This window comes from Corallococcus sp. AB045 (assembly GCF_003668895.1).
In the GTDB taxonomy this organism is placed as follows: domain Bacteria; phylum Myxococcota; class Myxococcia; order Myxococcales; family Myxococcaceae; genus Corallococcus; species Corallococcus coralloides.
Genome location: NZ_RAWN01000050.1, coordinates 1 through 53,368, shown reverse-complemented (window position 1 = coordinate 53,368; position 53,368 = coordinate 1). Strand labels below are relative to the sequence as shown.

General features: G+C 69.1%; 43 protein-coding genes, 1 pseudogene and 1 riboswitch. Of the genes and pseudogenes, 21 read left to right on the top strand and 23 right to left on the bottom strand.

Features of this window, described 5'->3' with window-relative positions; translation table 11 throughout:
• On the top strand, positions 1-1,925 hold a 1,925-nt coding region (locus D7Y21_RS14780; RefSeq protein WP_147469284.1), incomplete at its 5' end, for a peptidase domain-containing ABC transporter.
• Here the strand turns inward: D7Y21_RS14780 and D7Y21_RS14775 are convergent.
• Positions 1,913-4,183 carry a kelch repeat-containing protein gene (locus D7Y21_RS14775; RefSeq protein ID WP_121713898.1) on the bottom strand — a complete coding sequence of 757 codons (2,271 nt, stop codon included), beginning with the start codon at positions 4,181-4,183 and terminating at the stop codon, positions 1,913-1,915. The two genes, D7Y21_RS14780 and D7Y21_RS14775, sit on opposite strands and share 13 nt — an antisense overlap.
• Positions 4,184-4,254: 71 nt before the next feature.
• On the opposite strand from D7Y21_RS14775, the gene D7Y21_RS14770 reads away from it, so the two are divergent.
• Positions 4,255-5,388, top strand: coding sequence for a hypothetical protein (locus tag D7Y21_RS14770; protein ID WP_147469283.1), 1,134 nt, complete (start codon positions 4,255-4,257; stop codon positions 5,386-5,388).
• Positions 5,389-5,418: 30 nt separating this feature from the next.
• On the opposite strand, the gene D7Y21_RS42695 is transcribed toward D7Y21_RS14770, so the two are convergent.
• Together D7Y21_RS42695 and D7Y21_RS14755 are read right to left on the bottom strand one after the other, a co-directional pair.
• Complete coding sequence (locus tag D7Y21_RS42695) at positions 5,419-6,720, bottom strand: hypothetical protein (protein ID WP_233612107.1); 1,302 nt, start codon at positions 6,718-6,720, stop codon at positions 5,419-5,421.
• A 62-nt stretch (positions 6,721-6,782) separates the two neighbouring features.
• Positions 6,783-6,965, bottom strand: coding sequence for a hypothetical protein (locus D7Y21_RS14755; RefSeq protein WP_120562818.1), 183 nt, complete (start codon positions 6,963-6,965; stop codon positions 6,783-6,785).
• Between the two features lie 270 nt (positions 6,966-7,235).
• Between D7Y21_RS14755 and D7Y21_RS43330 the strand changes: the two genes are divergently transcribed.
• Both D7Y21_RS43330 and D7Y21_RS14750 read left to right on the top strand, forming a co-directional pair.
• Entirely contained in the window at positions 7,236-7,367 is a 132-nt protein-coding gene (locus D7Y21_RS43330; protein WP_255427321.1) for a hypothetical protein, read from the top strand.
• 128 nt (positions 7,368-7,495) lie between these two features.
• Positions 7,496-8,788, top strand: coding sequence for an OprO/OprP family phosphate-selective porin (locus D7Y21_RS14750; protein WP_121713894.1), 1,293 nt, complete (start codon positions 7,496-7,498; stop codon positions 8,786-8,788).
• A 12-nt stretch (positions 8,789-8,800) separates the two neighbouring features.
• Here D7Y21_RS14750 and D7Y21_RS14745 read toward each other — a convergent pair whose 3' ends face one another.
• Positions 8,801-12,085 (bottom strand): hypothetical protein, encoded by a 3,285-nt coding sequence (locus D7Y21_RS14745; RefSeq protein ID WP_147469282.1) that lies wholly within the window; start codon positions 12,083-12,085, stop codon positions 8,801-8,803.
• 221 nt (positions 12,086-12,306) lie between these two features.
• Entirely contained in the window at positions 12,307-12,567 is a 261-nt protein-coding gene (locus D7Y21_RS14740) for a hypothetical protein (RefSeq protein WP_199724241.1), read from the bottom strand.
• Between the two features lie 92 nt (positions 12,568-12,659).
• On the opposite strand from D7Y21_RS14740, the pseudogene D7Y21_RS14735 reads away from it, so the two are divergent.
• Positions 12,660-13,493, top strand: a pseudogene (locus tag D7Y21_RS14735) (DUF6444 domain-containing protein); the annotation flags it as partial.
• 194 nt (positions 13,494-13,687) lie between these two features.
• On the opposite strand, the gene D7Y21_RS43635 reads toward D7Y21_RS14735, so the two are convergent.
• Positions 13,688-14,053, bottom strand: coding sequence for an HNH endonuclease (locus D7Y21_RS43635; RefSeq protein WP_158619236.1), 366 nt, complete (start codon positions 14,051-14,053; stop codon positions 13,688-13,690).
• A gap of 598 nt (positions 14,054-14,651) precedes the next feature.
• Here D7Y21_RS43635 and D7Y21_RS14725 point away from each other — a divergent pair.
• Entirely contained in the window at positions 14,652-15,146 is a 495-nt protein-coding gene (locus D7Y21_RS14725) for a hypothetical protein (RefSeq protein ID WP_120562823.1), read from the top strand.
• A gap of 88 nt (positions 15,147-15,234) precedes the next feature.
• Here D7Y21_RS14725 and D7Y21_RS14720 read toward each other — a convergent pair whose 3' ends face one another.
• From D7Y21_RS14720 to D7Y21_RS14705, 4 genes are all read right to left on the bottom strand, one after another.
• A complete protein-coding gene (locus D7Y21_RS14720; RefSeq protein WP_121713890.1) occupies positions 15,235-16,575 on the bottom strand; it encodes a sigma-54 dependent transcriptional regulator in 1,341 nt (446 codons plus the stop codon).
• On the bottom strand, positions 16,572-18,698 hold the full coding sequence (locus tag D7Y21_RS14715) for an ATP-binding protein (protein WP_121713904.1): 2,127 nt from the start codon (positions 18,696-18,698) through the stop codon (positions 16,572-16,574). The genes D7Y21_RS14720 and D7Y21_RS14715 overlap by 4 nt, the downstream gene beginning before the upstream one ends.
• A gap of 223 nt (positions 18,699-18,921) precedes the next feature.
• Positions 18,922-19,119, bottom strand: a complete 198-nt coding sequence (locus D7Y21_RS14710) for a hypothetical protein (protein ID WP_233612106.1) — start codon at positions 19,117-19,119, stop codon at positions 18,922-18,924.
• A complete protein-coding gene (locus tag D7Y21_RS14705) occupies positions 19,088-19,720 on the bottom strand; it encodes an OsmC family protein (RefSeq protein WP_121713888.1) in 633 nt (210 codons plus the stop codon). The genes D7Y21_RS14710 and D7Y21_RS14705 overlap by 32 nt, the downstream gene beginning before the upstream one ends.
• 439 nt (positions 19,721-20,159) lie before the next feature.
• Between D7Y21_RS14705 and D7Y21_RS14700 the strand changes: the two genes are divergently transcribed.
• On the top strand, positions 20,160-20,663 hold the full coding sequence (locus D7Y21_RS14700) for an SRPBCC family protein (RefSeq protein ID WP_158619237.1): 504 nt from the start codon (positions 20,160-20,162) through the stop codon (positions 20,661-20,663).
• Between the two features lie 7 nt (positions 20,664-20,670).
• On the opposite strand, the gene D7Y21_RS14695 is transcribed toward D7Y21_RS14700, so the two are convergent.
• From D7Y21_RS14695 to D7Y21_RS14685, 3 genes are all read right to left on the bottom strand, one after another.
• Positions 20,671-22,110 (bottom strand): cytochrome-c peroxidase, encoded by a 1,440-nt coding sequence (locus tag D7Y21_RS14695; RefSeq protein ID WP_121713886.1) that lies wholly within the window; start codon positions 22,108-22,110, stop codon positions 20,671-20,673.
• 210 nt (positions 22,111-22,320) lie between these two features.
• Positions 22,321-23,700, bottom strand: coding sequence for an Ig-like domain-containing protein (locus D7Y21_RS14690; protein WP_121713884.1), 1,380 nt, complete (start codon positions 23,698-23,700; stop codon positions 22,321-22,323).
• An 82-nt stretch (positions 23,701-23,782) separates the two neighbouring features.
• Positions 23,783-25,420, bottom strand: a complete 1,638-nt coding sequence (locus D7Y21_RS14685; RefSeq protein ID WP_121713882.1) for an OmpA family protein — start codon at positions 25,418-25,420, stop codon at positions 23,783-23,785.
• Positions 25,421-25,808: 388 nt separating this feature from the next.
• Between D7Y21_RS14685 and D7Y21_RS14680 the strand changes: the two genes are divergently transcribed.
• Together D7Y21_RS14680 and D7Y21_RS14675 are read left to right on the top strand one after the other, a co-directional pair.
• Positions 25,809-26,636, top strand: coding sequence for a PPK2 family polyphosphate kinase (locus D7Y21_RS14680; RefSeq protein ID WP_121713880.1), 828 nt, complete (start codon positions 25,809-25,811; stop codon positions 26,634-26,636).
• A 149-nt stretch (positions 26,637-26,785) separates the two neighbouring features.
• Complete coding sequence (locus D7Y21_RS14675; RefSeq protein WP_121713878.1) at positions 26,786-27,793, top strand: fatty acid desaturase; 1,008 nt, start codon at positions 26,786-26,788, stop codon at positions 27,791-27,793.
• A gap of 73 nt (positions 27,794-27,866) precedes the next feature.
• Here the strand turns inward: D7Y21_RS14675 and D7Y21_RS14670 are convergent, their stop codons facing one another.
• A complete protein-coding gene (locus D7Y21_RS14670; RefSeq protein WP_158627289.1) occupies positions 27,867-28,343 on the bottom strand; it encodes a bacterioferritin in 477 nt (158 codons plus the stop codon).
• A 210-nt stretch (positions 28,344-28,553) separates the two neighbouring features.
• On the opposite strand from D7Y21_RS14670, the gene D7Y21_RS14665 reads away from it, so the two are divergent.
• Positions 28,554-30,965: a helicase-related protein gene (locus D7Y21_RS14665; protein ID WP_121713874.1), complete on the top strand. Its 2,412-nt coding sequence runs from the start codon at positions 28,554-28,556 to the stop codon at positions 30,963-30,965.
• 36 nt (positions 30,966-31,001) lie between these two features.
• Here the strand turns inward: D7Y21_RS14665 and D7Y21_RS14660 are convergent, their stop codons facing one another.
• A complete protein-coding gene (locus D7Y21_RS14660; RefSeq protein WP_120562836.1) occupies positions 31,002-31,373 on the bottom strand; it encodes a DUSAM domain-containing protein in 372 nt (123 codons plus the stop codon).
• A gap of 543 nt (positions 31,374-31,916) precedes the next feature.
• Here D7Y21_RS14660 and D7Y21_RS14655 point away from each other — a divergent pair.
• Positions 31,917-33,635 carry a radical SAM protein gene (locus D7Y21_RS14655; protein ID WP_120562837.1) on the top strand — a complete coding sequence of 573 codons (1,719 nt, stop codon included), beginning with the start codon at positions 31,917-31,919 and terminating at the stop codon, positions 33,633-33,635.
• Here D7Y21_RS14655 and D7Y21_RS14650 read toward each other — a convergent pair.
• The gene (locus D7Y21_RS14650) at positions 33,592-34,287 is read right to left on the bottom strand and encodes a DUF6600 domain-containing protein (protein ID WP_233612105.1); all 696 of its coding nucleotides are present in this window, start codon (positions 34,285-34,287) and stop codon (positions 33,592-33,594) included. The two genes, D7Y21_RS14655 and D7Y21_RS14650, sit on opposite strands and share 44 nt — an antisense overlap.
• Positions 34,288-34,505: 218 nt before the next feature.
• On the opposite strand from D7Y21_RS14650, the gene D7Y21_RS14645 reads away from it, so the two are divergent.
• The gene (locus tag D7Y21_RS14645) at positions 34,506-35,216 is read left to right on the top strand and encodes a siderophore-interacting protein (RefSeq protein ID WP_121713870.1); all 711 of its coding nucleotides are present in this window, start codon (positions 34,506-34,508) and stop codon (positions 35,214-35,216) included.
• Position 35,217: 1 nt separating this feature from the next.
• On the opposite strand, the gene D7Y21_RS14640 is transcribed toward D7Y21_RS14645, so the two are convergent.
• Positions 35,218-35,583, bottom strand: a complete 366-nt coding sequence (locus D7Y21_RS14640) for a hypothetical protein (protein ID WP_120562840.1) — start codon at positions 35,581-35,583, stop codon at positions 35,218-35,220.
• A 351-nt stretch (positions 35,584-35,934) separates the two neighbouring features.
• Between D7Y21_RS14640 and D7Y21_RS14635 the strand changes: the two genes are divergently transcribed.
• The 3 genes from D7Y21_RS14635 to D7Y21_RS14625 are packed head-to-tail and all read left to right on the top strand — an operon-like array spanning position 35,935 to position 39,343.
• Entirely contained in the window at positions 35,935-36,606 is a 672-nt protein-coding gene (locus D7Y21_RS14635; protein WP_121713868.1) for an Isoquinoline 1-oxidoreductase subunit, read from the top strand.
• Positions 36,603-37,064 (top strand): (2Fe-2S)-binding protein, encoded by a 462-nt coding sequence (locus D7Y21_RS14630; RefSeq protein ID WP_120523719.1) that lies wholly within the window; start codon positions 36,603-36,605, stop codon positions 37,062-37,064. The genes D7Y21_RS14635 and D7Y21_RS14630 overlap by 4 nt, the downstream gene beginning before the upstream one ends.
• An 11-nt stretch (positions 37,065-37,075) precedes the next feature.
• Positions 37,076-39,343, top strand: coding sequence for a molybdopterin cofactor-binding domain-containing protein (locus D7Y21_RS14625; protein ID WP_121713866.1), 2,268 nt, complete (start codon positions 37,076-37,078; stop codon positions 39,341-39,343).
• 45 nt (positions 39,344-39,388) lie between these two features.
• On the opposite strand, the gene D7Y21_RS14620 is transcribed toward D7Y21_RS14625, so the two are convergent.
• Together D7Y21_RS14620 and D7Y21_RS14615 are read right to left on the bottom strand one after the other, a co-directional pair.
• Positions 39,389-39,832, bottom strand: a complete 444-nt coding sequence (locus D7Y21_RS14620) for a hypothetical protein (protein WP_147469281.1) — start codon at positions 39,830-39,832, stop codon at positions 39,389-39,391.
• A gap of 40 nt (positions 39,833-39,872) precedes the next feature.
• Entirely contained in the window at positions 39,873-40,289 is a 417-nt protein-coding gene (locus tag D7Y21_RS14615; RefSeq protein ID WP_121713862.1) for a hypothetical protein, read from the bottom strand.
• Between the two features lie 372 nt (positions 40,290-40,661).
• Between D7Y21_RS14615 and D7Y21_RS14605 the strand changes: the two genes are divergently transcribed.
• Positions 40,662-41,786 carry a hypothetical protein gene (locus D7Y21_RS14605; protein ID WP_121713858.1) on the top strand — a complete coding sequence of 375 codons (1,125 nt, stop codon included), beginning with the start codon at positions 40,662-40,664 and terminating at the stop codon, positions 41,784-41,786.
• Positions 41,787-41,841: 55 nt separating this feature from the next.
• On the opposite strand, the gene D7Y21_RS14600 is transcribed toward D7Y21_RS14605, so the two are convergent.
• On the bottom strand, positions 41,842-43,821 hold the full coding sequence (locus D7Y21_RS14600) for an amidohydrolase (RefSeq protein WP_121713856.1): 1,980 nt from the start codon (positions 43,819-43,821) through the stop codon (positions 41,842-41,844).
• A gap of 237 nt (positions 43,822-44,058) precedes the next feature.
• Positions 44,059-44,171, top strand: a riboswitch (TPP riboswitch).
• A gap of 45 nt (positions 44,172-44,216) precedes the next feature.
• Between D7Y21_RS14600 and thiC the strand changes: the two genes are divergently transcribed.
• Together thiC and D7Y21_RS14590 are read left to right on the top strand one after the other, a co-directional pair.
• A complete protein-coding gene (thiC, locus tag D7Y21_RS14595) occupies positions 44,217-46,088 on the top strand; it encodes a phosphomethylpyrimidine synthase ThiC (protein ID WP_121713854.1) in 1,872 nt (623 codons plus the stop codon).
• Positions 46,089-46,216: 128 nt separating this feature from the next.
• On the top strand, positions 46,217-46,621 hold the full coding sequence (locus D7Y21_RS14590; RefSeq protein WP_120562849.1) for a DUF4870 domain-containing protein: 405 nt from the start codon (positions 46,217-46,219) through the stop codon (positions 46,619-46,621).
• A gap of 3 nt (positions 46,622-46,624) precedes the next feature.
• On the opposite strand, the gene moaA is transcribed toward D7Y21_RS14590, so the two are convergent.
• The 3 genes from moaA to thiO all read right to left on the bottom strand — a co-directional run bounded on the left by moaA (position 46,625) and on the right by thiO (position 50,217).
• A complete protein-coding gene (gene moaA, locus D7Y21_RS14585; protein ID WP_121713900.1) occupies positions 46,625-47,629 on the bottom strand; it encodes a GTP 3',8-cyclase MoaA in 1,005 nt (334 codons plus the stop codon).
• Positions 47,630-47,696: 67 nt separating this feature from the next.
• The gene (locus D7Y21_RS14580; RefSeq protein WP_120562850.1) at positions 47,697-48,929 is read right to left on the bottom strand and encodes an HD-GYP domain-containing protein; all 1,233 of its coding nucleotides are present in this window, start codon (positions 48,927-48,929) and stop codon (positions 47,697-47,699) included.
• Positions 48,930-49,101: 172 nt separating this feature from the next.
• A complete protein-coding gene (gene thiO, locus D7Y21_RS14575) occupies positions 49,102-50,217 on the bottom strand; it encodes a glycine oxidase ThiO (protein ID WP_121713852.1) in 1,116 nt (371 codons plus the stop codon).
• A 293-nt stretch (positions 50,218-50,510) separates the two neighbouring features.
• Between thiO and hisG the strand changes: the two genes are divergently transcribed.
• The 3 genes from hisG to D7Y21_RS14560 all read left to right on the top strand — a co-directional run.
• Positions 50,511-51,368, top strand: coding sequence for an ATP phosphoribosyltransferase (hisG, locus tag D7Y21_RS14570; protein WP_121713850.1), 858 nt, complete (start codon positions 50,511-50,513; stop codon positions 51,366-51,368).
• Positions 51,369-51,423: 55 nt separating this feature from the next.
• Positions 51,424-52,725 (top strand): histidinol dehydrogenase, encoded by a 1,302-nt coding sequence (gene hisD / locus D7Y21_RS14565; protein ID WP_121713848.1) that lies wholly within the window; start codon positions 51,424-51,426, stop codon positions 52,723-52,725.
• Positions 52,722-53,368, top strand: a 647-nt coding sequence (locus D7Y21_RS14560; protein WP_121713846.1) for a histidinol-phosphate transaminase, incomplete at its 3' end; no start/stop codon positions are given. The genes hisD and D7Y21_RS14560, both read left to right, overlap by 4 nt.

Sequence of the window (53,368 nt, the reverse complement as noted above, 5' to 3'; positions counted from 1 at the left end):
GGGAGTTCAACCACTACGTCGTCTTCGACGGGCTGTGGCGGGGTGGGGTGGACGTGGTGGACCCGGCGCTGGGGCGGCGGCGGTTGTCCTGGGACGAGTTCCGCGACGCCTTCACCGGCGTGGCGCTGCTGTTCGAGCCCACGTCCGCGCTCCGGGGAGGCCACACGCGGCCGGCCCTGTTGCGCCGCCTGCCAGCCCTGCTGCGCGGGCACGCAGGCAACTGGACACGCATCTTCGCGGTGTCGCTGGTGCTGCAGGTGCTGTCGCTGGTGCTCCCGTTCCTCACGGGCATGGCGGTGGACCGGGTGGTGCCACGGCAGGACACGAGCCTGCTCGCGGCGCTGGGGGTGGGCGTGGGGCTGGTGCTGGTGTGCCACGTCCTGGCCACGTCGCTGCGCTCGGTCCTGCTGGTGCGGCTGCGCGTGGAGCTGGACGTGGGCATGGCGGGCCAGTTGGTGCGGCACCTGGTGTCGCTGCCGTATGCGTTCCTCCAGCAGCGCTCGTCGGGCGACCTGATGATGCGCATCAACAGCCTGGCCATCATCCGCGAGGCGCTGGGCGGGGCCACGCTGGCGGTGATGCTGGACGGGCTGCTCATCCTCTCCTCGGTGGGGATGCTGGCGGGCCTGAGCCGGCCGCTGCTCCTGGCGGTGGGGGCCGTGGCGGCGGCGCAGGTGCTGGTGCTGTTCTTGACGCGGCGGCGGCGCGAGGAGCTGCTGGCCAGCGAGATGCACGCGCAGGCGAAGTCCCAGGACTTCACGGTGGAGATGCTGTCCGGCTTGGAGGTGCTGAAGTCCTCGGGTGCGCAGGGACAGGCGGTGGGGCACTGGGAGGAACTCTACACGAGGCAGCTCAATGCCTCTTCGCGCAAGCGCTACTACCAGGGCGTGGTGGACGCGCTGGCGGCGGGGCTCCAGGTGGGAGCGCCCTCGGTGTTGCTGGGCACGGGGCTGTGGCAGGTGTTGCGCGGTGAGCTGACGCTGGGGGCGATGCTGACGGCGCAGGCGCTGGCGCTGGGCGCGCTGGCTCCCCTGGCTTCCCTGGTCGCGGTGGGTGGGCAGTTGCAGCTCGCTGGCGGCTACATGGAGCGCATCGACGACCTGCTGGAGACGTCTCCGGAGCAGGACGCGCGAAAGGTGCGGCCCGCGCCGAAGCTGGCGGGTGGCATCACGGTGGAGGGCGTCCGCTTCCGCTACGGAGCGCTGGAGTCACCGTCCCTGCAGGACGTGACGCTGAGAATCGCCCCGGGGCAGTGGGCGGCCATCGTCGGTCCCTCCGGTGGTGGCAAGTCCACGCTGGCGCGCGTGCTGTTGGGGTTGTACCGGCCGGGGGCGGGGCGGGTGCTCTTCGACGGGATGGACCTGACGGAGCTGGAGAGCGACTCGGTGCGCCAGCAGCTGGGCATCGTGGTGCAGGACACGCGGCTGTTCAACGCGTCGGTGCGCAGCAACATCGCCTTCGCGGATCCGTCCATCCCGCTGGCGGCCGTGGTGGACGCGGCGACGCGCGCGGGCATCCACGAGGACATCCTCGCGCTGCCGCTGGGCTACGACACGCCCCTGGGAGACCAGGGGGCCAGTCTGTCCGGAGGGCAGCGGCAGCGGTTGGCCCTGGCGCGCGCGCTGGTGCGCCGGCCCTCGGTGCTGCTCCTGGACGAGGCGACGAGCGCGCTGGACGCCGTCACCGAGCGGCGCGTGCAGCAGGCGCTGCAATCCCTCTCCTGCACCCGCGTCACCATCGCCCACCGCCTGAGCACCGTGGCCGGCGCGGACATCCTCTTTGTCATGGAGAAGGGCCGCATCGTGGAGCAGGGCACGCACGCGGAGCTGCTCGCACGAGGCGGGGCCTACACGCGGCTCGTGCAGGCCCAGCTCGAAATGCCCTCACGCCCCGAGGTGACGAAGGTGCGCGCTCAAGGCGCGTAGGTCTCCGTGTGGGAGAGGGCGCCGCCATTGAACCCGCCTACAACGAGCACCTTGCCAGAGGAGAGCAGGGTCGCGGTGTGTTGGTTGCGGGCCGTGGCCATGGATCCCGCGGAGGACCAGGCGTGGGTCACCGGGTCATACAGCTCCGTGGAGTCCAGGTAGCTATTGAAGCCCCCTGTCACGAACACCTTGCCAGAGGTGAGCAGGGTGGCGGTGTGGAGGGCGCGGCCCGTGACCATGGTACCGGCGGAGGCCCATGCGTTGGTGGCCGGGTCGTACACCTCCGAGGCGGAGAAGTAGCCAGTGTATCCCCCGGCGACCAGCACCTTGCCGGAGGCGAGCAGGGTGGCGGTGTGCTGGTAGCGGGCCGTGCTCATGGCGCTTACCGAGGACCAGTCGTTGGTGGCCGGGTCATACAACTCCGCGGAGGCCAGTGAGTTGCCATCGAGGCCCCCCGTGACAAGCACCTTGCCGGAGGGAAGCAGGACGGCGGTGTGCTGGTAGCGGGCCATGGACATGGGGCCCGCGAAGGACCAGGAGTCGGTGGCCGGGTCATACAGTTCCGCGGAGGACAGGGCGCCGCCATTGCCGTAGCCCCCCGTGACGAGCACCTTGCCGGAGGGGAGCAGGGTGGCGGTGTGCTGGTAGCGGGCCGTGGCCATGGGGCCCGCGAAGGACCAGCCGTGGGTGTCCGGGTCGTACAACTCCGCGGAGGCCAGGGCGCTGCCATTGAAGCCCCCCGTGACGAGCACCTTGCCAGAGGACAGCAGGGTGGCCGTGTGATGGAAGCGGCCCATGGCCATGGGGCCCGCGGAGGACCAGCCGTTGCTGTCCGGGTCGTATACCTCTGACGAGGTGCCGCCATTGTAGCCCGCGGCGACGAGCACCTTGCCGGAGGCGAGCAGGGTGGCGGTGTGGTTGTAGCGCCCCGTGGCCATGAGGCCCGCGAAGGACCATCCGGTCACGCATGTTTGCAGGCCGGAGGGGGAGAAGGACTTGGAGGCCGAGATGCCGTAGGCATTGGTGACGACCACGGTGATGGAGGGGGGCGGGCCCGTCACCGCGCAGGAGGGCGCTGTCCATGCGACCTGGCTGGTATTGGCGGTGCTCTGTACCGCGGACAGCGAGCCCATGTTGGCGGTCCAGGCAAACGTCATGGAGCTGGACTGCGGGTCCATGGCCGTGACGTCAAAGGTCACCGTCTGGCCTGGAGAGGCGGAGGTGGCGGACTGGTAGAATTGGGTGAAGAGGGGGGCGAAGCGCTCGGTGGATGAGGCCGCGACGCAGAGGTTGAGCGAGCCCGTGGTCTGCCCACCCCGGTTGTCTTGCACCGTGACGGTGAGTCGGCAGTTGTTGCACGCGCTGGCTGGAGCGGAGGAGGGGATGAAGGACGCGGTGCTGGAAGTCGCATCCGTCCAGGTCCCGGGGCAGGTCGCGGCCCACTGGTACGAGAGTGCATCGCCATCCGCATCCGAGGCATTGACGGAGACGGCAGTGGGCTGCCCCGCATCGAGCCGGCTGAGCGAGGCCGAGACCTTGGAGACCACCGGCCAGAGGTTGAAGGAGACGTCGATGGCCGCGTCGCCGCTGGAGGTGCTGGAGACGACGTTGACGGCGAGGGAGACGGAGGCGGCGGCACCCTGCGAGTCCGTCACGGTGAAGACGAGGGTTTGGATGCCAGACGCGGAAGGCGCCGTCCACGAGGAGGCGCCGTCCGTGGGGGCGGAGAACGTGCCGCTGGAGGCCGTCCACGCAAAGGTGAGGGTGTCCCCGGTGTTGGGGTCATGGGCCGCCGCGGTCAGCGAGAGTGAGCCGCCAGCCTGGACCGTGGTGGTGGAGGCGACGACGGAGTCAATGAGGGGGGCTTCATTGCCATACGGAGCGGGTGGGGCAAGCTCCTGGAGGGTGATGACCACGGTGGTGGTCTGGTTCGCGGCAATGGTGACGCCGGAAGTCTGGCCCTGGAACCGCCGGGTGCCGGAGGCGTCGAAGGCTTCGGCAAGGAAGGAGTGATTGGCGCCAGCGGGGATGTCTCCGATGAGTCCGCCCCAGGAGCCGTTGGACCGGCCCAGGTCGATGACGCGGGGAGGCATCTCCGCCGTGGAGAGCGTCACCTTGACGCGAGAGACCTCCTGGGAAGAGAGGGCCTGCTGGACGGAGGCCGCGAATTGGACGGAGCCGGCGGGCCGAGCGCTGCAGGCTGCCAGGGAGAGCAGGAGTACGGTGGCCAAAAGGGCAATGCGACTAAAGGGGGGCATGCCTTGAAGAATCCAATACATGGAAGATGATGCAAGAAACCCAAGGGCAACCGATGAAAGGTGAGGCCGTCATGAATGCGAAGAATTCCTTCCGACGCTACCGAGCGCTGTCCCTGCTGCTGGGAGGGTTGCTGCTGACGTCCTGCGAAAAGGACCCGGCGAAGCCCGATCCAGTTCCGGACGCCGGGTCGGGAGTGATGAATCCCGGGACGCACGGCGAAGGGGAGCTCACGGAGGAGGGGCAGCGGGTCCGCTACGAACTGGCCACGAAGGCCGGACACTTCTACCGGTTCAGCTGCCAGGCGGACACCCTGTCTGGATGTGTGGTACGGAGGCTCGATCCGGAAACGCTGGAGCCCCTCCCGATCAGCGGGAACTACGAGTTCAGCTACGCTACCTGGCGTGCGGCAGTGGACGAAACCGCCATCGTGGACGTGGGTGCGTCCCGCCCTTCGCAGGCCCAGGTCGGCCGGTATACCTTTGACTTCTCCGAGACCGAGGACGCCGAGCCCAACACGGCACAGGACGCCATTTCCAAGGAGGTCCCGTCGGACTTCACCGGCGTCTTGAACGCCCCGGATGACGTGGATGTCTTCCGGTTCTCCATTCCAAAGGGGCGCATCCTGGGGGTGGTCTGCGGCGTCAGGGTGGGCGGCCCAGGCCCCCAATCGGCGATCGTGAGGGCGGATGGCACCGTGCTCAACACGTTTGTCTATTCGGGCTCCAGGTACGGGGAGAAAGCGCTGTCCGCCGAGAACGACACCGGAGAGGACCTCTTCCTGCGAGTCTTCTCCTGGGTGGGAGGTGTGGGGGACTATCACTGCAAGACGACGGACGACGGAGTGGACGATCATCCGGATGCGCTGCCAGAGGCCACGGTGGTGACGGTGCCCTCGACGACCGACGTGACGTTCTGGCCCGTGGGTGATGTGGACGTGCTCGCGGTGGACCTCGTGGAAGGTCACACGTACCGGGTGAACTCGAACGGATTCTCCTTCTATCCCTCCACGACGGTGCTGGATGCCCAGGGCACCGTCCTCGCGAAGGACATCGAGGACCCCGATAGCTTGAGTCTGATTGCCGAGTTCACGGCGCCTTCCACCGCGCGCTACTTCCTCTCGCTTCGTCGCCTCCAGGGGTTCGGTGTCTACGTCACCTACTACGACACGGAATTCACATACAGCATCTCCGATGTCACGCCGTAGCCCTTGAGCGGGGCTTCGGGCGTCAGCGGCTCACAGCGCCTCGCGCAGGTTCTGCTCCGCGATGCGAACGAGCTGGGTGACGCGCTTGTGGAGCCACAGGCCGAAGGGCTGCACGCGCTCGCGCTTCATGGGCCTGGGGAGCTTCTCCATGCCCTCGTCGAACGGGATGATGGCCAGCTCGCCGGTGGCGGACACCACGCGGGGGTCGAACGCGAAGGACCTGGAGGTGTGCCACCCTCCGTGGAACACGAGGAGCTCCTCCAGGTCCGTATTTCCGGTGGCTTCGACGAGGTCGTCCATCGCGTAGAGGTCCTCCGCCACCTCCAGGCAGCTCCAGCCTCCGCCGGTGACGTTGCCGCACAGGAACATGGGCAGGTCCTGGTCGGCTCCGCTGCCCACAATCCAGGTGATGGAGCCATACACGCGCAGGAAGTAGTCCCAACTGGACTCGCGCTTCTTCGGCCTGCCTGGCTTCGCAGTCCTCCAACGACCGATGCGCGCCTTGTGCATGCGCTTGAAGAAGGACGCATGCTCCTCGGCCGTGGCGATGCGCTTCTTCTCCTTCTCGGCATCAAGCTGCTCCGCGACGAAGTGCCCCGTGGGAAAGCGCTCGTGCAGGTCCTTCAGCATCGAGATGGCCACGTCGACGGCCTCGAAGGCGTCCTGGGGCTTCGGGAAGGAGGGCCCCTTGGGCAGGGGCGCACGCCTGGGCGCGCCGGGTGCGGGCTTGGGCTCCGGATTGGAGAACCTGGCTTCGGTGAGCTCGATGTTTCGGAGCACGAAGCCCGCCTTCTCCTTGGCACGAACGCGCTGCTCGGCCCGGGCAAGGGCGGCTTCACGGCTCGCGAGGGTCGTCTGCTCCGAGTAGTCCTCGAAGACATGCTCGCCGTCCACGCGGACCTCCCAGTACTTGTCCGGAGCCCGGTGATACTGGCGGCGAGTCACGAGCTTCTTCGTCGCGTTCCACGGCGCGCCGTCCTTGAAGCCCAGCTTGCGGTAGCGCGCCAGCAGGTCTTCGACGCGGGAGGTCTCGATGCGGGAGACGAGGTGCGCGCCGTTCAGCGTCCCTCGGCAGACGAGCGACTGCGCGCCACGCACCTCGACATCGACGTGGAGCAGGGTGCTGAGCCGGTACAGGGTGTGCCGCTGCTCGACGGGCGCGAGCCCCTGGAAGACGTTCGGGTCCTCCCGGGTGAGCGTGCCCTCGCTCCAGACACGCAGGGCGCCGCCCTGGTTGTAGAGCCAGACCTCGTCCTTCGTGTCGAGCTGGGGATCCGAGTACCAGATGGGATCCCCGCCATTGAGCTTCTGCAACCGCTTCCAGTCGGGCATGGGGCCTTGTCTCACGCGCGCTCGGGACGCGTAAACCCGAGCGACGCCCGCCCCAGCATGCCTCAGGGTTCGCTCCGCGGCTGCAGCGTCCAGGTGAAGGTGGCGTCCGCGTAGGGGAACGTCCCGGACAGCTCACCATTGGGCTTCGCGAGCGGCGGTGAACCCGAGTCCGTGAAGAGGATGTTCCCGGGGGCATCCTTCTCCGGGCCCCGGCAGTCCGGGCCACCGCTGACGGCGATGTCCACGATGCGTCCATCACCAATCGCCGACGTGTACGAGCGCGAGGCGTGCGACAGCCAGTCCTGTCGGCGTAGTCGTGCTCGAGCTGCAGCGCTTGTCCATACACCTGGTCGATGGCCCAGTTCGCGGTCGCATCGCGGATCCATCCGTAACGGGGCTGCGGGCCCTTCGTCTTGTAGGACCACTGGATGGCGTGCATCAGCTCGTGTGTCACCGCACCCTTGAGCGCGTCGTTGGCAAGCCCATCCGGCACCAGGATGTAGGTGGCGGCCTGCGTGTTGTCCAAGCCCTCCGGGACGGTCAATCCCCGGCCGGTCATGTTTCGGGAGCTGACGGACATCCAGGTGGGTGCGCAACGGGCGGAGCGCTTCTTCATTCCCAGCGGCTACCAGGCGGATCCCCACTGATCCGGATCCGGCAAGTGAAGGTGACAACACGCCCGCCCGGCGATTCTTGACAGCATCACCTGCACGCGGAGAGGGTGCACGCCCGGCGCCCCCTCCAGCCCTGGCGCCCCTCGCCTGAAAGGTCCCGCGTGTCCGCCTTCTCCGCCGCCCACCTCGCCACCCTGGGGTTGCTGTTGCTCTCCGCGCCCCCGGCCCGCGCCCAGGCGACCGAGCCCGAAAAGCCCCCGGAGCCCCCCAGCATTCAGCTCTCCGAGGAGGGCTACATCTTCTCCACCGCCGACAAGGCCTTCGTGCTGAAGATCCGCGGACAGCTCCAGGGGGATGGCCGCTTCTACATTGCGGACTCGGACCGGAGCGCCAACAACACGTTCCTCATCCGCCGCCTGCGCCCCTTCCTGGACGGGACGCTCTTCGGCTTCGTGGACTTCCGGATCATGCCGGACTTCGGCGTCAATCAGCCGCTCATCCAGGACGCGTATATCGACCTGCGCCCCGTCGAGTGGCTCCGCCTGCGCGCCGGCCGCTTCAAGACGCCCTTCGGGCTGGAGCTGCTCCAGGCCAACACGGACGTCCCCTTCATCGAACGCTCGCTCACCTTCGACCTGGTCCCCGTCCGCGACGCCGGCCTGCAGCTGTACGGCGACATCGCCGGGGGGCGCCTCAGCTATGCGTTCGCGGTGGTCAACGGCGATCCCGACGGCGCCAGCATCGACGTCAACACCGACGACAGCTTCGACCTGGTGGCCCGCGTCTTCGCCCAGCCCTTCAAGGGCGATACGAACTCCGCGCTCCAGGGCCTGGGCCTGGGCGTCGCCGTCTCCCGGGGCCTCCAGTTCGGCACGCCCTCCTCCACCACCTCCAATACCGGCCTGGTGCCGCAGCGCAGCACCGGCCAGGAGATCATCTTCAGCTTCCTGAACAATGGGACGACCGGACCGACCGTCGTCGCGGACGGCGAGCACGTGCGTCTGTCGCCCCAGGGCTACTTCTACTGGGGCCCGGTGGGGCTCCTCGCGGAGTACGTCCTGTCGTCCCAGGAGGTGAGCGTCGGTGACCAGCGCGCGCGCCTGCGCCACCACGCGTGGCAGGCCTATGCGTCGTATGTGCTGGGCGGGGAAGCGTCCTTCACGGGCCCCAAGCCCCACCGCCCCTTCGATCCCAAGACAGGCAAGGGCGGCGCGCTGGAGCTCTCCGTGCGCTACCAGGGCCTGGACATGGACAACGACGCGTTCCCCATCTTCGCGGACCCCACCGTCTCCGTGAGCCAGGCCCGCGGCTTCGGTGTCGCCGCCCTCTTCGCCTTCAACCGGCGCGTGCGCGTCGCGTTGAACTATCACCACACGACGTACGTGGGCGGGGCCCTGGACGGTGACAGGGAAGCGGAGAACGTCGTGATGTCCCGGTTCCAGGTCGCGTTCTGAGACACGGGCCGTCTACCGCGGTCCCCCGGCGGATTCCTGAAGGCGCGTCAGGCCCGGAGCAGGCCCGATGTGCACCTGCGTCACGACCTGCGTTTCATTTCCCGCTGCATCCGTGGCGCGCACCAGCAGCGGGACGGATCCCCGGTTGACCAGGTCCACCGTGTGGCTGACCGTGCCCGTGCCGCTGTCCAGCATGGTGGTCTCCAGCCACTGCGTCGTCACACGCGTGGGCGTGGCGTCCTGGACGGAGGCGGTCACGGTCACCAGGGGACTGGAGAGCGTTTCGTCCCCCCGCGGAGCGAGGATGGCGAGGACGGGAGGCGTGAGGTCCACCGTCACCGGCAGCTGCTTTCGCGTGACGGCACCGCTCGAATCGGTGGCGGTCAGCTCCACGACATGGGGGCCTTCCCCCAGGTTCAGGAAGGTGAGGACGAAGCCTCCGCTGAGGTCCGGCGTCACGGGGATGGGGGCGCCCCCGTCCACCTGGAAGGAGGCCTGGGTGACGGGTGCGCCGCCGGGACGGGGCGTGGTCCAACCGCAGGCCATGAGGGTCGTCTCCCGAGTGTATCGCGGCAGGTTGCACATCGTGACGTTCAGCGTGTCGTCCGGCGGGGGCTCCGTGACCTGGATGGTGGAGACACACTGCACCTGATTCCCGCCGACGTCCGTGGCGGTGTACGTCACCGGCGTGGTGCCCACCGGGTACATGCCAGCCGCGGGGCCGGAGACCTGGGGCGGCGCGCAGGAGTCCTCCGCGGTGGCCACGCCCGGCGTCACCAGGGCGCCCTCCGGGCCCGTGCCCTGGACGGTGATGGGCGCGGGGCAGGTGAGGGTGGGCGGCTGCGTGTCCCGCACCGTCACGCTGGCCGTGCACGACGAGCCGAGTCCCTTGCTGTCCGTGCACGTCAGCGTCGCCGTATGCGAGCCCAGCGCGTGCGGACAGCCAGGGGTCTGCACGCAGTTCACGGTGTCGCCCGTGTCCGGGTCGAAGGAGCCGTCATCCACCGAGCCGCAGCCGCTGCACGCGCTGTTGGCGGGAACGATGATGCCCTTGCAGCGGGCCACCGGGGGCTGGTTGACACAGAAGGCTCCGGGGCAGCTCGGACCGTCCGCCGGATCATCCCAGACGAGCTGCTCGATGGCGCTCGCGGGCTCGCTCATTCCTTCGGTGAAGGCGAAGACCTGGATGCTGTTGTCGCAGGCCTGCAACGGCACCTGGAAGGAGAAGGTCGGGTCGAAGCCGCAGTCGGTGCAGAGCGTGACGTCCGGCCCTCCGTTGAGCCGGTACCAGACGCGGTCCACCTGGGCGGGCCGGCTCTTCACCTGTCCGGAGACCTGCTTGGAATCCGATGCGGCGCATCCCGCCAGCGAGGCCAGGCTGACGGACAGCGGAGGCACCAGCTTGAGCCGCTGTCCACACCCCAGCGTCACACCGATGGGCGCGAAGCTGGCTTTGTTCACCGCGCCCGAGTCGCTCACCATGAAGGCGCCGGGCTGGAGGGTGAAGGTTCCCTGGGGGAGTGCCATGGAGATCTGCCCGCTCGTCTGCGCGTACGAGGCGGGATTCGGCGTGTTCCAGACCGCGGGCGTCCCGTAGGCGGTTCCCGAAGCCACGTAGGCCGCTGGCTGGTTGCGCCAATCCCTGCCGGTGTAGCTGCCGGACACGTCCGCGAAGGGATTGAAGAAGCGGCCCGTGGTGGAGGTGTATTGGATCTGCACCTCGTTGAAGCAGTACTCGTGGTTGATGCGCAAGCGCTGTTCAGGATTGAGCCGGGCGCTCCTGGCGCCATCAATCGTTGAGCGCAGTGCGAGCGCCCCGTAGCGGAAGCGCGCCGGGTCATACAGCCCAGGCCGGGTGGTGAAGGGGCCGCTGCCGGTCGGCTCGGACCAGAAGCTCAGGGCGAGCTTGTGCTGGGTCCAGTCCAGGACCAGCAGGTCGAAGGTCAGGGGCAACACCTGCTCATACGTGGAGACCAGCTCGCCCAGGTTCGCGTCGAAGGTGCCGGGGAAGGCGGTGTGGCTGGAACCGCCCGAACCGGTCGTATGGAAGTAGGTGCCCCTGCTTCCAATGGCCGTGGAGTCGGGCACGCCATCGCCATTGCTGTCGTGATCCCCCTCGAAGTAGAGCGCCTGGAGCGAGCTCCAGGCCCCCGGATGCTGGCGCATGAAGGGGTCCGCCAGATGGACGGAGCCGTAGAAATAGGCGGGGTGCATGTCATAGGCGTGGCGTGTCTGCCCATTCACCTGCCGCGTCAGCGGCATCGGTGGGCCCTCGGTGACGGACACCGGGAAGGCGTAATAGGGCGTGTTGACCTGCGTGAAGTTCCGCCCTGAGCGCAGGCTGGCCCTGGCATACGTTGAATAGGTGCCGACGGTGAGGTTGGGGCTCGTCCACCAGCTCCCGGCATCGTTCACGGGAGACCAGCCGCCGGGCAGGTTCAGGGTGTGCGCCTGGGCGGGCCCACCGAAATAGATGCTCTTGGAGGAGGCGGTCTCCCCGTGGATCTCGAAGGCACCGGTCAGGCCGCCGAGCGCGGGGGGAACGGGAGTCCCCACGGGAATGCACGCCTGGACGATCTCATCGCAACCCGCGGCGAGCTGCACGGGATACGTGCTCCTCACCGGTCCCGTCGAGGTACTGACGCTGTAGGCGAGCGAGGCGGTCTGGCTCGTGCCGCCCGCCACGTAGTGGATGTAGCGCCCCGCGCCCCAATCCGACAGATACAGGCCGCCGTCGAGCCGGACGTCCCTGACCGCCGTCAGGGTCTGGCAGGTCGCATCCGTTCCGAACTGGAACTGGACAACGCCAATGCAGCTCTGGACCGTGACTTCCGTGGGGGCGGGCTGCACCTCGACGGGCCGGACCGTCACCCCGGACATGACAGGGATGGCGTAGGTCCCCCGGCTGGCGCTGAGGTTGTAGACGACGCCCGGGTTGCCGCCAGCCCCTGCCTCGACCTGCATCTCGAAGCGGAACTCCGAGGGGCTGACCCGCACGGTGGAACTGGTGGTGGCACTGAAGCCCGGAGGCGATGTGCTGGATACGGAAACGCTGTTGGAGCCGTGGATCCACGAGTCCGTCGCCAGCAGCGCCAGCACCTGCGGATTCATGTTGGTGAGTCGCACCGATCCCTGGAGCACGTTCGACTCCAGCTCCACCACGCCCCCTGCGTCGAGCGCGGCTTCCTTCTGGGCGAAGAAGTCACCGGAGCCCTCCTCTGGCGCTCGCTCCTCACATGCGACCAGCCCCGCCAGACATGCGAGGACCGTGGAAAGTCTTCCGAGTTTCAAAATCACCAGGTCACCGGGCCTTCACTGACAGTGGGTTTGCGACAGACGGGCGGCGTATACGGAGTATGTGTATTGAATGTCAAATGCGTGGCGGGACGAGGGGTTGAGTCCAGCTCCACCCGCCTGGGTTGGCGCAGCCCGGGATGCTCGCGCTGATCCATGATCAGGCAGGACAGACGAGGGCAGGGCAGTGGTAGGCGTCCAGCGTTTCAAGACGCAATGCTACTTCATGAAGTGCGCGCCGCTTTCGTGTGCTCAGTGGCAGAAGATGAGTTCGGGGTACCACGGCGAGGGCGTGGCCAGCAGTGGCTGCGGCCAGAGCCGCGCAGGTGCTGGTCGAAGAACGCGTTGACGTAGGCCCGGGTGCGCTCCGCGGTGGTGCTCGCGCCGATGTCGATGCCGAGCTGGTCCGCGAACAGCCCGATGGCTGGTGCGACAAAGACAGGCATCCGTGCGTGGAACACGGCCCTCGCCTCGAACTCGTTCACCGGCTGGAGGCTGCTTGAAGGGACTGCCGGGCAGCGGACGGTGGGCGGGGCGGCGCTCGACGGCGGGGCCGCGGAGTGGCACACCGCCACTCGTGGCGGAACTCGACCCCAGGGACGTGCGAATTGCGAAGCTGGATGCGCTGCTGGAAGCGGCGCTCGAGCGCATCGCGCACCTGGAGGAAGAAAACCGGCAGTTGCGTGAAGAGAACCGGCAGTTGAAGGATCGGCTGAATCTCAATTCGAGCAACTCCTCGAAGCCGCCCTCCTCGGATGCGCCTGGTACCCCGCGCCCGCCGAAGAAGCGCACGGGCCGCGGCCCCGGTGGCCAGCCAGGGCACAAGAAGCACGCGCGGCGTTTGCTGCCGCCCGAGGCAGTGCAGCACGTCGTCGAGCTGGTGCCCCGTCAGTGCAAGGGCTGTCGGCGGCGGCTGGTGGGCAGGGACTGCGAGCCGCGCCGCCACCAGGTGGTGGAGGTGCCGCCGCTGTCGGCCATCGTCACCGAGTACCGCAGCCATGCGCTGGCGTGCAGCGCGTGCGGCACGCTGACGCGGGCGCCCGTGCCCGCGCACGCGCGCAGCGCCTTCGGCGAGCGACTGGGCGCGCTGGCGAGTCTGCTGGTGGGCAAGTACCGGCTGTCCAGACGGCTGGTGAAAGACGCCCTCTCGGACATGCTGGGCGTGGACGTGTCGGTGGGCAGCGTGGTGAATCTCGAAGCGGAGATGACCGACGCGCTGGCCCCAGCAGTAGCCGGGGCCCGCGCGTATGTGCAGGCGGCCGACAAGGCCCACGCGGACGAGAGGGGATGGGTGGAGGGGCGCAAGGAAGGCCGGAGCCATCGTGCCTGGCTGTGGGTGGCAGCCACGGCCCGGGTGGTGGTGTTCCACATCGCGCGAAACCGTAGCGGCAAGGTGGCCCAAGCCCTGCTGGCTGGACTTCCTGACGGACACGCTGCGCACGCACCGTTGGGGCCTACTGCCACCCTCGCTGCTGCCTCTCGCGGAGGCCCCTCAGTTCGCGAACGCAGCATGAGCCGGTGAACGGTTACATGATGTTTTGCTGGATCTTTGCCGCCAGGAATGCGGGCCGTGCCGTCTTCATCTATTGCGCCAAGGCCCCGCAGTCATTGGTGCATGGGCTGTTGAAGGGAGACGTCGATGCCTGCCAGTTGGAGGCATTGTGGGAGCCGGGTGTGATTGAGGTAATCCCAGGCTGCATATGTCATCTCGTTGGCGGGCTGAAGGATGGCTGTGGCTCTCTTTGGGGTCACTTTGGTATTCAATGGTGCCTTGGCTTCGCGAAGTCGGCTTGGAGTCAGGTTCTGTCCAAGTTCGCGCTTTGTATGTTCCTTGCCATGATGGTTGAGGCATGGTGTAATTAGATTGGACTCGTCGTGATTTCTGGAGTCGGACCACTCGTCAATGTGGTGGAGAATGACCGAGACGTTGCCGTCTCCGCAAGCGCTGCACGCCCATGCGCTTTCGTGCACGGTTTTGTTTAGGACGGCCTCCGGTATTGGGGGCGGTCTTCGGCGTGGATTCCCTGTGTCAGGTGTTTTGGTATTCCCAGTTCGCTGAGTTACTCGATGGTGAGGCAGTTATGCGGGATTCAATGGCAGATAGACCAGCCCGAGCGCACTTCGCCTCGCTCTTGGCAGCCGCAGCACTATTGTTTTCCTTCGGCTGTACTTCCGCCAACTCTCATGGAATAGGCCGGACGACGTTTGCCTTGGCGCAAGCTGAGTGCAACCAAGGCGATTCTACTATTTCCTGTTGCCTCAAGAGGCATCCGTACAGCCCAGAGAGTTGCGGAGCTGAAGCGCCTGTAAGATCGCCTCAACCTCCCATCCTCCTCCCGCCGCCGGGGGCTACGGACCCCGCAAGCGCAGAAGAGTTACCAACACCTGCGGAGAGAGAACGCTGGCGATCAGAAATATGCGAGCCACACTACGATAGGTGCGTAGACAAAGGGGGCGGAAAAACGCCCGGCCGCGTCCACAGTGAGACGCAATGTAAAGCCTGTTACGAATACTGCACGCGCAGAGGTTTTTGGCCCAGCTCTGCCAACGGAAAAAGGTGTCCAGGAGGATGAGAAACCGCCAGTCGCAGAAAACAGGACGCGAGCCCATTGGCGCACTGGAGAGCGGTAGGCTTCACCTCTCTTTGTCAAAGGCGACCTTTGCGGAGTTCGAGCGCACATTTCTGGAACACCAGCGAGCATGGCTGCGCAAGGCCAAGACGCCGAAAGAGCAGCTTGTCATCAAGCGAAGGACGGCCGAAGACATTCTGCTGGGCGCTTACGGGCGCGAGTGCACCTGGGCTGAATTCAGCCGCGCGTTGCGTCGCACTGAGAAGCTGGGCTACGACAATCCAGCAAGGCGAGCCCACGTGGCGTGTATTTTTGCATTGACCATCAAGCAGTTTCCCGGCCAGTCAGAGAGGGCGCGGCGGAAGCTGGATGAAGCAGAGCGGCACTTGCTCTTTCTGCGTAAAGCCCACCCCGTGCGAAAGGAAAACCTAAAAGAAATTCAACACATCAGGCGGATGGCCGGATGGAAGACAAGTGCCCCATGGGCGCGCTAGGCGTTTACCGTTCCTTCGCGCCGGGCGGGGGCTCCACGAACTCAATGAGACGTGGAGCCCACTGAAGCGGATCATGCCCAGGGGACTCTCACCCCTTGTGCTGCCATCCCTTGAGCTTCGCGTAGAGCGAGCTGCGGGAGATGCCCAGCTTCGTCGCCGCGCGCTCCACGTGGCCGCCCTCGCGCGCCAGCACGCGCTCGATGTGGCGGTGCTCCAGCTCCTCCAACGTGAGGTCCTCGCCCAGCGGCTCCTCCGCGGGCAGCAGGGACTCGAAGCGCAGGGCGCCGCGGGACAGTCGCGACGTGCCGGACAAGAGCACCGCGCGCTCCAGCACGTTGCGCAGCTCGCGGATGTTGCCCGGCCAGCTGTAGGCCATCAGGGCCCGCTCCGCGTCGGGCTCCAGCTCCACCTGGCCGCGGCCCCGGTGCGCGCCCATCTCCGCCAGGAAGTGACTCGCGAGCACCGGCACGTCCTCCGCGCGCTCGCGCAGGGGCGGCACGTGCAGGAGGAGCGTGCTGATGCGGAAGTACAGGTCGCTTCGGAATCGCTTCTCTCGCGCGGCCACCTGCAGGTCCTGGTGCGTGGCGGCCACGAGCCTCACGTCCACGCGCCGGTCCTTCACGTCACCCAGACGCCGGAAGCGCTGCTCCTCCAGCACCTTGAGCAGCTTGGGCTGGACGGCCACGTCCATGTCGCCAATCTCATCCAGGAACAGCGTGCCTCGGTCCGCCACCTCCAGCAGGCCCTGCTTCGCGGCCACCGCGCTGGTGAAGGCGCCCTTCTCGTGGCCGAACAACTCCGAGTCCAGCAGGTCCTTGGACAGCGCCGCGCAGTTCAGGTCCACGAAGGGGGACTCCTTGCGCGGTCCACCTTCATGCAGCCAGCGCGCGAGCACGCCCTTGCCGCTGCCCGTCTCGCCCGTGACGAGCACCGGGCTGTCGCTGTCGCGCACGCGCTCCGCCTGGTCGCGCAGCGCGCGGATGGCGGGGCTGTTCCCCAGGAAGGGGTCCACCTGCGTGCGCACCGCGCGCGAGCGGTCCGCCAAGAGCCGCTGCCGCTCGCGCCGCTGGGCCACGAGCCGCTCCAGCACCACCTTGAGCACCGCTAGCTCCAGCGGCTTGGTGAGGAATTGCTCGGCGCCTTCCTTCACGGCCTGCACCGCCAACTCAATGGAGCCGTGCCCGGTCAGCACCACCAGGGGCACCGCCGCGTCCAGTTCCTTGAGCCGGGGCAACAGCTCCAGCGCCGTGCCGTCCGGCAGGCGGTAATCGATGACGGCCACATCGGGCCGGTGCGCGCGGAAGCCCTCCTGGGCCTCGGCGACGCTGGTGGCTTCATCCACGTCGAAGCCGTGCTGGGTGAGGTAGCCCTTCATACCCAGACGGACGCCGGGCTCGTCGTCCACGAGCAGGATGCGGGTGCGGGTCATGACACCTGTGACTGCGGAGTTGGGCCGGTGCTACCGGCGGGGGAAAGGGCGGGCAGCAGGATGGTCACCTCCGCGCCTCCCTGGGGGTGATTGGACAGGCGGATGCGCCCCTGGTGCTCCTCCAGGATGCGCTGGACGATGGACAGCCCCAGCCCGGTCCCTCCTCGACGCTTGCTGAAGAAGGGCTCGAAGACGTGGGGCAGGTCCTCGCTCTTGAAACCGGGCCCTCCGTCGTGGACGGTGCAGCGCACCCAGGGGCGCCCCGCCTCCTCCACGGCCTCCGCCGTCACGTGAACGGTAGTGCCCTGGGGGGAGTGCTGCACGGCGTTCTCCACCACGTTGCGGAAGACATGGAACAGGCGGCGCGCGTCCATGCGCACCGGGGGCAGCGCGTCGGACACCTCGCGCTCGAGCCTCACGGCCGCCTTGTCGCCCGTGAGCGTGCAGGCGGACAGGGCTTCGGAGACCACCGCGCCCACGGCGCCGTCCGTCCACTCGCCCCGCGTGGGGCGGCCGTACTCGAACAGCTCCTGGGTGAGGTGGGTGAGGCGGCGCACCTCGCCACGCAACACGTCCAGGTAGGGCTTCAACTCCGGCCGGGCGCCGTAGGTGGCCTCCACCGCGTCCACGACGGCGGAGATGGAGAAGAGGGGGTTGCGCACCTCGTGGGCCACGCCCGCGACGATGGCGCCCATGGCGGCCATCGTTTCACCGCGGCGCACGTGGGCCTGCAGCTCCAGCAACCGCGTGACTTCGGTGGCCACCAGGATGATGCGAGGGTCCTCACTGGCCTTCTCGTCCACCCAGGCGGCCGATACCTCCCAGGTGCGCCCGGATTCCGTGTCGTGCACCTCGTGGCTGGTGCGGCCGTGCGTCGCGCGCAGTTCCTCCACCAGCGGACCCGCGCTGGACCAGGGCGGCGCCCCGGCGGTCGCGGAGAGCGGCTGGCCGGAGGGGTCCGCCTCCCGGAAGAGCACGCGGGCCGCGTCGTTGAGCCGGTGGATGATGCCCTCCGCGCTCAGCACCAGCAGCGGCGAGGACACCGCGTCGAAGGTGCGGCTCCACTCCGTCGCGGAGCGGCGGAAGCTGTCGTTCAATCGCTGGCGCAGATCGTCCGCGAGCCGCCGGTCGGTGACGTCCGTGACGACGCAGCCCAGGTGCACGCCGCCCCGGGCATCCAGGCCGGAGGCCGCCGCGCGGCTGCGCACCCAGCGCACGCGCCCGTCCGCGCAGATGATGCGGTGTTCAATCTCCACCTCCGTGCTCGGGGCCAGCGACTCGATGCACTCGCGATAACGCGTCCGGTCCTCCGGGTGGATCATCTCCGCCCACAGCGGCGAGGGCGTGCCCTCGGGACCGCCGCCGGTGAAGGCGCTGGCCGGATAGCCGGTGGTGCGCTCCACGACGGGCGTGCAATAGAAGTCACGCAACACGCCGTCCCGCAGCTTTCCACCCCACAGGTAGTCCGGCAGCGACCGGGTGAGCACATCCAGGCGCCCCTCGTGTTCCTGGAGGGACGCCTCCGCGCGCATCCGCTCGGTGACCTCCGACAGGGACGCGATGACGCCCAGCACCGCGCCGCCCGAGCCGCGCACGCGCGAGTAGCTCCCGAACCAGAAGCGCGTCTCGCCGGGCGCGGCGGGCGTCTCCACCTGGAGGCTGAGGTCCTGCAGGGGGGCGTCCGACTCCAGCGCGCGGGCGAGCCGGGGCGCGAGCGCCGTGCCCAGCGCCGGCAGCACCTCCGAGACGTGGCGGCCCAGGTGCGCGTCCGCCGGCAGTCCGTTCATCGCGGCGAGCGCGGCGTTGACGTGCACGTAGCGCAGGTCGCGGTCGTAGAACGCGAAGCCCACCGGCGTGATGTCCATTACCGCGTCGCGCAGCGCCCGCGCGTCATCCGCCTTGTCGAGCAGCCGGGCGCACTCGCGCTCGCTCCGGGCCCGCGAGCGAAGCGCGGCCCCCGCGCCCACCGCCGCCAGCACGAACGCGCTCACCGCCAGCAGGGCGATGCGGACACCCGCTGACTGGCTTTCGCTCCAGGCCGCGACCAGGCCCATGAGCACCGCGCACGCGGCGGCGACGGCGAGAATCCGGAGGAGGTGAGAGGGCGAGGAGGACGGGAGCATGGCGCGCGACGAGCGCACCTCACTCTATGATTCCTCGCATCGACGTGCATCGCCGCGTGAAGGCATCCAACGCAGTCATTGGACGAAGGTCCAGGGGAGAGCGTAAGTCGTTTCCTCTTGGTGAACGCGCTCGGACGCAGTGTGTGTCAGGCCTGTGGTGATCCGCGACGCCGCGCGGGCGGGCGCTCACCCGCCGCGCGGCACGGGCGCCTCGGGCGGCCGGTCACGCGATGATCGTCGGCGGCCCCGGATGGTTGGGGTCATGCGCGGGTGGGTCCTGGATGCCCGGCTCCACCTCCGGGTCCTGCTGGGGTGGAGGGGGTTCCCGGCGCTGGGGCTCACCCGGCGGTGGATCCTTCTCCGGCGCGGGCGGCCGGGGCGGATCAATCTCAGGCGTGGGCTTCGGTTCCGGCTCCTTCACCGGCTTCGTGGGCGGATTCGTCTGTGGATTCGTCGGCATGTCCTTCCACACTGCGCATGCCGCTCCCCCAGGGAACCGCCGCGTCCGCCTCGCCGGGAGCAGTTGCGTGGTTTTCGACAGCTGCGGGGGTGTCCACACGACGGGCGTGGGCCCAGACCTCCACCACCGGCTCGATGCGCGGGGTGAGCTGGAGCATGGAGCTGGGGAAGCATCGCTCCGGCAGCCGGGCGAAGAGCTGGCGTGCGTCCTCCGCCTCCCGCGGACTGCCCACGGCGACGTGCGGCCGGACGATGAGGTCGGTGAAGTGGGCGGCCTGCTCAGGGCTCCCGCTCACCAGCCGGGCCGTGGCGGAGCTCTGGTAGAAGAGCACGTCCACGCCCGCCTCCCGGGCCCCGTCCAGGAACGCGTGCAGCGTGCGCCCCTCCACCGCGCCCACCAGCAGCGCCTCCGGGTCCCACCGCCCGTCCTCGGGCCCGCCTTGCTGGCCGCACAGCGGGCGGCCAATCGGAACGGGGGGCGCATGGTCGCTCGTCAGCACCGCGCCCCGGTCTCCCTGCCAGTAGAGGCGCGTTTCGTACTCGGTGATGGAAGCGGAGGTCATCGGGCATCTCCTCGGCAAGGGGGCATGCACCATGCGCCTTCAACAGACATGCCGGGACAATGCTTCACATCCCGCCAGTCGATGCCCTGGAGGGCGAGTCCCCCCAGGTGGGCCGGTGATCGCGGGGCCACACGCAGACTGACCCGGGATGCGGAGCGCTTACAACAGCCCTTTCGGACGATTCCGACTCCGCTGCTCTTGCTCCACATCACGCGCCTCAATGCCTGACATGGGGGGCGGCATGAATGCGATGCGATGCGGTGGGGGATCGGGTCCGTTGACTGTATGGCTTTACGAGGGCTTCCAGGGCCGCACGGCCTGAGGGGAGCGCGTTCCGTCCAAGGGGCACGCCCTGCGCCCGGAGGCCCGCCCGTGGACGGTGGGGAGCCCTCCAGTCGCATGGCCGCCCCCGGGGCGGAGCCCCTTCTTGAGCATGTCCATGCAAGAACGACCTGAGGCACTGATGGCCGAGGCCTATGCGAGTCAGCTCATCCAGGCACCCGCGGACGTGGTCTGGGACCGCGTGGGAGGCTTTGACAGCCTTCCGCGCTGGCACCCGGGCGTCGTCTCCAGCGAGCGGGTGACGCGTCCCGACTCCGGCCCCCTGCGCCGGCTCACCACGCGCGACGGCGAGGTGTACCTGGAGGCGCGGTTGGAGCACGACCCGCATGCACGCAGCTATGCGTACGCGATGGTGGAGGGCCCGCTGCCCGTGCGCGACTACGTGGCGAAGCTGCGGGTGACGCCGGTGACGGCGACCGGGCAGACCTTCGTGGAGTGGCACGCGACCTTCGGCCTGATGCCGGGGCACGAGGGCGAGGCGGCGGCGCTGAGCCAGTGGATCCGCGAGGAGTTCTTCGCGCGGGGCCTGCGGGGACTGGCGCACACCTTCCTGCCGCCTCCGCCCCGGGTGCCGGCGCCGGAGCTGGAGTGGCGGCGCTGAAGGGCGCTTACAGTCGCTGGAGGAAGCGCAGCAGGTCCTTCTTCTGCGCGGGGCCGAGGGACTCCGGCGGCCCGCCCGGGAACTCGGGCGGGTGCACCGGCAGCGCGCCCACGGAAGGGATGCCCGGGAGGATGAAGCGGCTGTAGGTGTCCACCGTCTCCGCGAGCGTGGCGTGGCTGTTGTCGTGGAAGTACGGCGCGGTGCGGGCGATGCCGCGCAGGGACGGCACGTCGAAGGCCTCGAACTCCGCGGGGTCGCCGCTGATCAGCGCGCGTCCGGGGTCGGTGGAGTACCACTGCGCCGCGAGCGCGGGCCCCACGATGGGCGCGCCGTTCTCATCCAGCGCGGGGTTGATGTCATCCGGGTCGCCGCTCGCTGTGACGGGGATGGGAGGCAGGTCCGTGACGGCGTGCTGGCGCGTGCCATCCGTGTAGAAGCGGAAGCGGTACTGGGGAAAGTCGACGGTCGTGTTGTAGAGGGGCACGACGCCGCGCTGGCCCAGGTAGGTCATGTACGCGTAGCCGGCGTTGAGGAACTCGCTGTGGGGGCGGGGCGCGCGCACGGGTTCGGGCAGGCCGCCGGGCGTGACGGTGTACTGGATGTTGCCGTCGGGCTTGAGCGCGTAGAAGAGCGCGTCGTGCGTGTCGCGGTTCACGATGCGGTTGCGCGTGCGGTCGCCATGGCAGGCCTCGCAGGCCAGGGCATAGACGTCGCGGCCGCGCCGCTCGGACGCGTCGAGCAGGAGCAGGGCGTCCGGATCCGGGATGGCGCTCAGCGGCCAGCCGCGCTCCAGCAGCTCCGACACGAAGCGGGCGCGCGGGGAGCTGAACACACTGCGCTCGAACGCGGCGATGCGCTGGAGCACGGCCGGCGCCACCGTGCCGCCCTGGCTGTGGCTGGTGACGGCGCTCTGGGCCTGGGTGACCAGGTCGGTCTCGCGGCCGTCGAACTGGAAGGGGCCGGAGAAGCCGGTGTCGGCGATGCTCGGCACGGCACGCCAGACGGACACCTTGCGGTCCGCGGCGGTGATGACGTTCCCCTGCACGTCGATGACGTCCATGTTCGCGGGGAGGGGGAGCACCACGCGCACCAGGCCCTTCTTCAGGTGCTCGTAGGTGGGCACGGGGGCGGTGGGGTCATCCGCGTCGATGCGGTTGAACAGCGGATCCGCGGGGTTCCGCGCCCAGAGCGCCTCCACATGCGCGGGCGTGAGCGCGGTGTCGTCCGCGAATACGTGGCACGTCGCGCAGGAGCGCCCGTTGGTGCCGGGCAGGGCCTCCTGGAAGTGCTTCCTGCCGGCGGCGGCCTGCGCCACGGACGCCAGCTCCGCCTGGGACGTCGCGGGCTCGGCGGTGGCTTCCACGGAGGCCGCGGTGTCGGTGCAGCCCGCGAGCCCGGCGAGCGCGAAGGCGCCCAGGGTGCTCGCGATGAATCGATGTCCTGCCATGTGTTCCCCTCCCGGTTGCTGCGATGGGAGGGGAACACCGCGCGCGCCGCTTCGTGTCACCGCGAAAGCGCGCGGGGGCGACGTCAGTCCTTCCGGATCCAGTTCTGCCGCTGCTCGAACGTCCGCGGAAGAAGACAGGTAGGGGTGAAGGCGTGCACCGGGCGGCTCGATGGACCGCCCCGTGCGGTGTGACGGGTGAAGGGGGGAGGCTCAGGACTTGCGGCGGCGGGCGCGCGCCATCAGGCCCGCGAGCAGCGCGCCGGCCCACATGGCCGGAGCAGGGGACGTGGCGCCGCAGCCCAGGCCGCCGCCGAGCAAATCGTCGTCGAGCGTGCCGCCAATGACTCCGGAGTCGTCCGGAGTCTGGCCACCGCCGGTGCCCGGGCCCGGGTCCGTGGTGCCGCCGCCGGCCGGGGTCGTCTCCCACGTGTAGCTCACCGCGACGCCGATGTTGCCGGCCGCGTCTACCGCGCGGACGTGGAGGGTGTGCGTCCCGGGCAGCAGGTTCTCCAGCGTGATGTTCGACAGGCAGTCCTGGAACTCCAGCCCGCCCACGCTGCACTGGAACGTGGCCAGCGCCTCGGTCGCGGCGAAGCCGAACGAGGCCGCCGTTCCGGCCAGCACCTTCGGCGGCGACGTCACCAGCGAGACCCCCGGCGCCACCGTGTCCACCGTCCAGGAGTAGGTCGTGGCCTCCGCCTCCTGGTTGCCCGCGGTGTCCCGAGCGCGGACCGCCAGCGTGTACGGCCCGTCCGCCAGCAGGAGCGTCAGGTGCGGCGAAGCGCACGGCAGGGCCGGGCCGCTGTCCAGCGCGCAGGTGAACGTGGACTGCGGCTCCGAGGCCTGGAAGGCGAACGCCGAAGTCGGGGCGTTGCTGTAGGCCGGTGGCGTGGAAGTGAAGGTCGTCTTCGGCGGCGTGAGGTCCACCGTCCACGAATAAGTGGCCGGCGTGTTGTCCGTCAGCAGCCCGAGCAGGTCCCTGGAGCGCACCTGGAGCTGGTGCGGGCCCTCGGCCAGGCCCGTGAAGTCGCGAGGCGTGTCACACGCCACGAACGTGTCGCTGTCCAGCGCGCACTCGTACGACACCAGCAGTGCCGAAGACGCGAACGTGAAGCGCGCCTGCTGCTGCGCGGTGGAGAGCGCCGGGCCGCTGAGGATGACCGTCTCCGGCCCCAGGGCCAGGATGCTGAACTGCACGCTCGCCGCGGGGCCCGTCTGGCCCGCGATGTTGGTGCTGACCGCCACCAGCGTGTGCACCCCGTTGGACAAGAGCTCCAGCAGCGACGGCGTGTAGCTCCAGCGGCCATTCACATCCGCCGTCACCGTCGCGGCGATATTCCCATCCAGGCTGAGCGTCACCTGCGCGCCGGCCTCCGCGGTGCCGCTGAAGAACGGCAGCGCGGTGGACAGCAGCAGCCCCAGCGTGGGGGTCAGGATGACGGGCGCCGCGGGGGGCGCGTCGGGAAGCGCCGCGGCCAGCTGGCGCGGGGACACGGCGGTAGAGACAGGTGAGGCCTCGGCGGTCGCATGGGCATTCAAGCAAAGCGCGGCCAGGGCCCCCAAGAGGAGGCGATAGGAGGAGGTTGACATGGAATGGTCCGAAGAGGAGGGGTTGTGGGAGTGATTGGGAAGGGGATTGTGAGATGGATTGGGAGAGGGATTGAGCGGCGGATCAGTCGCGCGAAACCTGGCCGGAGGCGGGCTCCGGCTCGATGTGGAACTCCACGCGCCGGTTGAGCTCACGGCCGGCTGCGGTGTTGTTGGAAGCGACGGGGACGTCAGGGCCGCGGCCGGCCGCCATCAGCCGGCCCGCCGGGACGCCGCGCATCTCCAGGTGCTGGACGACCGCGGAGGCGCGCTGTTGGGACAGCGTCCGGTTGGTCTCCGGACGGCCGCGCGAATCGGTGTGGCCTTCCACCAGGATGCGCTTGAGCTCCGGGTGGTTGATGAGCACCTTCGCCACCTGCTCCAGCAGCGGGAGCGAACGTGGCAGCACACGCGCCTGGCCGGTGGCGAAGTAGACCTTCTCCCGGATCTCCAGCCGCTCCTGGGTGATGACCACCCACTGCTTCTGCTTCGCCGGGCAGCCCTGGTTCGACGTGGGGCCGGCCACCATCGGGCAGTTGTCCACCGCGTCCACCACGGTGTCGCCGTCGTTGTCCACCTCCGGGCAGCCATCCTCGTCGAGGAAGCCGTCGCGGTCCTCGGGGTCCACCGGGCAGTAGTCCTTGGCATTGGCGACGCCGTCGTTGTCGTCATCCAGGTCCGGGCACTGCTCCAGCGAATGGCTCTGGTTCGGGGCGCACACGTCCACCATCGCCACCGGAGGCTCTACCGGAGCCGGCTCCGGCGCCACGGCCACCACCGGAGCAGGGGCGGGGGCCTCGGTGATGCGGGGACGCATCACCGGCTGGACCGCCTGGAGCGCGGACACCGACAGGCCGGCCATCACGCGGAAGGCGGGCGTGCCCGGCGCGGTGCCCAGACCGGGGCCGCCCAGCGCGAACACCTCCATGCGGGACCCCAGCGCGTAGCGGCCGCCCGCCAGCAGCTCCACGGGCACCGGGCTGTCCGTCAGCGGCACCGCGGAGCGCAGGCCCAGCTCGCCGCGCAGCTTGTGCCCCGTGGTGGCCACGGTGGCGGCCCAGGGCAGCTCCGAGCCGACCGCGTTCGAACCCACCGCCGTGCGGTTGCGCAGCCGGATGCCCGCCTCCAGGCCCAGCACCACCGGCCCCACCGTGCGGCCCGCGGACACGCGCGGCGTCACGTCCCAGCCGCCGCTGCCCTGGAGCGAATCCTTGTTGCCCACCGGCAGGCCCACCGCCAGCTCCGCCGCCAGCGACACCGGCGCGGACGCCTCATCCAGGAGCCCCAGCCGCCCCTGCAGCACCGGCGTCCCCAGGCCCCATGACGAGGGAGTCGTCATGCCCACGTCGGAGAACCCGTGGGTGTCCTGGTGGGCCATCAGGGGGAGGATGGCGCCCACCTCGAACCGCTTGCTCACCGTATAGGTGCCCGCAAGCTGCACCTGCGTGCGCGACCTGACGAGCGCGTCCATCCGCTCGCCATCGCGGTAGAGCGTGAGCGGCGAGCGCTCGTGGTGCGCCGCCAGGGACAGGCGCAGCTCACCCGGATCGCGCAGTCCGCCCGCCGCCGTGCCGAGCGCGGCGCTCGATGTGGGGTTGATGCTCAGCCGCTCCAGGTCGAAAGCGGGAGCAGTGGTCGAGGCGGCGCTGGCCAGGGAGGGCAGCAGCACCAGGGCGTACAACAGACGAAGGCGCGGCGGCAGGGGGATGGGGGTTTGGAACATCTGGCTCTCGTGATGTGGCGGGTCGGAACGGCGCGACGGGGGACGAAAGCTGGACGGGCGAGATGGGAAGTTGTGAGGAATTGATTTCTGGAGGCGGATTGGGTTCGCCAGGGTGACTTCAGGTTCTGGTTTCACGGTTTGTCGCGAGCGCAATCACAAGTATTGAAGCCGCCGCGCCACTGCTGCCTGATGTCTGTATTGGGCCTTTGTTCGCGGTGGGGTGCGGACGCCGGGCAAAGCACGCGAGGGCTGTCCAGCCGCCATAGCCTGTGCCGGAGGGTCCTCGAAAGGTTCGACTCGGACGTTCTGCCGCCTTCCTGGCTCGGAACGGTGTGAATCCGCCGTCGCTCCAGGCACGCTGCCGCCCACAACAGGAGCGAAGAGGACCATGGACACCATCCGCAACGACAAGCAGGGCGCGAAGGTGAAGCTGGAGCGCATTCCCACCACCCCTCCGAAGAAGGCGGACAAGGATGCGGCCAAGGCGGAGTTCGACGCGCTGGGCGAGGAGCTGTTCGACCTGCAGGACCTGCTGTGGGGCGCGAAGATGAACTCCGTCCTCATCGTCCTGCAGGGGCGCGACACCGCCGGCAAGGACGGCACCATCAAGCACGTGGTGGGCAGCCTCAATCCGCGCGGGGTGAGCGTCACCTCCTTCGGCGTGCCCAGCACGGAGGAGCGGGAGCACGACTTCCTCTGGCGCGTGCACCTCAAGACCCCGCGCCAGGGCGAGTTCTCCATCTTCAACCGCTCGCACTACGAAGACGTGCTCGTGGCGCGGGTGAACAACCTGGTCCCTGAAGCGCTCTGGAAGTCGCGCTACCAGCACATCCGCGACTTCGAGACCCTGCTCTCCGAGCACGGCACCCTCGTCCTCAAGTTCTTCCTCCACATCAGCCAGGAGGAGCAGGAGCAGCGGCTGCTGGCGCGCGAGGAGGAGCCTCGCAAGGCGTGGAAGATCGCCGCGGGTGACTGGGAGGACCGCAAGCACTGGGCGGACTACACGCGCGCCTATGAGGACGTCTTCGCTCGCACGTCCACCCAGCAGGCGCCCTGGCACCTGGTGCCCTCGGACGCCAAGTGGTACCGCAACCTCGTGGTGGCCCGCGCCGTGGCGGAGGCCCTGCGTCCCCACCGTGAAACCTGGCAGGCCCGGCTGGACGAGGTGGGCAAGCACAAGAAGGCGGAGCTTCGCGCCTGGCGCAAGAAGCGCTGACACACGGCCTTGCGCGTCATCCATGACGCGAAGGGCCCACTCCGCGCGCATGCGAAGCGCTGACCCGGCCATGACATGGGGATGGGACAACGCTCGCGGTCATCCGTCCCGGTGTGTCGCCGGGCGGTCACCGCTGGAGCCCTGTCCCCATGGAACGAACCGCGTCGCCATCGAGCAAGGACCTCATTGCCCGCACGCGTCCCTTCGCGGCCCAGGACACCGCGCGCTCCCTCTGGGCGCTCGGCTCCACCTACGCCGCGCTCGTTGGCGCGGTGGTGCTGGCGGTGGCCGCGCCGTGGTGGCCCCTGCGCATCGTGGGCGGCCTCATTGAAGCGCTGGTGCTCATCCGCTGCTTCATCCTCTTCCACGACGCGATGCACGGGGCGCTCCTGCCGAAGTCCCGGTGGGCCAAGGCGCTCTTCCAGGTGCAGGGGCTGCTCACGCTCACGCCAGCGCGCATCTGGAATGACACGCACAACCATCACCACGCCAACACCGCGCGCATCGCGGCGGACTCGGCGGGCACCTTCGCCACCTGGACCACGGACCAATGGCGCAAGGCCTCCGGCGCGCAGCGCCTGGGCTACGTGGTGGAGCGCCACCCGGTGACGCAGCTGTTCGGCTACTTCACCGCGTTCCTCTACAGCCTGTGCCTCCAGCCGTTCGTGAAGAACCCGAAGCGCTACTGGACGTCCGGGCTCGCGCTGGGCGTGCACGTGGCCCTGTCCGCGGCCGTCTGGGCTTGCTTCGGCCTGGGCGTCTACCTGACCGCCTTCCTGGGGCCGCTGTTCGCCGCGTACGCGCTGGGCACGTATCTGTTCTACGCGCAGCACAACTTCGACGACGTGGCCATCCTGCCGGAGGCGTCGTGGAACCACGCGGACGCGGCGCTGGAGGCGAGCAGCTACATGCGCTTCGGGCCGGTGATGGAGTGGTTCACGGGCAACATCGGCTACCACCACGTGCACCACCTCAATCCGCGCATCCCGTTCTACCGGCTGCCGGAGGCGATGGCGTCCATCCCGGAGCTCCAGGGGCCGCACGTCACCGCGCTCACGCTGAAGGACATCGTCGGGTGCCTGCGGCTGAACCTGTGGGATCCGTCGCTGAAGCGGATGGTCCGCTACCGCGACGCGCGGGTGGCGACGGGCACCTGAAGAAGCTCGGCGACGAACCTCGGCCCGGCGGGTCCGTTCGGGACCCGCCCGAGGAACCCACCGGGCCGGGGTCTCAAGGCTTCAAGAGCGTGTGCAGGACGTTGGCGTGTGCCTCCTCTTCGTCGAGGAGCTCCTCCAAGAGCCGCCGCGTGGTGGGGTCCCGCTCCGCGAAGTAGGGGATGAGGTCGCGGTACGACGCGATGGCGATGCGCTCCGCCTCCAGGTTCTCGCGCAGCAGCTCCACCAGCGTCCGCCCTTCGTCGTCCTGGGTGTCACCGCTGGACATGAGCCCTCCAAGGTTGAAGTCCGGCCTGCCGCCCAGCTGCTGGATGCGCTCGACGAGCCTGATCGCGTGGTCCTGCTCGTCGCGAGCGTGCAGGCCGAACGCGGCCTTCATCGCCTCGTGGCAGGCGCCTCCGGCCAGCAGGGCATGGCGTGTGTAGCGCCGCACGCAGACGACCTTGCTCGCCAGCGCGGCGTTGAGCAGCGTGATGCGGACCCCCAGCTCCCCCGGGTCGGTCTCGGACGGCTGCGAGTGCGTGTCGGCCATGGCATTGCCCCCGGGAGGCTGCGTGTCCGGAAGCTGGGGGGCCCGGGCAGCGCCGTCCATCCCATCTGCCCCCGCGTGCCGGCAGCGCCGCGCCTGTCCGTCCCGCCCCCGACGCCTGCCTCCACGCCGGGCGGCGGGCGGGGACGTTGTCCGCGAACATCCCTTGCGGCCTCCAGGGCGGAGGAGGGGGTTCGGGGTTAGTCTTCGCCAATGAGCTCGAGCCCATCCAGCCGGCCGTCCGTCGTCGTGGCGGAGCTGGGGCCTACGAACACCGGGAAGACCTTTCGCGCCATCGAACGGATGCTCGAGCACGACTCCGGCATCATCGGGTTGCCGCTCCGCCTGCTCGCCCGTGAGGTCTACGACCGGGTGACCGCGAAGGTGGGCGAGGGCCGGGTCGCACTGATGACGGGCGAGGAGAAGCGCATCCCGCTCCGGCCCGACTATTGGATCTGCACCGTGGAGGCGATGCCGACCGACCGGGAGGTGGACTTCCTCGCGGTGGATGAAATCCAGCTCGCCGCGCACCGGGAGCGCGGGCACGTCTTCACGGACCGGCTGCTGCACGCGCGCGGGCGCAAGGAGACCTGGTTCCTGGGCGCGGACACCATGCGGCCCATGGTGCAGGCGCTGATTCCCCATGCGTCCCTGAAGCGCGCCACGCGCCTGTCGCAGCTGCGTTATGCCGGGCGCCGCTCGCTGAAGAGCCTGCCGCCGCGCTCGGCGGTGGTCGCGTTCTCCGCGGACCGCGTCTACGAGCTGGCCGAATCGCTGCGCCGCCTGCGGGGTGGGGTGGCGGTGGTGCTGGGCGCGCTGTCGCCCCGGACGCGCAACGCGCAGGTGGCCATGTATCAATCCGGCGAGGTCCAGTACCTCGTGGCCACGGATGCCATTGGCATGGGGTTGAATCTGGACCTCAACCACGTGGCCTTCGCGACGCTCTCCAAGTACGACGGCGCCGAGCAGCGCGACCTGTATCCGGATGAGCTGGCGCAGATCGCCGGCCGCGCGGGTCGCCACCTCAACGACGGGAGCTTCGGCGCGCTGAACACGCTGCCGGAGCTGCCGCCGCGCATCGTCTCCGCCATCGAAACCCACCGCTTCCCGGCGGTGCGCAGCCTCATCTGGCGCAACTCCTCGCTCGACTTCTCCAGCCCGGAGGCGCTGCTGGACTCGCTGTCGCGGGCGCCGCGCGACAGCGCCTTCGTCCGGGTGGAGCGCGCGGATGACTTCGACGCGCTCAAGGGGCTGTCCGCGGTGCCGGCCATCCGCGAGCTCACCACCGACAAGGCCTCCGTGGAGCTGTTGTGGCAGGTCTGCCAGGTGCCGGACTTCCGCAAGGGCCTCTTCGGGCAGCACGTCGCACTGCTGCGAGAGACGTTCCTCCAGCTGACGGCCGGGGACGGGAAGTTGGATCCCACCTGGCTGGGCCGGCAGGTGTCACCGCTGGACGATGCCTCTGGGGACATCCACACCCTGATGGACCGGCTCGCGGCGATCCGCATCTGGACGTACATCAGCCATCGTCCGGGCTGGCTGAACGACGCGGAGGACTGGCAGGAGCGCACGCGCCGCATCGAGGACGCGCTGGGCGACGCCCTGCATGAGCGGCTGGTGGAGCGCTTCGTACAGCGGGCCGCGAGGAGGAGCGCGCGCCGCTTCGTGAGGGCCAACGCGCAGCCGCAGGCAGGTGCCTCGGACAGTCCGTTCGCCAAGCTGGGGCTGCTGCTGACGGAGGTGCCGGGCGCGGAAGGCGCGCTGATGACGGAGGAGCAGTTCGTCCAGCGCGTGGTGGACGCGACGCACGACGCCTTCGAGGTGGACGCCGCGGGGCGCATCTCCTTCGAGGCGCAGCCGCTGGCCCGGCTGGTGCGGGGGCGCGACCGGCGCTCTCCGCAGCTGGCGTTGGCGGAGCCGGAGGTGTGGACGGGAGGCGCGCGTCAGCGATTGGAGCGTCGGTTGGTGGCGCTGGCGAAGGACTTGGTCACGGAGGCCATGGGAGGCTTTCCCGCGGAGTCCTTCACGAGCGCGAGCCGCTCACCGGCGACGCGAGCCGTGGCCTACCAGCTGGCGGAAGGGCTGGGCGTCATCTCCCAGGCAGAGGCGCGCGAGCAGTGGCGGCTCCTGGACGAGGAGTCGCGGGAGCGGCTGAAGGCGCAGGGCGTCCACGAGGGCCAGCGCTTCCTCTACGTCACCCAGGCCCTGTCGCCCCAGGCCCTGGAGCGGCGGGCCATGTTGACGGCGCTGTTCCAGCAGGTGCCGTGTCCGCAGGGCATCCCCCAGGAGCCGGCGCTGAATGTCTCGGGGCTGGCCGGCCGGAGCGCGCGGTCCTTCGGTTACGAGATCATCGGGCCGGTGGCGCTGCGCATCGACATCGTCGAGCGGCTGGGAGAGGGATTGCGCAACGCCCAGGGCGCGAAGCAGGTGCAAGCGCTCATGCAACAACTGCGATTGGAGGGCGGCGTCCGCGCGCAGGTGCTGCGGACGTTGGGCGGACAGCCCCAGGGCGCTGCCTCGAAGCGGCGGCGGCGCAGGCGGGGACGGAAGCCATCGGCGCCGGAGGCGGGTGGTGTCCGCGGCCGTGAGACGGCAGGGGCGCGCCGGCTCAACGATCGTCCGTGAAGCCCTGGGTCCTGCTCCGGTACCTCGCTTCAGCTGTCACGGCTCGTCGGACATGCCGGAGAGCTGTTCCAAGGCGAGTTCGCGGTAGTAGGGGACGACTTCGACCGCGAGCACGTCGCGCATCTGCTGGCGCGCGCTGTCAAAGTCACCTTGCCGCTGGAAGCTCCACATCCGATGCAGTGCGTCCGTCAGGCGGTTCGACCCCTCGGCGATGCGCCGTTCGGCCTCTTGCACCAAAGCCAGCGCCCCGGCGCTGGTGCTCAAAGCGGCATCGGCATCCGCGATGGAGACCTCCTCGGCGGTGCGAAGCATGAGGGTGCGCACCTCGTCACTCAGTGTCAGTGGCGCTCCCTCGCGAAGGACACGCCGTGCAAGGTCGCGGAACGGGCTCCAGTCGGGTGTGCTCATTCGGGTCTCACCGCTTCGGCTTGGAGGGGCGGCACATATCAAGGGGCCAATCGTGTTGCCCCTCGCACCTGCGCAGACAGTCAGTGCAGGGACCTGAGAATCTACCGTCCACGCAGGCGTTCCAGTTTCGCAGGCACCTGTTCTTCCACGCAGGCAGGCGTGCATCATCCACATAGTCGTCCGCCTCCGAGCTGGCGTGCGTGCCGGTGGCGCCGACCCCTGCGGCCATGATGGCCGATGCTTCGGCGGCGGTGAGGCCGCATGCTTCTGGGAGGCCTGGGTGTCGCTGTATGCAATCCGTCTCGGTGTCCATCGCGACGGAGGCACATCCCAGGCTGAAGGCCACGACGATGGGGGCAAGGTCGTGCCACCGGCAGGTGGATCTCAGGAAACTCATGAGGCGCGGACCCTACTGCGGAGAGGGGCCGTCCAGGGAGCAGGCCGGCGGCCCGGGAGGAGGGGAGGCGACGAATCCACGCGGGGCCTGCCCGGATTCGCCTATACGCTGGCCCCGTTTCCCTCCCACATGCCGGTGGTCGTCCCATGAGCAGTGGTCGTGCCCTTTCGCCAGTCCTCCTCGTCGGTGCCGGAACAGGCGAAGCCACGTGCGGCATCCTCTACCTGGCGAGCTACCTGCGGCGCGGCGGGATTGAAGCCTTCGTGCGGCTGTGGGACGGGGACGAAAGCGCAGGAGAGGTAACGCAGTCCTTCGAGCGCCTCATCGCCCGCGTGCGCCCCAAGCTCATCGGCATCAGTCTCAAGTGGTTCCACCACGTGGACCGTGCGCTGCTCATCGCGCGGACCATCCGGAAGATCGACCCTTCCATCCGCATCGTCGTGGGCGGCAACTCCGCGTCGTACTGGTGGAAGGAGTTGAGCGGCTACGACTGCATCGACCACGTCATCCTGGGCGATGGAGAAGTCCCCCTCCTGGCGCTCTGCAACGGAGAGGAAGCCCCGCCCAACGTCGTGACGCGGACGCCGGACGGCCGTCCCCGCCGGTTGCCGCTGGCGTACGTGCAGCGCACCACCAACACGCAGGACGTCTACTACTCGCACTTCAACGAGATCTTCCTCAGCCAGATGGATGCGCACTCCTTCTCCGGCTGGGTCGCGCCCGGCAAGGGCTGCGGCGAGAACTGCCTCTACTGCGGCGGCGCGCGAGGCAACCAGAAGGCGGACTTCGGGCGCGCGAAGCCGTTCCTGCGCGCCGAGGAGAACGTGCGCAAGGATCACCAGGAGATCGCCAGCCGGACGTGGCAGATGCGCTACGACTTCGCAGGAAGCACGGCGGAGTTTTTGGGGAGCACCTGGGCGGGCGTGGACCTGTCGCGCCACTGCTGCACGTACTTCCTCTGGGGCGTGCCGCGAGTGGAACTGGTCTCGGCGCTCGCGGAGACCTTCCAGCGCATCTACATGGTCATCGACATCGGCTGCTTCTCCGAACAGCAGCGGCTGGAGCAGATGTCCAAGGGGTTGCTCAAGCCCTGCGCGAAGGACCGCGAGCTGCTGGAGGTCATCGAGTCCGTGCGCCGCCATCCGAACGTGGAGATCGAAATCTCCGGCATCGGCGGCCTGCCGTTCACGAGCCGGGAGCGGCTCGCGGAGGAGCTGCGGTTGGTGGAGCGCATCATCGGCCTGGACTGCGTGGTGGGCTACCAGCGGCTGGAGGCGCAGCCCGGGGCGCTCGTCACGGAGCACCCCGCGCGCTTCGACATGGTGACGGAGGCGAAGACGTTCGCGGAGTTCCTCGGCTACTTCGAGCGCCGCGAGCCCGGCGACGTGTCCGTGCCGATGATCCGCTTCAAGGACAAGGAGCTGGAGGCCGCGGTACAGCGCAACTCGGACCGGGTGGACGAACTGGCCTGGAAGCACCGGGACGCGAGGAAGCGCGTCGAACTCCACGGGCGCACGCGGCTCAAGAACACCGCGCCCTCGACGGAGCGCTTCACGCTGGGGGACTGGCTGGGCAGCCACCGGGCGCCCGCGAAGCTGGCGAAGGAGCCGGTGACGGTCCTGCGCTCGGTGGACGGCATCACCCTGAGCTGCGCCCCGTCCGTCAGCCCGCGAAAGTTCACCGACCCCACGCTGACCCAGGGCGAGGACGGCGCCATCCTCCTCGCCGCCCTGGCCGCCTTCGATCAACCCACCACCGTCTCCAGCGCGGTGTCACACCTGGGCACGAAGGAGCGGCTGGATCCGCAATCCGCCCGCGAGGTCATCGACCATCTGGTCGACGGGCGCTTCCTTCAGCCGGCGTAGACACGGGGGCTTCATGCGCCCTGGGCTCTGAGCTCGCGGCCGATGCACGAGGAGGATGACCCGTGGGCGGAGTCATCGGCCTCGCGAGCGGCACCTCCTGCCCGGTGACCCGTGCAACCTCCTCCGGCTCCGGCCCCCGGTTCCAGTACCCCTCGCGAGCCACCACGTGTTCGCCCACGGGCTGCGTCTGGCGCATCAGCTCCTGGACGCGTGACTCCGGAAGGAGATGCGACCCCACGTCGGGCTGCACGAAGTTGTTCGCGCTCACGAACGTCCAGCTCAATCCGGTGCTGATGCCTGGCGGCGCGAGGGGCTGCCAGCCAACGAAGCCATTTCCCCAACGCCAGTCCACCCAGGCAGGGGCCCACTCACTGTCAGGCCACCACAACCAGCCCTCCGACGGCGTCTTGAACCACCGGCCATAGTGGAACGGCGCCTGGCCCCACTCCGAATCGCTCTCGAAGGTGCATCCCCAATCGCTGGAAACCCACCGGCCGCTGGTGGAATACGGGACGAAGCCCGCACCCACCTCGTTCGGGTCCGGCTTCCAGACCCAGCCGACGTCCGGCAGGTTCATCCATGTGCCGTAGGGCGCCAGCACCTCCCGGAACTGGGACATGGGGTTGTCCAGGGGCGTCGAGCTCGACGTCACCTGCGGCCCGAATTCATCCGGGCCCATCGCACAGCCGCCGGCTGCCAGGATGGCAAGGACACTGGTGCCGGTCCGAAGCCAGCGCACCCGGGGATGCCAGGAGCCCATGTCCGGTTCCTTTCGTGGGGGTCTCTGCCCTGGAAGGTGAGGACGCCTTCACGCAACTTCACGAGCCGTGCATGAGCAGGCGGCGTATGAACGCCTGAACGGAGGCTCTGATGGCAAACGCCAAGGCCATGCTCGGAAGCATGCTGGGCCGCTTTCTCTTCACCGAAGCGAAGGTCACCCAGGTGCGCGAAGTCTCGCGCGCCTTTCGACAGATTGACTGCGAGGGCCCCGCGCTGCGGGGTCAGGGATGGTCCCCCGGCGACAAGGTGCAGGTCTTCCTGCCAGGGTTGGGCATGCGCACGTACACGCCGCTGTCGTGGGACGAAGCGCGCGGCGCCACGGCCTTCCTGGTGTACCTGCACGGCGACAGCCCGGGAGCGAAGTGGGGCCGCGACGTGCGCACCGGAGACGCCGTGCAGTTCTTCGGCCCCCGGCGCTCGGTGGCGCTGGAGTCCGGCGACGCGCCGGTGGTGCTCTTCGGTGACGAAACGTCCTTCGCGGTGGCGCACGCGTTCCGCACCGGAGCGAAGCGCGACGTCACCCCCATCTTCGAGGTGACACGCCGCGAGGACTGCGCGTCCGCGCTGCGCGAGCTGGGCTTCGAGGGCCAGGACGTGGAGCGCACGGCAGGCGACGCGCACCTGACGCAGGTCCACGAACGGCTGAGCGAAGCCCTGCGAGCGAAGCCCGGTGCGACGCTGGTGATGACGGGCCGGGCGCAGTCCATCCAGGCGCTGCGCTCGCGGCTGCGCGGCGACGGCGAACGCGCCACGCCGAAGGTGAAGGCCTACTGGGCGGTGGGCAAGACGGGGCTCGACTGATTCAGGCCGGAGCGAACTGGAGGCCGCGCAGGAAGTCGTCGCGGTCCCGGGTGACGCCCGCGGGACGGCGCTTGGACTTCTGCTTGAGGAAGCGCGACGCGTCCTGGCGGCGGTAGCAGGTGAGGAGCCGGTCCTCGTCGTTGAGGATGAGGATCCACCCTCGCGCCTGCCGCGCCAGGGACGAGTCCCGCAGCGCAACCGGCAGGTCGCGCTCGTGCACGGTGAGGTGGGTGGCACCACACGCCCGGGCGGGAGTGCCGAACTCGAGGATGAACGCGATGACCTCCTCGCGCAGCCTCCAGCGGGCACACTGCTCGACGAAGAGGCGGGTGAGGGAGAACACAGACGACACGGGGCTCTGGCGCATGGCGGGCTATCTCCTTGCGCGCTTCCCAATACACACCGCGTTCCAACGCCCCGCCCACGCGATTCCGCGCACTTGCGAGGACCCCCCAGCGGCCGCGAAAGACATTCCGTCAATCCCGCCCGCGGCCCCTGTCACCCAGGCACGAAGCCTTCACGATCGCCGCCGTCCCTCACGGTGCGTGACGGCGCCGCCCACTCCCGGGGTTGGGCCCGTTCTGAAGAAAACCTTCACAGGTCATGCGGCATTTTGACAGGCTCACGGGGGGCGGGAGCGGGCAGCATGGCCCCTCCGGCCTCGCGACGCTACGTGTGGGGCCGGACGACCACTGGCCGAAGGGATGGACGGGGCACGATGAATCTTCGCTCGAAGGCACTGGGAGCCGTGCTGGGCGCGGGAACGGCGGGGATGTCGCTGGCGCTCCTGTTCAGCGCGGGATGCGGAGGCCGCGCGGCGCATCCGGTCGTGGTGCCGCCGCCTTCGGATCCGCAAACGCTCCGGCCGCCAGAGGCCTTCGCGGGCATTGGCGACAAGAAGGAGCGCTCGCGAGCGCTGTTCCTGGAGGCGAGCCGGGTGATGCTGCATCCCCGCTGCGTCAACTGCCACCCCGTGGGCGACAGCCCCCTGCAAGGGGAGAACAGCCAGGTCCATGATCCGCCGGTGGTCCGGGGCCCCGAGGACCAGGGTGTGCCCGGCCTGGAATGCACCTCCTGTCACCAGGACCGCAACGCGCAACTGGCGCGGGTCCCCGGCGCGCCCAAGTGGCACGTGGCGCCCAAGGTGATGGCGTGGGAGGGGCGCACGCCGCGCGCGCTGTGCGAGCAGTTGAAGGATCCGGCGCGCAACGGCGGCAAGAGCCTGTCGGAATTGATCGAGCACTCGGCGCATGACGAGCTGGTGGGCTGGGGCTGGAAGCCCGGAGCGGACCGGGTTCCGGCGCCGGGAACGCAGGCGGAGTTCGGGGCCCTGGTGGCCGCGTGGGTGAAGGACGGCGCGGAGTGCCCGCGCGAGGAGAGCCGACCGTGAGCATCCGTCTGCGAGTGAATGGGACCGAGCACGTGCTGGACGTGGATCCGGAGATGCCGCTGCTCTGGGCGCTGCGCGACGTGCTGACGTTGACGGGCACGAAGTACGGCTGCGGCCAGGCGCTCTGCGGCGCGTGCGTGGTGCACATCGACGGCGCGGCGGTGCGCTCGTGCGTGACGCCGGTGCGCCGCGCGGAGGGCCGCGAGGTGATGACCATCGAGGGCCTGTCACCGGACGGCTCGCACCCGCTGCAGAAGGCGTGGGTGGACCTGGCGGTGCCGCAGTGTGGCTTCTGTCAGGCGGGGCAGATCATGACGGCGGCGGCGCTGCTGGCGAAGAAGCCGAAGCCCACCGACGCGGAGATCGATCAATCGCTGGCGGGCAACCTCTGCCGCTGCGGGACGTACACGCGCATCCGCACCGCCGTGAAGAAGGCGGCGGGACTGCCGACGGAGTGAGGGCCACCACCATGCAAGACACGCGCATCCGTCTGTCGCGCCGCTCCGTGCTCGAAGGAATGGGACTCGTGGCCGCGGGCCTGGGGTTGGAGGTGTTCCTGCCCGCGAGGGCACACGCCGCGCCCATGCCCACGTCGCTGCCGGAAGTGCCCACGGGGGGCTTGAGGGCGAACGTCTTCGTGCACGTGGCACCGGACGGCGTGGTGACCATTGTCTGCCACCGCTCGGAGATGGGGCAGGGCGTGCGCAGCTCGCTGCCGGTGCTCATCGCGGACGAGCTGGGCGCGGACATGGCCCACGTGAAGGTGGTCCAGGGCGACGGCGACGAGGCCTACGGCGACCAGAACACGGACGGCTCCAGCAGCGTGCGGAAGATCTTCGACGACCTGCGCTACGCGGGCGCGACGGCGCGCACGATGCTGGTGGCGGTGGCGGCGAAGCGCTGGAAGGTGGCGCCCACGGAGTGCGAGGCGCGCGACCACGCCGTGTTCCACAAGGGCACGCAGCGGACGCTCAAGTTCGGCGAGCTGGCCGGTGACGCGGCGAAGCTGAAGGTGCCCAAGAAGGACGCGGTGACGCTCCGTCCGCGCAGTGAGCTCAAGCACCTGGGCAAGGAGCTGCCGCTGCTGGACGGGCCGGACATCGTGACGGGCCGGGCGGTGTTCGGCGCGGACGTCGTGTTGCCGGGGATGCGCACGGCGGTCATCGCGCGTCCGCCCGTGGCGGGAGGCAAGGTGGCCCGCTACGACGCGACGAAGACGCTGGCGGTGCCGGGCGTGCGGCAGGTGGTGGAGCTGCCGGCGGCGACGAAGCCCTTCCTGTTCCAGCCGCTGGGAGGTCTGGCGGTGGTGGCCGATAACACCTGGGCGGCGATGAAGGGCCGCGCGGTGCTGGACGTGACGTGGGAGGGCGGGGACAACGCCGTCTACGACTCGGAGGCGTACCGCGAGCAGCTGCTGGAGGTGATTGGCAAGCCGGGCAAGGTGGTGCGCAACGTCGGCGACGCGCCAGGAGCGCTGGCGAAGGCGGCGAAGCGGGTGCAGGCCACGTACAACACGCCGCACCTGGCGCACGCGCCCATGGAGCCGCCCGCGGCGGTGGCGAAGGTGGAGAACGGCACCTGCGAGGTGTGGGCCACGACGCAGAACCCGCAGGCCGCGCGCAGCGAGGTGGCGAAGGCGCTGGGCATCGACCCGTCGAAGGTGATCATCCACGTGACGCTGTTGGGTGGCGGGTTCGGCCGCAAGTCGAAGCCGGACTACGTGGTGGAGGCGGCGCTCGTGGCGAAGGCGGTGGGCGCGCCGGTGCGCCTGCAGTGGACGCGCGAGGACGACGTGCGCCACGACTACTACCACTCCACGAGCGCGCAGCGGCTGGAGGCGGGCCTGGACGCGAGCGGCAAGGTGGTGGCGTGGCACCAGCGCATCGCGTTCCCGCCCATCGGCTCCACGTTCTCCGACGCGACGTTCGCGGGGGACGGAGAGATGGGTCAGGGCATCGTGGACCTGCCGCTGGCCATCCCCGATGTGCGGATGGAGAACTGCGAGGCGCGGGCGCACACGCGCATCGGCTGGCTGCGGTCCGTGGCGAACATCTACCACGCGTTCGCTGTGCAGAGTTTCATCGACGAACTGGCGCACGAGCGCGGCACGGATCCGCGAGACACGTTGCTGGAGGTGCTGGGGCCGTCGCGCATCGTGACGCCCAAGGACCTGGGCGTGGCGAAGGTGCCGAACTACGGCCAGTCCCTGGACGAGCACCCGGTGGACACGGCGCGGCTGCGCAGGGTGATTGAGCGGGTGACGGGCCTGTCGCGCTGGGACGAGCGCAAGCGGGAGGGAAGGGCGCTGGGGCTGGCGGCGCACCGCAGCTTCCTGACGTACGTGGCGGTGGTGGTGTCGGTGGTGAAGGACGCGGACGAGCGCATCCGGGTGGACGAGGCGTGGATCGTCGCGGACGCGGGCACCATCGTGAACATGGAGCGCGTGCGGGCGCAGATGGAGGGCGCGGTGGTGTTCGGCCTGAGCCTGGGGCTCTACGGCGCCATCACGATGAAGGACGGCGCCGTGGTGGAGAGCAATTTCCGCGACTACCGCCTGGCACGCATCGCGGAGACGCCGAAGCGCATCCACGTGGACATCATCCCCAGCGACGGCCGCCCCGGAGGCGTGGGAGAGCCCGGAGTGCCCCCCGTGGCTCCGGCCCTGGCCAACGCGGTGTTCGCGCTCACGGGCACCCGCGTCCGTGAGCTGCCCTTGGTGAAGACCGTGAAGGTGTAAGCCGAGGGTGCGGTCTGCCTGAGTCTGGTCTGGTGAAACAAGACCTCAGGGCTTCCGCGGGAGGTTGGCAGCCTTCAGGATTTCCGGCGGCGCGGGTTCCAACTCGCTCGGCAGTGGAATCACGAACTCCAGCCCCCGCGGCAATGGGCTGCAGCAGGGGCGAGCCTCCTCTGCTTCGATAGAACACGCGTTGGGGGCTGACCGCGTCAGGGGCGTCTTGACGACGCGGGCGTCGCCGCCCTCCTCGGAGACGACAAGCCAACAGAGATTCACGCTCTGAAAGTCGTACTTCAGTTCAGTGCGCTCACCATTGGCCAACCGAATGACCGGCGTCTGCTTCGACACGGGCACGACCGCTTCAAGGCGATCTCCTGTTGTTCCGACGAGGACGAGCTCGACGGCTCGACCGCTCTCATTGCGAATCACGAAAGGCCTACCGCTCAGGTGAAGCGCCCATGCGGCGAGAGCCAGACCCGCGATGAGGCTCACCAGAAGGCCACCCCCGAACACCTTCTCAAACCATGTCAATCTACGCATGGGGAGCCTTCGTCGTAGGGAGAACCCAGCCGCTTACGGGACCCACAAAGCACCATCCGAAAGGGGGGGCATGCGAGCCGCCGCCCCCCATGCCTCCCCAGATGAAGAGGGCGTTGCCCGTCCACAGTCCCACGTGCTCGGAGCGCGCGGAAGGGGCGCCTTCGGTGCGCAGCGGAGCCCACGTGTCCGTGGCCGGGGCATAGGCCGCGCCGTCCGAGCAGACGCCGCCTTCGGAGCCGCAGTTCGGCGACGTGCCACCCCAGATGATCATCCTCGACCCGGTCCACACCGCCGTGTGAGGCCAGCGGGCCTTGGGGATCCCTTCGGGTGGCATCGCCAGCCAGCCGTCCCCGAGAAGGCCGTACATCGAGCCGTCCTCCAGGGCCACTGCGTAGAGGCTGCCACCCACGGGTTCTTCCTCCTGTGACAGGGGATGGGGGCGCCGCAGTCTGTGTTACTCTCAGTGAGGTCCACCATCGCTGAGATGGCTTCGCCACATCGCGCTACGATGGAGTCCATGCTCGACGCCATCGTGGAGTTCTTCCGGGAACCCTCATGCATGATCGGCTTTGGGTCCTACCGGCCGAGTGGGTCCCTCATCCGATTGGCCGCCCTGGGAGTCGGGCTGATTGTCTTTCTGGTCTGGTGGCTCAGGAGGGGAGGTCGGCATGAGCGCGACACCCTCCGCGTTCACTCTCGATGAATCGCGGATGAATCAGCGCCCGAGCTGACGGGAGTGCTGTCCTTTCGCCGCCGTCACAGGGGCTTTAACGTGGGGCGGATGCGCTGTGGCTCACACCGCTGGTCCATCTCCGGCTCCTTCCTGAACATCGAGCACGAAGTCCGTCCCATCGAAGGATGGCTGTACCGTGGCGCGCTGATACTGGCGCTGGCCTTCCCGGTCATCGCCTTCACGACGGGCTTCTTCGCGGATGAAGTACGCGTCTGGATCCTGATGATCGCGATGGGCGCCCTGGCGGTCCACCACCTCACGTCGCGGTGGAAGGTGCTGCTGAACCTGGAGACCCGCTCCGTGTGGCGCCGCACCGGCTACCGGGAAGCCCTGGGCGCGAAGACCCAGCCCCTGGAGCCATTCACGTCCGTGGCCCTCTACCAGCGTGACAAGGGGTCCACGGAAGGCCTCTTCATCGCGAAGGTCTACGTCGTGGCGCTGATGGGGCCTTCCGAGACGGTCGTGCTGTCCCACAGCGATGACCGCGAGGAGGCCGTGGAATTGGCACAGGCCGTCTCCAAGTTCCTCGGGCTGGGCCTCAGTGTGGAGGGCGGGCAGCGCCGCTCCGTCACCGCGCGCCTGGAGGAAGCGCCGCTCACGGGGGAGCGCCTTCCGGACCTGCCCTACGGCAGTGGCATCCAGTTCCGGCAGGACGCCCGGGGGCTGACGCTGGAGCTGCCGCCCTGTGGATGGCGTCCCACCTACGCGGCGCAGGGAGCCTTCGCGGTCCTCATCGCGGTGGGAGGGCCTCTCTTCTTGCTAAGGCAGTTGCGACAGATTCTCGGACCGCAGGCTGCCAGTACGCAGGTGATGGTGATTGCGAGCTCCCTCTTCATCGCCTGCGGTGCCTTCTTCTGGTGGTGGGTCGCGCGGGAGGCCACCAGCCGCTGGTCCATCAACGCCTCCTCCCGGGGAATCGAGGTGACGCGGTACGGACCCTGGAGGCCCCGGAAGGTCATGCGGCTGCCCAGGTCCCGCATCCAGGACATCGACGTGCGCGACGCGCGAACGGAAGTCTCCCGGGGCCGGGGCATCGTCATCGAGCACGACAAGGGCCACGAGTTGCTGGGCATGGACCTGTCGCAGGAAGAGCTCGCCTGGGCGGGGACGGCGTTGCGCCGCGCCCTGGCGACCCGTGCAATGGACACCGGCGCCCAGCTCCGCGCGTCCTAGCTGGCCGGAGTCGGGCGCGTCGCCCGAAAGATGAACGACGCGCCCGGTGAGTCACTCAGTTCCTGCTCGCGGGGTCCTTGCCGCCCAGGTACGTCCGGATCACCGGAATCTGGCTGATGGTCGCCGGGTCACCGCCCTTGGCGGCGTCACGGTCGAGCGGATTGGCGCCCAGGACGACGAAGTCCGCCACCTTGCCCGGCTCGATGCTGCCCACCCAGTTGTCAATCTCATGCTGGCGGGCCGGCTCGATGGTGACCGCGCGCAGGGCCTCCTCGACGGTCGTCGCGTGCTGGGGCCCGAGCACATAGGTCCTCTGGAATTCAGGATAGGCCCACGTGCGCCGCGTGACGGCCTGCTCGACGAACCAGAGCGGCCGCGCCGGCGTCACCATCGAGTCGCTGTGGAAGGAGAAGGGGATGCCGTAGCGGCGGTTGAAGTCCACCGGGTCGATGTCGATGTCCTTGTGCGCACCATTCTTCTGGAGCATCTGCGCCAGGGCATCACCCCAGTACGCCACGTGGCCGATGAGGTGCGTCACCCGCAGGTCCATCGCCGGCACCTTCTGCTGGCTGGCGGTGACATGGGTGCCCTTGCGCAGCTCACCAATCGCCTGGGAGACGGAGTCCTGGCCCACGGTGTTGTGGATGAGCAGCATCCGGTGCGTGTTGGCCTGCTCCAACTGGAGCTGGGAGAACGCGTCGACGGCCCATTGGTTCGCCTGGTTGCCATTGGCATGCAGCTGGAACCGCCAGGCCGAGTCAGCCCAGAGCGGGCGCATGGCATCCGCGAGCTCCTTCGCGCTCTTGAAGTCGCCCTGGCCCTCCTTCGCGTCCGGGCAGTGACCGTCCGAGCTGTAGGCATAGGGCTGTCCAAGCAGCGCGGTGCAACCCTGCGTCGAACCGTCCACCCAGAGCTTGATGGCGCCTGCGCCCAGCCACTTGGGCAGCGCGCAGTCGTTGGTCGGGCTCGGCGTGCACGAGGGCCCGCTCGGCTTGAGCGCCGGAGCGGTGACGGTCCCGTCCTTGTTCACGACGGGCCCGGCCGCGAGGTTTGTCACCACGCCCGTGACGCGCAGCGGGAAGGTCGGGTTCATGGCGAGGAGCTTGACCAGCTCGAGCTGTGACCGGTCGGACAGCCCGCCGTCCGCGATGGTCGTGAGCCCGGCTTCACGCAGGGCCTGGATGGCCTTGTGGAGGTCCTGGAGGCTCCCGTTCGGGATGGCCTTCTGCATCAACATCCCCTGCTGCGTGGCCTCCAGGAAGGGCGCGAAGCCAGCGGACTCCTCGATCAAGCCGGTGTACTGGCCCTTCGAATCGGTGACCCACCGTCCTCCGTTCTGCGCCACGGAATCCGGAGGGAGGCAGGGCGTCTGTCCCTTGCAGACGACCTCGAAGGCCTTCTCGTTCACGTAGGCGAGGTGGCCCGACTGGTCGAGGATGAGGACCGGCCGGTCCTTGCGCACACACGCATCGAGGTAGAGCTTCGGCTGCTGCATGAACTCGACGGTCGACTTCACGCCACACTTGCCGGCGATGAACTGCTGCCGCGACGGGTCCAGGTTCATCCCGAGGACGAACGTGCTGGCCGTCTCCGGAGTGGTGGGCGCCACGGTCATGGAGCTCAGCGCACTGAGCAGGTCCTCGTGCTTCTTGCACTCCTCGGGCGTGGACAGGTTGTAGGGAGGGGGCAGGCAGGGCGCCAGGTTGTGGGTGCCCAGAACGCTCTGGATGAGCGTCGGCAGGATGTGCAGGTGGGGATCGATGAACCCGGGCAGGAGGACCTGTCCCGCCTCCAGCTCGACGCGCTTGGAGCCCACGCCGAGCCCCGCGCTCAGGTCGCTCTCCTTCCCGACCTTCAAGATGCGGCCCTTGCCGTCCACGGTGACGGCTTCGGCAATCGTTCCCTTTTCGTCCAGGGTGATGATCTTGCCGACGAAGAGCGTGGTGTCGTCGGTCCCGGGGGGGACGGGGCGGTTCGTCGCGCACGACGTCAGCATCGCGAATGCTCCAAGCATCGCGAGGGAGCGTTTTTGCATGTGAACTCCTGTTGGGGGGAGCCCGCAGTCTACGGAAACTCACTTCATGGACAAACTTGCAAACCGAGATTTTCTTGACGCGTCAGGTTTGTGTTTGACGTGTCAGGAGGCGGAATGGGCGTGCTGGCGTGTGTCTTGGATTGAAGTCCCCCTCCCCGCAGGGCCACCGTGCGTCCACTGGACCCAGGCTCACCTCCGCCCGGGTTGAAGCGGGCTTCCCCCTGCGCTACACCGCTCCGCAGTCGCTAGGGGCGCCTCCGGAAGGGGGCTGAGATGGACGCGTGGCCGCGCCCGATCCCTTTGAACCTGAACCGGTTAGCACCGGCGGAGGGAAGCGGTGTGGGCGCTCCATGCTCCCGTCCCGTCTCCCGTCCGTTCTCACGAGGAGATGTCCGATGAGTGGAGCGTCCAAGAGCCTGAAGGTCGATGGGAAGGTGCTGGAGGGAATCAGCCGCGGCCCGCTTCCCGCCTCGCGCAAGGTCTACGTGCCCGGGTCCCTGCACCCCGACCTCCGCGTCCCCCTGCGCGAAATCACCCAGACACCCACGCGTCACCACGGCCACGCCGGCCCGGAGACCGCCAACCCTCCCGTCCACGTCTACGACTCCAGCGGCCCCTACACCGACCCCTCCGCCGACATCGATCTGCGCCGGGGCCTGCCCGCCGTCCGTGAGAACTGGATCCGCGCTCGCAACGACACGGACGAACTGTCCGGCATTACGTCGGAATACGGCCGCGCCCGCGAAGCCGACCCGCGCCTCAACGGCCTGCGCTTCAGCCACATCCGCAAGCCCCGCGTCGCCAAGGCCGGCGCCAACGTCAGCCAGATGCACTACGCCCGCAAGGGCATCATCACGCCGGAGATGGAATACGTCGCCGTGCGCGAGAACCAGAAGCTCGATGCTTCACTCGCCGCCCAGCACCCCGGTCACTCCTGGGGCGCCGCGATTCCGCGTGTGATTACGCCGGAGTTCGTGCGCGATGAGATCGCCCGGGGGCGCGCCATCATCCCCGCGAACATCAACCACCCGGAGCTGGAGCCGATGATCATCGGCCGCAACTTCCTGGTGAAGATCAACGCCAACATCGGCAACTCCGCCGTCACGTCCTCCATCGAGGAGGAGGTGGAGAAGATGGTCTGGTCCATCCGCTGGGGCGCGGACACCGTCATGGACCTGTCCACCGGCCGCGACATCCACGAGACGCGCGAGTGGATCCTCCGCAACGCGCCCGTGCCCATCGGCACCGTGCCCATCTACCAGGCGCTGGAGAAGGTGGGCGGCAAGGCCGAGGAGCTCACCTGGGCCATCTTCCGCGACACGCTCATCGAACAGGCCGAGCAGGGCGTGGACTACTTCACCATCCACGCGGGCGTGCGCCTCCAGTACGTGCCGCTCACCGCGAAGCGCCTCACCGGCATCGTCAGCCGCGGCGGCTCCATCCTCGCCAAGTGGTGCCTGGCCCACCACAAAGAGAACTTCCTCTACACGCACTTCGAGGAGATCTGCGAGATCATGAAGGCGTACGACGTCAGCTTCAGCCTGGGCGACGGCCTGCGCCCCGGCTCCATCGCGGACGCCAACGACGCCGCGCAGTTCGGCGAGCTGGAGACGCTGGGCGAGCTGACCAAGGTGGCCTGGAAGCACGACGTGCAGGTGATGATCGAAGGCCCCGGCCACGTCCCCATGCACCTCATCCAGGAGAACATGACGAAGCAGCTCGCCGTGTGCCACGAGGCGCCGTTCTACACGCTGGGGCCCCTCACCACGGACATCGCGCCCGGATACGATCACTTCACCAGCGGCATTGGCGCGGCGATGATCGGTTGGTTCGGCACGGCGATGCTCTGCTACGTGACGCCCAAGGAGCACCTGGGCCTGCCCGACCGGGACGACGTGAAGGAGGGCGTCATCACGTACAAGATCGCCGCCCACGCCGCGGACCTGGCCAAGGGCCACCCGGGCGCGCAGGCTCGCGACAACGCCCTGTCCAAGGCGCGCTTCGAGTTCCGCTGGGAGGATCAGTTCAACCTGTCCCTGGACCCCGAGCGCGCCCGCGCCTTCCACGACGAGACGCTCCCCGCCGAAGGCGCCAAGGTCGCGCACTTCTGCTCCATGTGCGGCCCGCACTTCTGCTCCATGAAGATCACCCAGGACGTGCGCGACTACGCGGACAAGGTCGGCGTCAACGACGCCCAGGCCCTGGAGCAGGGGATGAAGGAGAAGAGCGAGGAATTCAAGAAGGCGGGCCACGAGCTGTACCGCTGACGGGCGCCGGTGGACGGGGGCCTGCACGCTCGGCCCCTGCCCGCTGGATGACAGGAACCGACACGCCATGTCATGGTGCTCCCATCCGGGCGCGCCCGTCGCGCCCATTCAATTTTGGAGGGCGTTTCATGGACCCGAGTCAGCGCGAGGATCAGCAGTTCGGCACGTTCATCACCGGTTCGCCGACGGCGACGTCGGATGAGAAGACGATGGGGATGTTGGCCCATCTGGGCTCCATCGCCGGTGTCGTCGTGGGCGCGGGCTTCCTGGGCTGGGCGGTGCCGCTGTTCCTGATGCTGACCAAGGGCAAGGAGTCGTCCTTCGTCCGCGCGCACGCGGTGGAGTCGCTCAACTTCCAGATCACCACCTTCATCGCGATGGCCATCTCCGCGGTGCTGATGTGCGCGGTGATCGGCTTCGTCCTGGCGCCCCTGGTGGCGATTGTCTCGATCGTCTTCACGGTCATCGCCGGCTTGAAGGCCAACGACGGCGAGCTCTACCGCTACCCCGTGAACATCCGGCTGGTGAAGTAGCCCTCAGCCGCCAATGCCCATCATGGGCAGGAGCGTGGCGCCGTTTCCGGCCTCCGTGAAACGGTGCCCCTCCGGCTTCTCCCCGAGCGCGCGGCGCACGGCCACGGCCAGCTCCTCGTCCGTCGCGCCGCCCCGGATGAGCTGATGCAGCGGCGCCTGCGCCCGGCCGCCCAGGCAGCTGCGCAGGTCGCCGTTGGACGCCACCCGCACCCGGTTGCAGCCCCCGCAGAAGTTCTGCGTCAGCGGCGAGATGAACCCCACGCGCCCGCTGTCCGTGCGCCAGTAGCGCGCCGGTCCGGACGTGGGGGATGCGGTGTCCTCTGCTGGCTCCTCCGTGAGGACGCGGCCTGACGCCGCCAGGCGCTCCAGCAGCTCCGCCGTGGGCACCGGCGTGCCCTGGCCAAAGGGCATCAGCTCGATGAAGCGCGGGGTGATGCCGCGCGCGTGCGCGTACGACACCAGCTCCGGCACCTCCCCGTCGTTGATGCCACGCATCACCACGACGTTGAGCTTCAGCGACTGGTAGCCCGCGCCCGCCGCCGCGTCGATGCCGCGCAGCACCGCCGCGAAGTCGCCCTGCTTGGAGATGCGCCGGAACACCTCCGCGGACAGCGTGTCCAGGCTCAGGTTGAGCTGGGTGACACCCGCGTCGCGCAGCGGCCCGGCCAGTGACTCCAGGCGGCTCGCGTTGGTGGTGATGGCCAGGTGCTCCACGCCGGGCACCGCGGCGATGCGCTTCGCGATGTCGAGGATGTCCGGCCGGGCGAGCGGCTCGCCGCCCGTCAGGCGCACGCGGCGGATGCCCATGCGCGCGAAGACGGAGACGATGCGCTCGAACTCGCCTGCGTCGAGCAGGTCCTTCTTGCCGCCCCACGACGCGGGCGAGCAGTAGGTGCAGCGGAAGTTGCAGCGGTCCGTGACGCTCAGCCGCAGGTACGTCATGCGCCGCCCCTGTGCGTCACACAGCGGCGGGGCGAGCGGGTTGGGAGCGGGCAGGGGGGCGGTCATCGCGGGGCCTTCCGCCTTCATGGATAGCAACCCCCGCGCGGAAAGGCACCGCTTCCCGCGGACTGCCTCAGCCCTCGGTCCCGGACGCGGAGCGGATGGCGACGGGCGGCGCGCCAATGGGCGTGGCCGTGCTGCCCACCGGCGGAGAGTCCGGCTCGTCGTCCAGGTCGGTGAGCCGCGCCAGCTCGGCCTCGGACTCGGCGGCGTCCGCGGCGGCCTGCATCGGGTTGAGCTTCTTCTCCGCCATCTCCTTCTTGATGCGGATGAGGCCCTCCTCGCCGATGTCCAGGAACGCCTTCACGACCTCTGGGTCGAACTGCGTGTTGGCGCAGCGCTTGATCTCCTGGATGGCGTTCGCGAACGTCGTGCCCTTGCGGTACGGCCGGTCGCTCGTCATCGCGTCCAGAGTGTCCGCCACCGCGAAGATGCGCGCGCCGATGTGGATCTCGTTGCGCTGGAGGTTGCGGGGGTAGCCCGCGCCGTCGAAGCGCTCCTGGTGCGACAGGACGATGTCCGCCGGCGTGGAGAGGAAGGGGATGTTCTGGATCATCTGGAAGCCGATCTCCGGATGACGCCGCATCTCCAGCCACTCGTCGGGGGTGAGCTTGCCGGGCTTGAGCAGCACCGCGTCCGGCACGCCGATCTTCCCGATGTCGTGCAGCAGCGCCCCGCGGCCGATCTCCTCCATCTCCTTGCCGTGGATGCCCATGCGGGTGGCGATGGCGGAGGTGTAGCTGACCACGCGCTGGGAGTGGTCGCTCGTCTCGTGCTCGCGCGCGTCCAGGGCCGCCACCAGCGCCAGCAGCGTGTTCTGGTACGTGTTCGCGATGTTGTGCAGCGCGCTGCGCAGCTCGGCGGTGCGGTCGCGCACCTTGCCCTCGAGCTTCTTCTGGTAGCGCTTGCGCGCCATCTCGATGCGGCGCTTGGCGAGCGCGCGTTCGATGGCTCGGATGAGGTCCGTGAGCTTGGGTGGCTTGAGCAGGTAGTCCACCGCGCCCCGGCGCAGACAGTCCACGGCGGACTCGGTGTCGCCGTAGCCGGTGAGCATGATGACGGACGTGTCCGGCAGCCGCTCGCGCAGGTTCTCCAGCAGCCAGAGTCCGTCGCGGCCCGGCATCTTCATGTCGCTGATGACGAGCGGCGTCTCTTCTTCACCCGCCACGTCGAGCGCCATCTCGGCGCCGTTGGCCACGACACAGTTGTAGCCCTCCTCACGGAGGAGCACGGAGATGACGTCGCGGACGGAATCGTCGTCGTCGACGATCAGGATTCTGGGCGGTGCGGGGGGGATGGCTTCCACGGCCGAAGATTCTAGAGGTTTCCAGGGATTAAAGGCGAACGAGTGCGAGAAATCATCACCCCCTCGCCTCCCTGCCATCCAGGGTGGGGTGCGAGCCCTGGTTCCGAAGTGAACGTCTCCGGTTCTCGAGGCATTCCCCGCCTTCCGGAGTAGGGCGGGCAGGCACGCCGCGTCAACCGCGCGCCATCGTTCCCCGGTCGTAACGGAAGGGGGTGAGGTCCACCGAGGGCTTCTCCCCCAGCACGGCCTGGGCGACGAGCTTCGCGGTGATGGGAGCGAGCAGGATGCCGTTGCGGAAGTGGCCGGTGGCGAGGAACAGGCCGGGCGAGGGGCCCTCTCCGATGTACGGCAGCGCGTCCTGGGTCCAGGGGCGGAAGCCGGCCCAGGTCTCCGTGATGGGCGCGCTGGCCAGGTCCGGGCACAGCTGCAGGGCCATGTCGAGGATGCGCGCCAGCCCCGCCGCGGTCACCTGCTTGTCGAAGCCGACGTGCTCCATGGTGCTGCCGGCGATGATCCGCCCATCCGCGCGTGGCACCAGGTAGCCCTTGGCGGACGTCACCACCCGCTCCAGCAGGGGCAGCCGCGTCTGTAGCTGCACCATCTGTCCACGCGCCGGGCGCACCGCCTGCGCCGACACGCCCGCACCCTGGACCAGGGACGACCACGAGCCCGCCGCGAGCACCACGGCGTCCGCGCGCAGCACCTCGCCGTCCAGGTCCACGCCCACCGCGCGGCCGTGCTCGTGCACCACGCCGCGCACGTAGCCGCTCTTGAACACCGCGCCCACGCGCGCGGCGGCCATGGTGAGCGCGCGCACGAGGAGCCGGTTGTCGACCTGGTGATCATCCGGGAAGTGCGCGGCGCCCACGGCGGCGGGGGACAGGTGGGGCTCCAGCTCGCGCGCGGCCTTGCCGTCGAGCAGCTCGGCGCGCAGCCCCATGCCGTGCTGCCAGCCCACGGTGGACTCCACATGGTGGAGGTCCGCTTCGTCGAACGCGACGCGAAGCAGGCCGCACGGCCGGTACGCGATGTCCACGCCGGAGAGCTCGCGCAGCTCCGCGGCGAAGGTTCCGTAGAGGGCGCGGCTGCGCAGGCACAGCTCGAAGAAGGGGCCCGGTCCTTCTGATTCCCACTGGGGCGCGAGGATGCCGCCCGCGGCGCTGGAGGCTTCGGCGCCGGGGATGGAGCGCTCCAGCACCGTCACGCGCGCACCCGCCTGACGGAGTTTCAGCGCGATGCCACAGCCCATCACACCACCGCCCACCACGAGGACGTCGGAGGTTGCCATGCGCCGCTTGTGCTCAAGCGAGCACGGGTTTGCAAGCGTCAAGACAGTCCATGACCCGGGGCGACTTGACGCTGAGGCCTCCGGTCGTTAACCCTAGGGCCGTGCGTTTCACGTCCATGCATCACCACCATGCGCATCATCGGCCGGCCCATGACGGGACCGTTCGCCGCGCGCATGCCTGGGTGACGCACTAGAACGCACCCACTTCCGGCAGATGCCGCAGTGATCGAAGGCCCGTCCCCCCAGGACGGGCCTTTTTTCGTTTCCGCCACCGCAGTCCCCCGAGCCCACCCATGTTGAAGATTGCCCTGCCCAACAAAGGACGTCTGTCCGAGGAAGTGCGCGAGCTGTTCAACGACGCGGGCCTGGAGGTGCGCGCCCGGGGCGAGCGGGCCCTCACCGCGTCCCTGGGCGGCGAGTTCGAAGCCATCTTCGTCCGTGCCCAGGACATCCCGGAGTTCGTCGCGGACGGCGCCGCGCAGGCGGGCGTCACCGGCTGGGACCTGGTGAACGAGGCCGGGCGCGAGCTGGAGCCGCTGATGGACCTGGAGTTCGGCCGCTGCCGGTTGGTGGTGGCCGCGCGCGACGAGAGCGGCATCAGCCGCGTGGAGGACGTGAAGGAGGGGATGCGGGTGGCGTCCTGCTTCCCCCGGCTGACGCAGGCCTTCTTCCAGCAGCGTGGGCAGAAGGTGACGGTGGTGCCGGTGAGCGGCGCGGCGGAGATCGCTCCGCACCTGGGCATCGCGGACATCGTGGTGGACCTCACGTCCACGGGGTCCACGTTGAAGATGAACGGCCTCAAGGAAGTGGCCACCGTGCTGGAGTCGAGTGCCCGGCTGGTGGCGTATCCGCGCAACGGCACGGATGCACGGCGCGCGCTGGAGGAGCTGACGCAGGCGCTGGGGTCGGTGCTGGCGGCGCGCGGGCGGCGCTACCTGATGGCCAACGTCCCGAAGACGTCCCTGGAGCAGGTGCGCGAGGTGCTGCCCGGCCTCAACGGCCCCACGGTGGTGGACGTGATGAACGGGGGCCACTTCGTCGCGGTGCACGCGGTGGTCTCGTCGCGGAACCTCTACCGCACGGTCAACGCGCTGAAGGCGCTGGGCGGGCAGGGCATCCTCGTCACGCGCATCGAGAGGTTGATGGCATGAGCGCCTCCACCTTCGAGTCCGGTCTTCGCGTCATGTGCATGGGGAGGGCGACGCCATGAGCGCCTCGGTTCTCAAGTATCTGGGTTCCCTGTCCGCCCTGGAGCCCGACGCGCGGCGGAAGCTGTTGGCGCGCACGGGAGAGTCGGATGCCCAGGTGGCTTCCCGCGTCCAGTCACTGATTGCCCGCGTTCGCGCGGAAGGCGACCGGGCCCTCTTCGACTTCGCGCGTGAGTTCGACCGCGTGGAGTTGGCGGCCCTGGAGGTGCCACGTGAACGATGGAACGCGGCGTTGGAGTCGATTCCCTCCGACGTGCGCGAGGCGCTGACCCGCGCGGCGCGCAACATTGCCCGAGCACATGCGGAGCAGCGGCCCCAGGCCATCGAGGTGGAGACGGAGCCCGGTGTCATCGTGGGGCGCCGGCCGGATCCGCTGAGCCGCGTCGGCGTGTACGCCCCTGGCGGCCGGGCGGTGTACCCCAGCAGCGTGCTGATGGGCGTGGTCCCCGCGAAGGTCGCGGGCGTGGGCGAAGTCATCGTCTGCTCTCCGCCAGGGCCGGATGGATTGCCCAGCGCGGGCGTGCTCGCGGCGGCGGCGCTCGCGGGCGCGGACCGTGTCTTCGCATTGGGAGGCGCGGGCGCGGTGGCCGCGCTGGCCTACGGAACCCAGAGCGTTCCCCGCGTGGATCGCATCGTTGGACCGGGCAACGCGTACGTGGCGGCCGCGAAGCTCCAGGTGGTGGACGCCGTCGCCATCGACGCGCCCGCGGGCCCGAGCGAAATCCTGGTGGTCGCCGACGCGAGCGCCCGTCCGGACGCCGTGGCGCGTGAGCTGCTGGCCCAGGCGGAGCACGACCCCGAGGCCTGCTGTGTGGCGCTGGTGGTGGGCGCTCCGCTGGCGCAGGCGGTGCGGGACGCGGTGGAGCAGCAGGCCCGCGTCGCCCGGCGCGGTGACATCGTCCTGTCATCGCTGGGAAGCAGGGGCGCGGTGCTGCGCATCGACTCGCTGGAGGAGGCGTGGCCCTTTGTCGCGGAGTTCGCACCGGAGCACCTGCTGCTCGCGACGGCGACGCCCTCGGAGGACCTGGCTCGGGTGCGCAACGCGGGCACGGTGTTCGTGGGACAGCGCGCGTCGGTGGCCTTCGGTGACTACCTCACCGGTGCGAACCACGTGCTGCCCACGGCGGGACTGGCCCGGGCGTACTCGGGACTGAGCGTGCTGGACTTCTACCGGTGGACCACGTGGCAACGCGTGACACCGGAAGCGGCGGCGGCGATGGCGGACGACGTGGGGACGCTGGCGGACAGCGAGGGCCTCTTCGCTCACGCGGCCGCGGCTCGGGCCTGGAGGGTGCCGTGATTCCATTTCGCGAGACGTATCGGGACATCCCCTTGTACTCCCCGGCGAAGAAGCCGTGCCGGGTGGACCTGAGTGACAACACCAACCTCTTCGGCGCACCGCCGTCCGCGGATCGCGTGCTGCGGGAGGAGGGCTTCCTGCGGCTGGCCCGCTATCCCGCCGGCTATGCGCCGGACCTGAAGCGCGCCGTGGCCACGTACGCGGGCGTCGCGGTGGAGAACGTGACGACGGGCTGCGGCTCGGACGACGTCATCGACTGCGCGCTGCGGGCCTTCCTGGAGCCCGGGGACGTGGTGGCCTTTCCGGATCCCACGTTCGTGATGGTGCCCATGTATGCCCGGTTGAGCGCGCTCAAGCCGGTGCCCGTGCCGCTGCGCGCGGACCATGACCTGGACGTGGACGGCCTGCTCGCCACGGGGGCGAAGGTCATCTACGTGTGCACGCCGAACAACCCCACCGGCACGGTGGCTTCGCGCGCGGCGCTGGAGCGGCTGGTGGACTCCGCACCGGGCGTGGTGCTCATTGATCAGGCCTATGTGGAGTTTACGCGGGGCGGGGACTTCCTCGACCTGGCGCGGACGCGGCCCAACGTGCTGGTGACGCGCACGATGTCCAAGGCGTTCGGACTCGCGGGGCTGCGGGT

Coding starts and splice junctions, on each gene's coding strand:
- hisD (WP_121713848.1), top strand. CDS start 51,424: ATGAGCGCCTCGGTTCTCAAGTATCTGGGTTCCCTGTCCGCCCTGGAG.
- D7Y21_RS14640 (WP_120562840.1), bottom strand. CDS start 35,583: ATGCGCCAGAGCCCCGTGTCGTCTGTGTTCTCCCTCACCCGCCTCTTC.
- D7Y21_RS14705 (WP_121713888.1), bottom strand. CDS start 19,720: ATGACCTCCGCTTCCATCACCGAGTACGAAACGCGCCTCTACTGGCAG.
- D7Y21_RS14700 (WP_158619237.1), top strand. CDS start 20,160: ATGCAAGAACGACCTGAGGCACTGATGGCCGAGGCCTATGCGAGTCAG.
- thiC (WP_121713854.1), top strand. CDS start 44,217: ATGAGTGGAGCGTCCAAGAGCCTGAAGGTCGATGGGAAGGTGCTGGAG.
- D7Y21_RS14645 (WP_121713870.1), top strand. CDS start 34,506: ATGGCAAACGCCAAGGCCATGCTCGGAAGCATGCTGGGCCGCTTTCTC.
- D7Y21_RS14690 (WP_121713884.1), bottom strand. CDS start 23,700: ATGTCAACCTCCTCCTATCGCCTCCTCTTGGGGGCCCTGGCCGCGCTT.
- D7Y21_RS14725 (WP_120562823.1), top strand. CDS start 14,652: ATGAGAAACCGCCAGTCGCAGAAAACAGGACGCGAGCCCATTGGCGCA.
- D7Y21_RS14695 (WP_121713886.1), bottom strand. CDS start 22,110: ATGGCAGGACATCGATTCATCGCGAGCACCCTGGGCGCCTTCGCGCTC.
- D7Y21_RS14590 (WP_120562849.1), top strand. CDS start 46,217: ATGGACCCGAGTCAGCGCGAGGATCAGCAGTTCGGCACGTTCATCACC.
- D7Y21_RS14670 (WP_158627289.1), bottom strand. CDS start 28,343: ATGGCCGACACGCACTCGCAGCCGTCCGAGACCGACCCGGGGGAGCTG.
- D7Y21_RS14770 (WP_147469283.1), top strand. CDS start 4,255: ATGAATGCGAAGAATTCCTTCCGACGCTACCGAGCGCTGTCCCTGCTG.
- D7Y21_RS14715 (WP_121713904.1), bottom strand. CDS start 18,698: ATGCTCCCGTCCTCCTCGCCCTCTCACCTCCTCCGGATTCTCGCCGTC.
- D7Y21_RS14680 (WP_121713880.1), top strand. CDS start 25,809: ATGGACACCATCCGCAACGACAAGCAGGGCGCGAAGGTGAAGCTGGAG.
- D7Y21_RS14665 (WP_121713874.1), top strand. CDS start 28,554: ATGAGCTCGAGCCCATCCAGCCGGCCGTCCGTCGTCGTGGCGGAGCTG.
- D7Y21_RS14685 (WP_121713882.1), bottom strand. CDS start 25,420: ATGTTCCAAACCCCCATCCCCCTGCCGCCGCGCCTTCGTCTGTTGTAC.
- D7Y21_RS42695 (WP_233612107.1), bottom strand. CDS start 6,720: ATGCCCGACTGGAAGCGGTTGCAGAAGCTCAATGGCGGGGATCCCATC.
- D7Y21_RS14655 (WP_120562837.1), top strand. CDS start 31,917: ATGAGCAGTGGTCGTGCCCTTTCGCCAGTCCTCCTCGTCGGTGCCGGA.
- D7Y21_RS14635 (WP_121713868.1), top strand. CDS start 35,935: ATGAATCTTCGCTCGAAGGCACTGGGAGCCGTGCTGGGCGCGGGAACG.
- D7Y21_RS14605 (WP_121713858.1), top strand. CDS start 40,662: ATGCGCTGTGGCTCACACCGCTGGTCCATCTCCGGCTCCTTCCTGAAC.
- D7Y21_RS14720 (WP_121713890.1), bottom strand. CDS start 16,575: ATGACCCGCACCCGCATCCTGCTCGTGGACGACGAGCCCGGCGTCCGT.
- D7Y21_RS14660 (WP_120562836.1), bottom strand. CDS start 31,373: ATGAGCACACCCGACTGGAGCCCGTTCCGCGACCTTGCACGGCGTGTC.
- thiO (WP_121713852.1), bottom strand. CDS start 50,217: ATGGCAACCTCCGACGTCCTCGTGGTGGGCGGTGGTGTGATGGGCTGT.
- D7Y21_RS14600 (WP_121713856.1), bottom strand. CDS start 43,821: ATGCAAAAACGCTCCCTCGCGATGCTTGGAGCATTCGCGATGCTGACG.
- D7Y21_RS14625 (WP_121713866.1), top strand. CDS start 37,076: ATGCAAGACACGCGCATCCGTCTGTCGCGCCGCTCCGTGCTCGAAGGA.
- D7Y21_RS14775 (WP_121713898.1), bottom strand. CDS start 4,183: ATGCCCCCCTTTAGTCGCATTGCCCTTTTGGCCACCGTACTCCTGCTC.
- moaA (WP_121713900.1), bottom strand. CDS start 47,629: ATGACCGCCCCCCTGCCCGCTCCCAACCCGCTCGCCCCGCCGCTGTGT.
- D7Y21_RS14675 (WP_121713878.1), top strand. CDS start 26,786: ATGGAACGAACCGCGTCGCCATCGAGCAAGGACCTCATTGCCCGCACG.
- hisG (WP_121713850.1), top strand. CDS start 50,511: ATGTTGAAGATTGCCCTGCCCAACAAAGGACGTCTGTCCGAGGAAGTG.